55 protein-coding genes are annotated in these 57,671 nt (G+C 35.4%); 27 read left to right on the top strand and 28 right to left on the bottom strand.

Going from position 1 to position 57,671, the window contains the following annotated elements; genetic code table 11:
- Window positions 1-691 precede the first annotated feature (691 nt).
- From H4O20_RS12065 to H4O20_RS12165, 21 genes are all read left to right on the top strand, one after another.
- Complete coding sequence (locus H4O20_RS12065; RefSeq protein ID WP_185099405.1) at window positions 692-2,254, top strand: NAD(P)/FAD-dependent oxidoreductase; 1,563 nt, start codon at window positions 692-694, stop codon at window positions 2,252-2,254.
- A gap of 173 nt (window positions 2,255-2,427) precedes the next feature.
- Window positions 2,428-3,024, top strand: a complete 597-nt coding sequence (locus tag H4O20_RS12070; protein WP_139856573.1) for a thioredoxin family protein — start codon at window positions 2,428-2,430, stop codon at window positions 3,022-3,024.
- 186 nt (window positions 3,025-3,210) lie between these two features.
- Window positions 3,211-4,479, top strand: a complete 1,269-nt coding sequence (locus H4O20_RS12075; RefSeq protein WP_185099406.1) for an acetyl-CoA hydrolase/transferase family protein — start codon at window positions 3,211-3,213, stop codon at window positions 4,477-4,479.
- Window positions 4,480-4,577: 98 nt separating this feature from the next.
- On the top strand, window positions 4,578-5,006 hold the full coding sequence (locus H4O20_RS12080) for an Rrf2 family transcriptional regulator (RefSeq protein WP_139856575.1): 429 nt from the start codon (window positions 4,578-4,580) through the stop codon (window positions 5,004-5,006).
- Window positions 5,007-5,108: 102 nt separating this feature from the next.
- Window positions 5,109-5,543, top strand: coding sequence for an Rrf2 family transcriptional regulator (locus H4O20_RS12085; protein ID WP_185099407.1), 435 nt, complete (start codon window positions 5,109-5,111; stop codon window positions 5,541-5,543).
- Window positions 5,544-5,629: 86 nt separating this feature from the next.
- On the top strand, window positions 5,630-7,441 hold the full coding sequence (locus tag H4O20_RS12090) for a cbb3-type cytochrome c oxidase subunit I (protein ID WP_185099408.1): 1,812 nt from the start codon (window positions 5,630-5,632) through the stop codon (window positions 7,439-7,441).
- A gap of 11 nt (window positions 7,442-7,452) precedes the next feature.
- The gene (locus H4O20_RS12095) at window positions 7,453-8,466 is read left to right on the top strand and encodes a cbb3-type cytochrome c oxidase subunit II (protein WP_139856577.1); all 1,014 of its coding nucleotides are present in this window, start codon (window positions 7,453-7,455) and stop codon (window positions 8,464-8,466) included.
- 3 nt (window positions 8,467-8,469) lie between these two features.
- Window positions 8,470-8,739: a hypothetical protein gene (locus tag H4O20_RS12100; protein WP_139856578.1), complete on the top strand. Its 270-nt coding sequence runs from the start codon at window positions 8,470-8,472 to the stop codon at window positions 8,737-8,739.
- A gap of 3 nt (window positions 8,740-8,742) precedes the next feature.
- Window positions 8,743-9,165: a cytochrome C gene (locus H4O20_RS12105; protein WP_139856579.1), complete on the top strand. Its 423-nt coding sequence runs from the start codon at window positions 8,743-8,745 to the stop codon at window positions 9,163-9,165.
- Window positions 9,166-9,587: 422 nt separating this feature from the next.
- Window positions 9,588-10,052, top strand: coding sequence for a hemerythrin domain-containing protein (locus H4O20_RS12110; protein WP_185099409.1), 465 nt, complete (start codon window positions 9,588-9,590; stop codon window positions 10,050-10,052).
- A gap of 149 nt (window positions 10,053-10,201) precedes the next feature.
- Complete coding sequence (ric, locus tag H4O20_RS12115) at window positions 10,202-10,924, top strand: iron-sulfur cluster repair di-iron protein (protein ID WP_185099410.1); 723 nt, start codon at window positions 10,202-10,204, stop codon at window positions 10,922-10,924.
- A 126-nt stretch (window positions 10,925-11,050) separates the two neighbouring features.
- The gene (locus H4O20_RS12120; RefSeq protein WP_260402676.1) at window positions 11,051-12,265 is read left to right on the top strand and encodes a hypothetical protein; all 1,215 of its coding nucleotides are present in this window, start codon (window positions 11,051-11,053) and stop codon (window positions 12,263-12,265) included.
- A gap of 121 nt (window positions 12,266-12,386) precedes the next feature.
- The gene (locus H4O20_RS12125) at window positions 12,387-14,798 is read left to right on the top strand and encodes a heavy metal translocating P-type ATPase metal-binding domain-containing protein (protein WP_139856582.1); all 2,412 of its coding nucleotides are present in this window, start codon (window positions 12,387-12,389) and stop codon (window positions 14,796-14,798) included.
- A gap of 57 nt (window positions 14,799-14,855) precedes the next feature.
- The gene (gene ccoS, locus H4O20_RS12130) at window positions 14,856-15,083 is read left to right on the top strand and encodes a cbb3-type cytochrome oxidase assembly protein CcoS (RefSeq protein ID WP_185099411.1); all 228 of its coding nucleotides are present in this window, start codon (window positions 14,856-14,858) and stop codon (window positions 15,081-15,083) included.
- A gap of 13 nt (window positions 15,084-15,096) precedes the next feature.
- Window positions 15,097-17,298, top strand: coding sequence for a cytochrome-c oxidase, cbb3-type subunit I (gene ccoN / locus H4O20_RS12135; RefSeq protein WP_139856584.1), 2,202 nt, complete (start codon window positions 15,097-15,099; stop codon window positions 17,296-17,298).
- Between the two features lie 2 nt (window positions 17,299-17,300).
- Window positions 17,301-17,498 (top strand): CcoQ/FixQ family Cbb3-type cytochrome c oxidase assembly chaperone, encoded by a 198-nt coding sequence (locus H4O20_RS12140; RefSeq protein ID WP_139856585.1) that lies wholly within the window; start codon window positions 17,301-17,303, stop codon window positions 17,496-17,498.
- Window positions 17,495-18,415 carry a cbb3-type cytochrome c oxidase N-terminal domain-containing protein gene (locus tag H4O20_RS12145; protein ID WP_139856586.1) on the top strand — a complete coding sequence of 307 codons (921 nt, stop codon included), beginning with the start codon at window positions 17,495-17,497 and terminating at the stop codon, window positions 18,413-18,415. Before H4O20_RS12140 ends, H4O20_RS12145 begins: the two co-directional genes overlap by 4 nt.
- A gap of 105 nt (window positions 18,416-18,520) precedes the next feature.
- Window positions 18,521-19,942, top strand: a complete 1,422-nt coding sequence (gene ccoG / locus H4O20_RS12150; protein ID WP_139856587.1) for a cytochrome c oxidase accessory protein CcoG — start codon at window positions 18,521-18,523, stop codon at window positions 19,940-19,942.
- Between the two features lie 57 nt (window positions 19,943-19,999).
- Window positions 20,000-20,446, top strand: a complete 447-nt coding sequence (locus H4O20_RS12155; protein ID WP_139856588.1) for a FixH family protein — start codon at window positions 20,000-20,002, stop codon at window positions 20,444-20,446.
- 68 nt (window positions 20,447-20,514) lie between these two features.
- Window positions 20,515-21,261: a sulfite exporter TauE/SafE family protein gene (locus H4O20_RS12160; RefSeq protein WP_185099412.1), complete on the top strand. Its 747-nt coding sequence runs from the start codon at window positions 20,515-20,517 to the stop codon at window positions 21,259-21,261.
- A gap of 3 nt (window positions 21,262-21,264) precedes the next feature.
- Window positions 21,265-21,429, top strand: coding sequence for a hypothetical protein (locus H4O20_RS12165; RefSeq protein WP_185099413.1), 165 nt, complete (start codon window positions 21,265-21,267; stop codon window positions 21,427-21,429).
- 63 nt (window positions 21,430-21,492) lie between these two features.
- Here the strand turns inward: H4O20_RS12165 and H4O20_RS12170 are convergent, their stop codons facing one another.
- From H4O20_RS12170 to hemN, 5 genes are all read right to left on the bottom strand, one after another.
- Window positions 21,493-22,107 carry an SCO family protein gene (locus H4O20_RS12170; RefSeq protein ID WP_185099414.1) on the bottom strand — a complete coding sequence of 205 codons (615 nt, stop codon included), beginning with the start codon at window positions 22,105-22,107 and terminating at the stop codon, window positions 21,493-21,495.
- A 43-nt stretch (window positions 22,108-22,150) separates the two neighbouring features.
- Entirely contained in the window at window positions 22,151-22,918 is a 768-nt protein-coding gene (locus tag H4O20_RS12175) for a formylglycine-generating enzyme family protein (protein WP_185099415.1), read from the bottom strand.
- A 14-nt stretch (window positions 22,919-22,932) separates the two neighbouring features.
- A complete protein-coding gene (gene nirK, locus H4O20_RS12180; RefSeq protein ID WP_139856592.1) occupies window positions 22,933-24,402 on the bottom strand; it encodes a copper-containing nitrite reductase in 1,470 nt (489 codons plus the stop codon).
- A 24-nt stretch (window positions 24,403-24,426) separates the two neighbouring features.
- Window positions 24,427-25,704 carry an alginate export family protein gene (locus H4O20_RS12185; protein ID WP_185099416.1) on the bottom strand — a complete coding sequence of 426 codons (1,278 nt, stop codon included), beginning with the start codon at window positions 25,702-25,704 and terminating at the stop codon, window positions 24,427-24,429.
- Between the two features lie 90 nt (window positions 25,705-25,794).
- Complete coding sequence (hemN, locus tag H4O20_RS12190) at window positions 25,795-27,159, bottom strand: oxygen-independent coproporphyrinogen III oxidase (RefSeq protein ID WP_185099417.1); 1,365 nt, start codon at window positions 27,157-27,159, stop codon at window positions 25,795-25,797.
- A 193-nt stretch (window positions 27,160-27,352) separates the two neighbouring features.
- Between hemN and H4O20_RS12195 the strand changes: the two genes are divergently transcribed.
- Together H4O20_RS12195 and H4O20_RS12200 are read left to right on the top strand one after the other, a co-directional pair.
- Window positions 27,353-28,375 (top strand): DUF3365 domain-containing protein, encoded by a 1,023-nt coding sequence (locus H4O20_RS12195; RefSeq protein WP_185099418.1) that lies wholly within the window; start codon window positions 27,353-27,355, stop codon window positions 28,373-28,375.
- A gap of 3 nt (window positions 28,376-28,378) precedes the next feature.
- Window positions 28,379-28,960: a methyltransferase domain-containing protein gene (locus H4O20_RS12200; RefSeq protein ID WP_185099419.1), complete on the top strand. Its 582-nt coding sequence runs from the start codon at window positions 28,379-28,381 to the stop codon at window positions 28,958-28,960.
- A gap of 9 nt (window positions 28,961-28,969) precedes the next feature.
- Here H4O20_RS12200 and upp read toward each other — a convergent pair whose 3' ends face one another.
- The 10 genes from upp to rlmD all read right to left on the bottom strand — a co-directional run bounded on the left by upp (window position 28,970) and on the right by rlmD (window position 36,586).
- Window positions 28,970-29,623 (bottom strand): uracil phosphoribosyltransferase, encoded by a 654-nt coding sequence (upp, locus tag H4O20_RS12205; RefSeq protein ID WP_185099420.1) that lies wholly within the window; start codon window positions 29,621-29,623, stop codon window positions 28,970-28,972.
- Between the two features lie 119 nt (window positions 29,624-29,742).
- Window positions 29,743-30,339 carry a TlpA disulfide reductase family protein gene (locus H4O20_RS12210; protein ID WP_139856597.1) on the bottom strand — a complete coding sequence of 199 codons (597 nt, stop codon included), beginning with the start codon at window positions 30,337-30,339 and terminating at the stop codon, window positions 29,743-29,745.
- A gap of 26 nt (window positions 30,340-30,365) precedes the next feature.
- Complete coding sequence (locus H4O20_RS12215) at window positions 30,366-32,021, bottom strand: bifunctional UDP-sugar hydrolase/5'-nucleotidase (protein ID WP_260402678.1); 1,656 nt, start codon at window positions 32,019-32,021, stop codon at window positions 30,366-30,368.
- Between the two features lie 10 nt (window positions 32,022-32,031).
- Complete coding sequence (locus tag H4O20_RS12220) at window positions 32,032-32,418, bottom strand: DsrE family protein (protein WP_185099421.1); 387 nt, start codon at window positions 32,416-32,418, stop codon at window positions 32,032-32,034.
- An 11-nt stretch (window positions 32,419-32,429) separates the two neighbouring features.
- The gene (locus H4O20_RS12225) at window positions 32,430-32,849 is read right to left on the bottom strand and encodes a sulfur reduction protein DsrE (RefSeq protein WP_185099422.1); all 420 of its coding nucleotides are present in this window, start codon (window positions 32,847-32,849) and stop codon (window positions 32,430-32,432) included.
- Window positions 32,850-32,851: 2 nt separating this feature from the next.
- The gene (locus H4O20_RS12230) at window positions 32,852-33,253 is read right to left on the bottom strand and encodes a DoxX family protein (protein ID WP_139856601.1); all 402 of its coding nucleotides are present in this window, start codon (window positions 33,251-33,253) and stop codon (window positions 32,852-32,854) included.
- A 106-nt stretch (window positions 33,254-33,359) separates the two neighbouring features.
- Entirely contained in the window at window positions 33,360-33,710 is a 351-nt protein-coding gene (locus tag H4O20_RS12235; protein WP_139856602.1) for a hypothetical protein, read from the bottom strand.
- 150 nt (window positions 33,711-33,860) lie between these two features.
- Window positions 33,861-34,610, bottom strand: a complete 750-nt coding sequence (locus H4O20_RS12240; protein ID WP_185099423.1) for a DUF6048 family protein — start codon at window positions 34,608-34,610, stop codon at window positions 33,861-33,863.
- Entirely contained in the window at window positions 34,576-35,073 is a 498-nt protein-coding gene (locus tag H4O20_RS12245) for a DUF6452 family protein (protein WP_185099424.1), read from the bottom strand. The genes H4O20_RS12240 and H4O20_RS12245 overlap by 35 nt, the downstream gene beginning before the upstream one ends.
- A 103-nt stretch (window positions 35,074-35,176) precedes the next feature.
- Window positions 35,177-36,586 carry a 23S rRNA (uracil(1939)-C(5))-methyltransferase RlmD gene (gene rlmD / locus H4O20_RS12250; protein ID WP_185099425.1) on the bottom strand — a complete coding sequence of 470 codons (1,410 nt, stop codon included), beginning with the start codon at window positions 36,584-36,586 and terminating at the stop codon, window positions 35,177-35,179.
- Window positions 36,587-36,732: 146 nt separating this feature from the next.
- Here rlmD and rocD point away from each other — a divergent pair, with 146 nt between their 5' ends.
- A complete protein-coding gene (rocD, locus tag H4O20_RS12255; RefSeq protein ID WP_185099426.1) occupies window positions 36,733-37,977 on the top strand; it encodes an ornithine--oxo-acid transaminase in 1,245 nt (414 codons plus the stop codon).
- Between the two features lie 493 nt (window positions 37,978-38,470).
- Window positions 38,471-40,510, top strand: coding sequence for a GEVED domain-containing protein (locus H4O20_RS12260; RefSeq protein WP_185099427.1), 2,040 nt, complete (start codon window positions 38,471-38,473; stop codon window positions 40,508-40,510).
- 309 nt (window positions 40,511-40,819) lie between these two features.
- Here H4O20_RS12260 and H4O20_RS12265 read toward each other — a convergent pair whose 3' ends face one another.
- The 3 genes from H4O20_RS12265 to H4O20_RS12275 all read right to left on the bottom strand — a co-directional run bounded on the left by H4O20_RS12265 (window position 40,820) and on the right by H4O20_RS12275 (window position 43,456).
- Window positions 40,820-41,140, bottom strand: a complete 321-nt coding sequence (locus H4O20_RS12265; RefSeq protein ID WP_139856608.1) for a CCC motif membrane protein — start codon at window positions 41,138-41,140, stop codon at window positions 40,820-40,822.
- 63 nt (window positions 41,141-41,203) lie between these two features.
- Window positions 41,204-41,500: a DUF2752 domain-containing protein gene (locus H4O20_RS12270; RefSeq protein ID WP_246051436.1), complete on the bottom strand. Its 297-nt coding sequence runs from the start codon at window positions 41,498-41,500 to the stop codon at window positions 41,204-41,206.
- Between the two features lie 12 nt (window positions 41,501-41,512).
- A complete protein-coding gene (locus H4O20_RS12275) occupies window positions 41,513-43,456 on the bottom strand; it encodes a T9SS type A sorting domain-containing protein (RefSeq protein WP_185099428.1) in 1,944 nt (647 codons plus the stop codon).
- A gap of 294 nt (window positions 43,457-43,750) precedes the next feature.
- Here H4O20_RS12275 and H4O20_RS12280 point away from each other — a divergent pair, with 294 nt between their 5' ends.
- Window positions 43,751-44,293 carry a Smr/MutS family protein gene (locus H4O20_RS12280; protein ID WP_185099429.1) on the top strand — a complete coding sequence of 181 codons (543 nt, stop codon included), beginning with the start codon at window positions 43,751-43,753 and terminating at the stop codon, window positions 44,291-44,293.
- Window positions 44,294-44,440: 147 nt separating this feature from the next.
- Here H4O20_RS12280 and H4O20_RS12285 read toward each other — a convergent pair whose 3' ends face one another.
- From H4O20_RS12285 to H4O20_RS12315, 7 genes are all read right to left on the bottom strand, one after another.
- Window positions 44,441-45,325: a hypothetical protein gene (locus H4O20_RS12285; RefSeq protein WP_185099430.1), complete on the bottom strand. Its 885-nt coding sequence runs from the start codon at window positions 45,323-45,325 to the stop codon at window positions 44,441-44,443.
- Window positions 45,326-45,663: 338 nt separating this feature from the next.
- Window positions 45,664-47,475 (bottom strand): acyl-CoA dehydrogenase family protein, encoded by a 1,812-nt coding sequence (locus H4O20_RS12290; protein WP_185099431.1) that lies wholly within the window; start codon window positions 47,473-47,475, stop codon window positions 45,664-45,666.
- 89 nt (window positions 47,476-47,564) lie between these two features.
- Complete coding sequence (locus H4O20_RS12295; protein WP_139856419.1) at window positions 47,565-47,936, bottom strand: four helix bundle protein; 372 nt, start codon at window positions 47,934-47,936, stop codon at window positions 47,565-47,567.
- Window positions 47,937-47,992: 56 nt separating this feature from the next.
- Complete coding sequence (locus H4O20_RS12300; RefSeq protein WP_139856418.1) at window positions 47,993-49,183, bottom strand: acetyl-CoA C-acyltransferase; 1,191 nt, start codon at window positions 49,181-49,183, stop codon at window positions 47,993-47,995.
- A 38-nt stretch (window positions 49,184-49,221) separates the two neighbouring features.
- Entirely contained in the window at window positions 49,222-49,581 is a 360-nt protein-coding gene (locus H4O20_RS12305) for a four helix bundle protein (RefSeq protein ID WP_139856417.1), read from the bottom strand.
- A gap of 143 nt (window positions 49,582-49,724) precedes the next feature.
- On the bottom strand, window positions 49,725-52,133 hold the full coding sequence (locus H4O20_RS12310; RefSeq protein WP_139856416.1) for a 3-hydroxyacyl-CoA dehydrogenase/enoyl-CoA hydratase family protein: 2,409 nt from the start codon (window positions 52,131-52,133) through the stop codon (window positions 49,725-49,727).
- An 84-nt stretch (window positions 52,134-52,217) separates the two neighbouring features.
- On the bottom strand, window positions 52,218-52,670 hold the full coding sequence (locus tag H4O20_RS12315; protein ID WP_139856415.1) for a MarR family winged helix-turn-helix transcriptional regulator: 453 nt from the start codon (window positions 52,668-52,670) through the stop codon (window positions 52,218-52,220).
- 474 nt (window positions 52,671-53,144) lie between these two features.
- Between H4O20_RS12315 and H4O20_RS12320 the strand changes: the two genes are divergently transcribed.
- Window positions 53,145-54,623, top strand: a complete 1,479-nt coding sequence (locus H4O20_RS12320; protein ID WP_185099432.1) for a polysaccharide deacetylase family protein — start codon at window positions 53,145-53,147, stop codon at window positions 54,621-54,623.
- A gap of 7 nt (window positions 54,624-54,630) precedes the next feature.
- Here H4O20_RS12320 and H4O20_RS12325 read toward each other — a convergent pair whose 3' ends face one another.
- From H4O20_RS12325 to H4O20_RS12335, 3 genes are all read right to left on the bottom strand, one after another.
- Complete coding sequence (locus H4O20_RS12325) at window positions 54,631-55,152, bottom strand: DUF488 family protein (protein ID WP_185099433.1); 522 nt, start codon at window positions 55,150-55,152, stop codon at window positions 54,631-54,633.
- 244 nt (window positions 55,153-55,396) lie between these two features.
- A complete protein-coding gene (locus H4O20_RS12330; protein WP_185099434.1) occupies window positions 55,397-55,723 on the bottom strand; it encodes a multidrug efflux SMR transporter in 327 nt (108 codons plus the stop codon).
- Between the two features lie 138 nt (window positions 55,724-55,861).
- Entirely contained in the window at window positions 55,862-57,643 is a 1,782-nt protein-coding gene (locus H4O20_RS12335; protein WP_185099435.1) for a long-chain fatty acid--CoA ligase, read from the bottom strand.
- Between the last annotated feature and the right edge of the window lie 28 nt (window positions 57,644-57,671).

Genomic DNA, 57,671 nt, shown 5'->3' on the forward strand with positions numbered 1-57,671 from the left:
AACTTGATGGCCCTGGTTTGCAACCAGTCCTACCATAAAATACTGATTATTTTCCTTCCAAATTCGCGCGCTTTACTGATTTTTTAAATAACCTAGCAAGTAAGGGTTATTGCACACAACACGTAAATATACGCAATTTAGTAAAATACCCCGAAAAACACCTAATTTTTTACTCAGCTACCAATACATAAGCCTTTATACAGTTTTTTCTATGCGTTATTTTGTATATCTTTAGGCGTATATCACGAATTTTCAGATGGTTTGATATACAAAATGACTAGTTGCAAATTGCGTGAAACTATTATAATTGTGTTGAAACTTTTTAAGTTTAAATAAAGAAATTATAAATATTCACCTCAATAATTAGAAACTTGTATTTAAAGTATCTGAAACTAAAAATGCCCAACGCTCAGTGATTTTTATCAAGAATCAAGATGCAAGAGCCAAGATAGTAGCCAAATTTCCCCCGTCCAACGACCAACGTCCAACGACCAACGTCCAAAGACCAAAAACCAAAAACCAAAAACCAAAAACCAACGACCAAAGACCAACGACCAAAGACAACCCCCAAATAACCCTAAATCTAAGACCCTAAAACCAGATTGAATGAAGTTTAAAACTTTGTGAAAAAAAATTACTTGTAGGTATTTTTACATATAAAAACTGACGAATTATCACTTACCTTTGGCTCATGAGTATAATAGTACAAATTGCGGTTTCCCCACAACAGCTAGAGGATCTAGATTTTATTTTAGGACTTGCTTTAAAGAAGGAAAAACTTCGAAAAAAAGAAATTGGAGATTGGCGTATTCGCAAACGATCTATCGATGCACGCAATAGTCCGATAAAAATAAATCTTCAAATAGAGTTGTGGTTACTTGAAGAACTTCGCGAGCAAATACCACCCTATATTCCACAAAAGGTTCACAACGCCAAAAAAGTAGCAATTATTGGAGCGGGACCAGCCGGACTTTATGCAGCTTTACGATCGGTAGAAGCAGGGTTTAAACCTGTAGTATTCGAACGCGGTAAAGATGTACGTGAACGCAGAAGAGATTTGGCAATTATCAACAAACTTCAAAAAGTAAACCCCGAAAGTAATTATTGCTTCGGCGAAGGTGGTGCTGGAACATATTCCGATGGCAAACTTTATACACGAAGTAAAAAACGTGGCAATGTGCTTAAAGCATTAGAGTGGTTTGTACATTTTGGAGCAGATGAAGATATACTCGTAGATGCTCACCCACATATAGGAACTAATAAACTGCCAAAGATAATCGCTTCAATGCGGGAGGAGATTATAAAAAATGGGGGAGAGGTTCATTTTAATTCCAAACTTACCGATATTAAGATTAACGATGCCGCAATACAGGCTATTCAAATTAATAATGAAAAATGGTTTGAGTTTGATAATGTGATATTGGCAACAGGACATTCCGCTAGAGATATTTATTACTTGCTGCATCATAAAAACATTAAAATTGAAGCAAAAGGTTTCGCGATTGGCGTACGTGTAGAACATCAACAAACGCTTATAAATCATATTCAATATCAAAAAGAATACGATAACCCTTATTTACCTCCAGCTAGTTATAGCTTAGTAGAACAGGTAGATGGCTTTGGTGTATATTCATTTTGTATGTGCCCAGGCGGAATAATTGCACCTTGTGCCACCGAGCAAGACGAAGTTGTTACCAATGGTTGGAGCCCAAGTAAACGAAATAACCCTTATGCAAACTCAGGAATTGTGGTAAGTGTAAAACCGACAGACTTACCTAATTACAAAAAAGATGATCCATTTGTATGCTTAGATTTTCAGAAATATGTAGAAAAACGATGCTGGGAAGCGGGAGGTAAAACCCAAAAAGTCCCTGCTCAACGTATGATAGATTTTGTAGAAGGTAAGGTTTCTACCGATTTCCCAAAAACATCATACCAGCCAGGTATTGTTGCAGCCGATTTAAATAAAGTGCTACCAGCTTTACTCGCAGAAAAACTGAAAAAAGCTTTTGTTGCATTTGGCAAAAAGAAGAATGGGTATTACACTAATGAAGCCGTACTACACGCACCCGAAAGTCGAACATCCTCAACTATTAGCGTGCCTAGACACCCAATTACACTAGAACACGTTGAAATTAAAGGTCTATATCCCTGCGGAGAAGGAGCTGGCTACGCCGGAGGAATAATTTCTGCAGCCATAGACGGAATTAGTTGTGTTGATGCAATAGTGAGAAAGCAAGTAAGCACCGAATAGCCAAAATTCGAAATTAGAATCTAGACTCTCACCACTCATTTCCAGCATCTAGCATCTAGCGTCTAGCCTCTAGCATCTAGACCACCATTCACGTCGAAAAACTTAACATTTGACATTTATCATTCTTAATTAATTACCTAAGGCTTATTTTTGCATTCATTAAACGAAAAAATATGAAAGCATTATTAGAAAAGTCGATAAATAAGGCAATGGATTATACACAGTATAACATGCTTTTCAAACAATTGGTGGAAGAAGAAAGAACTACTGGTGAATTTTCCCAAATGAAGGTCGATTATACAAAACTAAACTTCAGCCGAACTAAAAGATTGGATAAAACTGCAAAGGTTTCGGAAGAGGCTATGGAGGTATTTAAAAGTGTTTCTAATAAACAAACTTGGCTTGTTATCACCGAACCTTGGTGTGGAGATGCAGCGCAAACACTTCCTTTCTTAAATAAAATCGCTCAAGAAGCTGATAATATCGATTTAAAAATTGTGCTTAGAGATGATAATCTTGAATTGATGAATCAGTTTCTTACTAATGGTTCGCAATCTATCCCTATTGTAATTATGATTGATGAGGATATGAATGTGCTTCAAACCTTTGGTCCGCGTTCAAAAGCAGCTACTAAACTCGTTTCAGACTATAAAGAGGAGCACGGAAAAATTGACGATGCTTTTAAAGAAATTATACAAGTTTGGTATAATAAAGACAAAGGTATTTCAATAGTAAATGACCTTGTAAATAGTTTGACTGTTAAAGCTTAAGTTAAGTAGGGACATCTTAGAACTAAGAATCTAGAGTCTAGAATCTAGACGGATTGGATAAACTAAAGTGACTGTAATCTCGATTTAATCTAACAGCAAAACGGTCTTAGCTTTTAAAAAAAATCTGACAGATATCATTTCAAAAATCCAATACATTCTCAATCTTTGCAGTAAAAATTAATAATTATGCAAATTGTATCTTCTCAAGAAGCTGTATCCATAGTAAAATCTAATAATCGCGTATTTTTTCAGGGCGCAGCAATGACGCCTAATTTATTGATAGACACTTTATGTGAGCGATACCACGAACTTAAAAACGTTGAAATTGTTCAAATTCACACTCACGGTGAAGCAAAATACACCGTTGAACCTTATACTCAAGCCTTTCACCTTAATAGTTGTTTTGTAGGCGATAATGTTCGCAAGGGAGTAAATACCATGCATGGCGATTATACTCCAGTTTTCTTAAGTGAAATACACTTACTGTTTAGAAGAGGTATTCTTCCATTAGACGTAGCGTTTATTCAAGTATCTCCTCCAGACAGACATGGGTATTGTTCCCTAGGAGTTTCAGTTGATGTTACCTTACCCGCTATTCAAACTGCAAAACACGTAGTAGCCTTAATTAACCCGAATGTTCCAAGAACTCATGGAGACGGTATTATTCATATTAAAAAAATAGATTATGGCGTAGAGGTAAACACCCCGATATACGCCGCTACAATAGGCGAGCCTTCTGAAATTGAATCTATTATAGGTAGAAATGTAGCCGAATTGGTGGAAGACGGTGCAACCTTACAAATGGGGATAGGTAATATACCTAATGCGGTTTTGCATAACTTAACCAATCATAAAAGGTTAGGTATTCACACCGAAATGTTTAGCGATGGGATACTTCCTTTAGTTGAAAGAGGGATTATTACAGGAGAAGAAAAAGTAATAAAAACGGGCAAGATTGTTACTTGCTTTGCAATGGGGACAAAAAAATTGTACGATTTTATAGACGATAACCCTAATATCCACTTCAAAGAAGCTGCATATACTAACGATACAGCAATTATTAGAAGTAATCCAAAAGTGACAGCTATTAATAGCGCGATAGAAATTGATTTAACAGGTCAAGTTTGTGCAGATAGTATTGGGATGTATCAGTATTCTGGAGTTGGAGGACAAATGGATTTTATTCGCGGTGCATCACTCTCGGAAGGAGGGAAGCCTATTATAGCTATGCCTTCTATCACCAACAAAGGTATTTCAAAAATAACTCCATTTTTAAAAGAAGGAGCAAGTGTTACAACCACTCGAGCCCACGTGCATTATGTAGTTACAGAGTACGGGGTAGTTAATTTATTTGGAAAAGGTATCGAACAACGCGCCAAAGAACTTATTTCAATTGCTCACCCAGATCATAGAGAAGCTTTGGAAAGAGAAGCTAGAAAAAGATTTAATCATTAATAATGAGGTGATTAAATGAATTTAATTTAATATTTTTAATACATTTTTATATAATAATCAGTTTATATTCACTAAATTAGGGGAAATAATAAAAAATTATGTTTTCCAAGGCGTGTGAATATGGAATTCGTTCGGTTCTTTTTATCGCTGAGCAATCTGAACAAGATAAAAGATCGAATGTTACTGAAATATCCAAAGCAGTAGACTCCCCAGAACCATTTACTGCAAAGATATGTCAGCAAATGGCACGTTCGGGAATTATACTTTCCAAAAAGGGGCCTAAAGGTGGGTTTTATATTGAAAAAGATTCTAAACTTACTCTAGCGGACATTGTGAGTTGTATTGATGGAGACAAAATTTTTAATGGTTGTTGCTTAGGTTTGCAATTTTGTTCATCTGAAAACCCTTGCCCAGTGCACGATGAATATTTGGTGATTCGCGAGGGATTAACTAGTATGTGTAAAAATAATACTGTTATTGAACTTGCCAGCAAAATCCGAAGTGGCGAAACTTTTTTAAAGATGTAACTTTCTATACATCGAATTCAAATAAAAGATATTATATTTAAATTCTGATAGCTTTATCAGAATTTAAATTTTTGTATACCTTTGCATTTCTAAAAATCAACAATGTTTTCAAAAGCCTGTCAATACGGAATTAAAGCATCAGTTTTTATTGCTTCACAATCTGCCATTGGTAATCGTGTAAGTTTAAAGGAAATAGCTGCTGGTATTAATTCTCCTGAGGCATTTACGGCTAAAATTTTACATCAATTAGCTAAAAATAATATTCTTCAATCCCTAAAGGGTCCTACAGGCGGCTTTGAAATTCTAGAGGGGAAAGCAGAGACTATTAAACTGAGCGATATCGTTTCAGCGATAGATGGAGATTCAATATACATGGGGTGCGCTCTAGGTTTTGATCATTGTGATGCACTTCAACCGTGCCCAATGCATGATAAATTTGTTGATATTAGAGACAACCTAAAACAAATGCTGGAAACTACCAGCCTACATGAATTAGCAAATGGAGTAGACGTGGGATTGTCATTTTTAAAACGCTAAATATTTTTTTACACCTATTTATGATAAAAAGGTAAGAAATTAAGAAATGAATTATACTATACCTCTAAAACAAATTTTAATATAAAATGAAAAAACTGAATTGGTTAATATTATTGGTTCTAGGAGTACTGCCTCAATTTGCAATAGCGCAAAAAAATAGTAGTATTTCAACAGAAAACTGGATGTCGAGTCCCGGCATTATAGGCACTTTCGTTTTAATTGCCATTGTTATGGTGGTTGCTGCAATAATTTTATTGGTGAAATTGAATTCTTACATAGATACATTAAAACGAAAGCAGCAGGATAAAAATAGGTTGGCTTTTAATGATGATATTATTGCTATGGAGGAAAGTGAAATTGATTTCATACTCGAAAAAAGAAAAGCTGCGCTTAAGTATAAATTGTCTGGGAATGAGTTAGGTGGACATGATAATGCATTGGATGAAAAAGGTATTATTCATCATATTGAAAATAAGCCGAGTAATGCTTTTTTTGACGAAAAGAAGAAAACAACACTAAGCATTGAAACTCCAGAAGCTTTAAAGAAAATAGTAATCTATTATATAGGTGCAGCAGCTGTCTGGCTTATTTTAGGAACCCTAATAGGTCAATACTTAGGAATGAAGTTTGTTTGGCCAGAAATGGACAACCAGGCTTGGTTGTCATTTGGAAGATTACGTCCTGTACATACCAATATGGTGTTCTGGGGATGGTCTTCACTAGGGATGATTGGCTTGGGATACTTTGTAATAGCCCGGACTTCAAATACCGTAATCCATAGCTATAATATGGCATGGTGGGGATGGCGACTAATTAACGCCACAATTATTTTGGGAAGCCTAAGTTTAATGGCCGGAATAAATAATGGGGGAGGAGAATACCGTGAATATATTTGGCCAATTATGCTGCTCTTCGCAATTGCATTAATTATCACATTTATAAACTTCTATAAAACGGTAGCAAAACGTAAAATCTCCGAAATATACATTTCAAACTGGTTTATTCTTGCCGCATTAATTTGGACAATCGTACTGTCTGTAATAGGGTACTTACCATTTTATCAAGATGGTTTAGGGGAAACTGTTATTCAAGGATACTATATGCATCAGGGTGTGGGAATGTGGTTTATGACCTTTACCTTAGGTTTGGTGTACTACTACCTGCCGTCTTCCCTTAACAAACCTATTTATTCGTATTCCTTAGGGGTGCTAGCATTTTGGACACAAATGTTGTTTTACACCATGATTGGAACACACCACTTTGTTTTTAGTCCGTTGCCTTGGTGGTTGCAAACCGTAGCAATTGTTTTTAGTGCAGGTATGGCTATACCAGTAATTGCAGGTTCAACAAACTTTTTAATGACTATGCGTGGCAGTTGGAATCACATTTCTAAAAGTTATGTATTGCCTTTCTTTTTGGTTGGAACCATTTTCTATTTCGTGGGTTCGATGCAAGGGAGTCTTCAAGCCTTTAGATTTACAAATTTCGTTTGGCACTTTACCGATTTTAATGTTGCACATAGCCATATGACGATGTATGGAATTATAGCCTTTTTCTTGTGGGCGTGTATTTATGCAATTCTGCCAAAAATTACGGGAAAAGAACCGCCACAAGTATTGGTAGGAGCACATTTCTGGTTAGCGTTTTTAGGGCTTTTTGCTTATATGATTTCGCTAATGGCGGGAGGAACTTATAAAGGGTTAAGCTGGATAGAAGGCGAAGCTTTTATTGAATCGGTAATACTTATGAAACCTTATTGGGTTTGGCGAGCCATTGGTGGTTCACTAATGTTCCTTTCACATCTAGTCTTTGCTTATAATTTCTATTATATGGTAAAAAACTACCGGAGAGTGGGAACCGAAGTTAAGTCAAAATTAGTAGAAGAAATAACTGTTTAAATAGAATAGAAATGCTCAATTTTCATAAAGAACATAAAAATTTAGTGCTTACGGCTGGTGTCGTATTTATAGCATTGAGTATAATGATAGCGATACTTCCTGCTTTTCAAATGCAGGAAACCGAACCTATTCCAGATCAAAAACCATTAACGGCTAATCAAGAAAGAGGCTTACAAATTTATGTTTCCGAAAACTGTATGGCTTGCCACACACAGCAGGTAAGAAATATAGAAATGGATAATGTTTGGGGCGATCGTCCTTCAATTCCTTCCGATTATTACTACAGCAAAAAACGAATGGATGTCTGGCGACAATCTCCTTCATTATTAGGAAGTGAACGTACAGGCCCAGATTTAACTAATATTGGTAAACGTCAACCGAGTGAAGATTGGCATTTACTTCATTTATACAATCCAAGAGCGGTGGTTTCCGAATCAGTAATGCCATCTTACCCTTGGCTTTTTAGAGAAGTAGATAGTTTTATGATTGGTAATGATGAAAAGCCTCTAGCTATTCCTAAAGAGTTTTTTGATAAACCCGGAAAAAAAGTGGTAGCTACAAAAGATGCTCTACTGCTGGTTGAGTATCTAAAATCGCTCAAACAAACAGAACTTCCTGGTGAAAATATAGGAGAATTTATCCCAGCACTTCGAAAAATACAAGAAGAAGGAATGAGTGGTAATACCGCTGGAGGTGGTCTTGACGGTGCTAACTTGTATAAACAAACTTGTGCTGCTTGTCACCAAGACAACGGAAAAGGTATTGCAGGAGCATTTCCTCCTTTAGCAGGTAGTAAAATTGTAAACGATGAAGATCACGAAATGCTTATAAAAATAATTCTTCAAGGTTACGATGCTCGTCCAGATTACGGTGTTATGCAAGCGTTTGGTGATATATTAAACGACGCAGAAATTGCAGCCATAGCAACTCATGAACGCAGTAGTTGGGGTAATGACGCTCCCCCTGTATCGGAAGAAGATGTTAAGAAGATTAGAGAATATGTTTTAAACGAATTAAATAAATAAATAATGAAAAAGGCACTAACAATTTTTGCGGTTTTGTTTCTTCTAGGAAACCAAATTAGCTGGGCGTGTGATGTTTGTAAAAAAAATCAACCGTCTGGTTTTGAAAATATTACCCATGGTGCTGGGCCATCAGGCACTTTAGACTATATAATTATTTGGGTGGGAATTGTAATTGTGGTTGCAACCTTATTTCTAAGTCTCAAGTATTTAATAAAACCAAGGGAAAACAATCCAGATCACATCAAGAATATTGTTAAAAATGAAGGATTTTAAGCTATGGAAGATAATAGAATTATAAAAGTTTTTTTGGATGAAGACCCTAAACCTTTCGCATCTTTTGCACCTCCGGTAAAGGTTGTTTTGGACACCACGAAAATTCCAGATGGAAAACATACCTTGAAAATTGTAGCTAAGTCTTCTAGTGGGATTGAAGGCATTCGTGAAATTCCTTTTGTAGTGCGAAACGGTCCCGCAATTTCTGTTGTAGGCCTTAAGGATAATGAAACAGTAGATACTCAAGTACCTTTAATTATAAATGCGTACGGAAGTGAAACGAATGACTTTTTTGTTATTAAAGGTTCTGAAACTCCAAAGGCAATACCTGCTTGGGTATGGGCGCTTTTAATTGCATTTTTTGCATTCGGTCTGTTTTATCTAATTATGTATTGGAATCCAGATTTGTATAAATCGTTTTTTTAAGATAAATCTATGAAAGCTTACTTGCGTGCTATTAGGGTCTGATTTGAAAAGCCAATTTTAAAAGAGTCATCATTTAATACCGGGTTCTTGAATTTCTTTAAAGAAATGTATCCAAAAACAATTTAAAATGAGCTATATTCATGGTTTTCTCACACTGTTTAGTTCAACATCGAAAGTAAACCCTAAATTAAAATTAGTTGATGAAAGTATTGTTTTTAGTTGGGACTATCAGGAATACGATTAAATAATCCAATCTCGGCCGAAGGATAAACAGATATTTTAAAAACCATCGAGATAAGTATGTAAAGGTTGGTAAATTTATGGTAAATCGCATGTATGGTTTTAAAATTAAAAATGAATAATTGAGCGCTGTTCAGAATGTGGCGGCAAACAAAATAAATATATAGAAAACCTTTAATTTTATGGAAAAGAAGAAACCTATTAAACGTCATATTGCTTTGCAACCTTTAAGTAGGCAACATCATTTTGGCTTATTGTTTAGCTGGAAAATTCGAAAAGGATTTCAAAATAATATTGAAATAGGACGGATGCAGGAATATGCAAAATGGTTTTATAAGCACGAAATAACACCGCATTTTCATGATGAAGAAAAATACCTTTTTCCTATTCTAGATAAAGAAAATGAATTTATTGAACGGGCATTAAAAGAACACAGACGAATTAAACGTTTGTTTAATGATACAAAAGATCCTGAAAAATCACTTAGTAAATTAGAGGAAGAGCTAGATGCTCATATTCGTTTTGAAGAACGAATTCTTTTTAACGAAATTCAAAAATTTGCAACAGAAGCTCAACTTGCTAAAATTGAAGAAATCCATAGCGATTTGAAAAAAACACCTGACTATCACGATCCCTTCTGGGAGTAAAAAACTACCCTATAAATATCAATAATATATAAAGATATAGCGTTTTTTGTATATTCTGACAAAATTGTCATAATTATGATTTAAGTCATACTTTGTTCCCTTTATTCTACTGAAATTTGTTTTATTAAATAAACATAAATAACAATGCCATGACAACACTTCAAGATAAAACAGTAGCAGATGTAGTTACGGAAAATATTAAAGCCGCTCACGTCTTCAAAAAATATGGAATAGACTTTTGCTGCGGTGGAGGGGTAAGTATCAAAAAAGCATGTGAAAAAGCTGAAATTGATCCTGTTTTAGTAGAAACAGAAATACTTAACTTAGAAAATATAAAAGACCGAGCTTTAGATTTTAACAGTTGGAAACTTGACTTTCTAACCGATCATATTATAAATGTTCATCACGGTTATGTGGAAGAAAGTAGCCCTTTATTACTTCAGTATTCGCAAAGAGTTAATCACGTACACGGACATCATTACACCGAATTAGCCGAAATAGAATCCTTAGTAAAACAAGTGGTTCAAGAATTGGCAGCACACATGAAGAAAGAAGAATTAATTTTATTCCCATTCATTAAAAAACTTGTAAAAGCAGAACGTGAGGGTACAGAAGTTCCTCCAATACATTTTGGAACTGTTGAAAATCCTATTAAAATGATGGAGGAAGAACACGAAGAAGCAGGTGAAATTCTGCGTAAAATAGCTAAATTAAGTAACAACTTTACGCCGCCTCAAGGTGCGTGTAATACCTATAAAGCGTTTTATTCAAAACTAGAAGAATTTGAACAAGACTTACATCAACACGTACATTTAGAAAATAATATCCTTTTTCCGAAAGCATTAAAACTTGAAAAGACATTAAAAAAATAATTGAGAAATTAGTAAAATAGAACTAACACTAAAGAATAATTAGTTTGTTTTTAATACAGTTCGGAAGATTGACAAATAAGAATGTTTAACGTCAAACTCCGAACTGTTTTTTCTTAATTTTACAACTTGATAAATTTAAAAAAACATATTGGCGTTGCGCTTGCTTATTTCCTGCTAGTAGCTCTAATGGGAGTATTGTTACGGTTATTCTTTGTCACCCCTGTTCAGCTTAATTTTAAGTACATACTTCACGCACATTCTCATACAGCTTTGTTAGGTTGGATTTATTTAGGATTAACAACTTTAATCTATAAAATTTTCCTTTCCGAAGCAGAAAAATCCAAGTTGTATAAGCGCATTTTTGTTTTTACGAATATCTGCATATTGGGGATGCTTGTAACCTTTCCCTTTCAAGGCTATGCACTGTATTCAATTATATTTTCAACACTATTTTTGTTTGCTTCCTATTGGTTTACCTGGTTTGCGATAAAAAACATCCCAGAACATTTTAAGCATCGTTTTTCTTGGAAACTTGTAAAAGCTTCCCTTTGGTATTTGGTGTTTTCAAGTATAGGTCCATGGGCTATCGGTGGAGTTATGGCTACCTTAGGCACAGAATCCATATGGTATAAAACATCCATTTATTTCTATCTTCACTTTCAATACAACGGTTGGTTTATATTAGCGCTCTTAGGGATTTTGTTCTATATACTTGAAGAAAAATCAGTTGTTTTTAAAGCAGAACAGTTAAAATCAGTATTCTTTCTCCTGAATTTTGCTGTGTTACTTACCTTATTTCTATCAGTACTTTGGTTTGAACCGCCTAAAATTATTTATGTGTTGGGCTTAATTGGTGCTGTTGCGCAAATTCTAGCCTTTTATGAGTTGTATTTACTTCTTAAAAGACAGAGGAGTTTCTTAATTAAAAGTTTTTCTCCTCAAGGTCTGTTGCTTTTTAAAATTGCAGGAGTTTTGCTAGTTGTAAAAGTATTCATGCAGTTCTTTTCTGCTTTTCCTTATATGGCAGATTTGGCTTATCGGCTTAAGGATTTTGTAATCGGCTATTTACACCTAGTTTTTCTAGGGATTGTAATTCCTTTGATGCTCGCCTTTTTAAATTATTTCCGTCTGCTTAATATTTCTAAAAGCTTCTTGTGGTTTTTCTTAGTGGCTTTTATAACTACAGAGGCTTTAATATTTTATAAAGCTTTTGCATTTTGGCTAGGCCTACCTTTTTTTCAGAACTATTACATTTTACTCGCCATTTTAAGTTGTCTTTTTCCAATAGCCGTAGGGATTTTATTTTTCAATCAAATTAAAAGTTTTTATCTTTCTACCTAAATCAATTTAAATTGAATGATTATATATAGCAAGCTTTAATTATAAAGCTGATAATTATCATTTATATAGATATGAGGCTTTGCGATATTTGCCCTTAAATTAATGCGAAAATTTCACCCTAATGGTTAACTGTTTCCACTGTGGCGATGAGTGTCGCGACGACGTGATCACACACGACGAAAAGTCCTTTTGTTGCCACGGATGTAAGACGGTTTACGACATTCTACACGATAGCGATTTAGGTTACTATTACGATATTGAAAAAAATCCAGGAATTTCTCCCAACGAAATCGCGGGAAAATTCGATTTTTTAGACAACCAAACCATTGTTGAAAAACTACTAGAATTTAACGATGGTAAAATGCAAATTGTCTCATTTGTAATTCCTTCAATACACTGTAGTAGCTGTATCTGGATACTGGAAAATTTAAATAAACTCAGTCCTTCAGTAACTTCATCTCAGGTTAATTTCCCTGAAAAAACAGTTCGAATTTCTTTCTCTTCTGGGGAAGATGCCCTTAAAAACTTAGTAATTTTATTAAGCCGAATTGGCTATGAACCCTATATCTCTTTAGACGATTCGGATAAAAAAGATAAAAATGTAGACCGCAGTTTAATTTTTAAACTAACAGTGGCTGGATTTGCATTTGGAAATATAATGTTCCTTTCACTTCCAGAATATTTTGAAGGATCTGAATTTTGGTTAGACAAATTCAAACCCTTCTTTCGATGGTTGATGTTTGCCTTCTCGCTTCCAGTAGTTTTTTACTCTGCAAGCGGATATTTTATTTCAGCTTATAAAGGACTTCGTTCTAAAATCCTTAATATCGATGTACCCATTGCCCTGGGTGTCGCCGTGCTTTTTATTAGAAGTACTATAGATATTGTAATGGACTGGGGAACTGGTTTTTTCGATAGCTTGGCAGGACTTCTTTTCTTTTTATTACTTGGGAAATTCTTTCAGCAAAAAACTTACAGCTATCTTTCTTTTGAACGCGATTACAAATCGTATTTTCCAATAGCAGTTACCCGACTGTTTAAAAACCCTGAAGGTAATACCGTTGAAGAACAAGCCGAAGTTTATAAAGTTGAAAAAGGCGATCGCTTGTTGATTAGAAACAATGAAATTATCCCTGTAGATGCCATTTTGATAAAAGGAAATGCCTTAATCGATTACAGTTTTGTTACGGGTGAAGCTGAACCAATTTCCAAACAAAGTGGCGACAAGCTTTTCGCTGGAGGAAAACAACAGGCAGGAATTATTGAAGTTGAGGTTTTAAAACCTGTTTCTCAAAGCTACTTAACGCAATTGTGGAGTAACGATGTTTTTAGCAAGGATAGAACAGGAGTTTTCGAATCCCTTACAGACAGTATAAGTAAACGCTTTACAGTAACGCTGTTGACTATTGCATTTATTGCAACAATTTTCTGGATGGTTGTAGATCCTTCAAAAGCATTTAATGTGTTCACTGCTGTACTAATTGTAGCTTGTCCTTGTGCTATTGCTCTAGCTGCACCATTTACACTAGGTAATGTGCTGCGTATCTTCGGAAGAGAAAAACTGTATTTAAAAGAAGCTTCAGTAATTGAACAAATGGCAAAGTTGGATACCGTAGTATTCGATAAAACCGGTACGCTAACTACCAATCAAAAAAACTTAATCACCTATGAAGGTGTAGCACTCACCGAAGAAGAACAAAAATTACTTACAAGTACACTTCGAGCTTCTAGTCACCCCTTAAGTCGTTCCCTATACAGCATTTTAGATAAAAACGATATTCAAACCTTAGATGAATTTGAAGAAGAAGTAGGGAAGGGGATTTCAGCGTCGTATAATGACAATAGTATAAAAGTAGGTTCTTATGAATTTGTCGGAGATTCTAGCGATTCTATAGACGAGATTAAAAATAAAACTACTGTTCATATAAGCGCAAACAAAGTCTATAAAGGGTGCTATGTTTTTAATAGTGAATATAGAACTGGAGTAGCCGATGTATTTGAGCAAATAGGGAAGGATAAAGAAGTGATTGTTCTTTCAGGGGATAATGAAGGTGAACGTGAACGTTTGGAAGCAATGTTGCCGCAAGGTGTTAAGTTATATTTCAACCAAAAACCGAACGATAAATTAAATTTTATAAAATCATTACAACAAGAAGGCAAACGAGTGTTAATGATTGGAGATGGATTGAATGATGCCGGGGCGTTAAAACAGAGTGATGTTGGCTTTGTAATATCCGAAAATACCAACGTTTTTTCACCCGCTTGTGATGGAATACTAGATGCGTCTAAATTCGATAAAATTCCAGACTATCTCAACTTTTCTAAGAAAGGGGTACAAGTAATCAAATGGGCTTTTGTACTTTCCTTGTTTTACAATCTTATAGGAATTTCATTTGCAGTAACCGGACATTTACTTCCCGTTGTTGCTGCTATTTTGATGCCTTTAAGCTCTATTAGTGTGGTGGTGTTTACAACCGTTACCACTCAATCTATAGGTAAGAAATTAAGAATGAGTATAAATAAGAAAAGCTGACGATTGTCATGTTTTGGTGATGATTGTGATAATATTTTTGAATTTAATATTTAAGAAATGACGATAATTTACATGCTCTTGGCGCTCAGTCTTTTAGTTGCGATTATCTTTTTTGTACTGTTTATATTTTCAGTAAGAAAAGGGCAATACGACGATACCTATACGCCATCTGTACGAATGCTTTTTGACGATGAGCTTGTAAAAGAAGATGCCGAACTAACAGGAGATAATGCCGGAAAAAAACTGAATAAAACTAAAGTAAATTTAACCAATCCAGATAAATAATTCTTTTACCATTATGCAAACAGAACAGTTTTACTATGACAATCAGATTGTCAAAAAGTTTATCTATGCTACCATTTTTTGGGGGCTCATAGGTATGAGCGTTGGCTTACTACTGGCTTATATGTTTATGTTTCCGAATATGACAGACGGAATTTCTTGGCTAAGTTTTGGTCGTTTAAGACCATTGCATACCAATGCCGTGATTTTCGCTTTCGTAGGAAATGCAATCTTTGCAGGGGTTTATTATTCCTCTCAACGTTTGCTAAAAGCTAGAATGTGGAGCGATTTTTTAAGTAACCTTAATTTTTGGGGATGGCAGGCAATTATAGTTGCAGCAGCTATTACGTTACCATTAGGTTACACCACTTCAAAAGAATACGCAGAGCTAGAGTGGCCAATTGATGTTGCAATTGCAATAATTTGGGTGGCTTTTGGTGTAAACTTGATTATGACCATGGTAAAAAGACGTCAACGTCACTTGTATGTTGCGCTTTGGTTCTATCTAGGAACATGGGTAACTGTGGCAGTATTGCATATTGTAAATAGTATGGCAATTCCTGTAACAGCATTAAAGAGTTATTCAATGTATTCTGGAGTGCAAGACGCCCTGGTACAATGGTGGTATGGTCACAACGCAGTAGCGTTTTTCTTAACTACACCTTTCCTTGGACTGATGTACTACTTTGTTCCTAAAGCTGCAAATAGACCAGTGTATTCATATAGACTTTCTATTGTTCACTTCTGGTCTTTAATTTTTATTTATATATGGGCAGGACCTCACCATTTATTGTACACTTCACTTCCAGAATGGGCGCAAAACCTAGGAGTTGCATTCTCTGTAATGCTACTTGCTCCATCTTGGGGAGGTATGATTAACGGACTTCTAACCTTGCGTGGTGCTTGGGATAAAGTACGTGTTGATCCTGTACTTAAATTTATGGTTGTGGCAATTACCGGTTACGGGATGGCGACTTTTGAAGGGCCAATGCTTTCACTTAAAAACGTGAATGCTATTGCTCACTTTACTGATTGGATTGTAGCGCACGTTCACGTAGGTGCACTAGCGTGGAATGGTTTCTTAGCCTTTGGTATGATTTATTGGTTGGTACCACGACTATTTAAAACAAAACTATTCTCAGTTCAATTGGCAAACGCACATTTCTGGATAGGTACTTTAGGTATCATTATGTATGCGTTACCTATGTATGTAGCTGGATTTATGCAAGCTTCTATGTGGAACCAGTTTAACCCAGATGGAACGCTTACTTACGGTAACTTCCTTGAAACAGTTACCCAAATCATGCCTATGTATTGGATGAGAGCAATAGGTGGTAGCTTATATATTACAGGTGCTTTTATTTTGCTTTACAATATTATAATGACTGCCAGAAAAGGTAGTAAAGTTACAGACGAACTTGCTGAAGCTGCTCCATTAACTCCAGTTACTAAAAGACAAACTTCAGGTGAAGGATGGCACACTTGGTTGGAGCGTCGCCCAATTAAATTAACGATTTATGCAACCATTGCAATTTTAATTGGTGGAATGGTGCAAATTATTCCTTCGTTAATGGTGGACGATTATGTTCCGGCAATCTCAAGTGTAAAACCGTATACACCTTTAGAATTAGAAGGTCGTGACATTTACATCCGCGAAGGTTGTGTGAACTGCCATACGCAAATGATTAGACCATTTAGAAGTGAAGTAGAACGTTATGGTGAATATTCAAAATCTGGTGAATTTGTTTACGATCATCCATTCCTTTGGGGAAGTAAGCGTACAGGGCCAGACCTTCACAGAGTAGGAGGTAAGTATTCTGATAACTGGCACTTAAACCACATGTACGACCCGCAGAGTACTTCATCAGGATCTATTATGCCTTCGTATAAATGGTTGATTACATCAGAATTAGATAAATCTGATACCGAATCTAAAATGCGTGCATTATCTAAAATAGGTGTTCCATATACAGATGAAGAAATAGCAAGAGCGCAAGAATGGATGACTGAACAAGGAACTCAAATAGAAAAGAACCTTTATAGCGACCCAGATTTTGCTTCATCATACGAAGCAGATAAAAAGTACGCTCAAGAAAACGGGGAAGAATTTATTGAGATGAAAGACCGAGAAATTGTAGCGATAATTGCTTATCTACAACGATTAGGAACAGATATTAAAGTACAAAACGCCGAAGATGCATCGGCATTAAACGACTAGTTATGTTGAAATTTGTAAAAGGAAACCTAGAGAACATAGACGATGTTCAAATATATCCATTGATATCACTGTTAATATTCTTTTTCTTCTTTGTTGGGCTCTTTTATTGGGTGATTACAGCTAAGAAAGAGCACATTACTGAAGTGAGTAATATTCCATTGGAAGACGATACTAATAACCAAAACGACCAAATACTATGAAAACCGTAATGTCATATTTAAGAGTCATAGGCTTTATGATTCTCGCCTTTTTCCTACTAGAGTTTATAGTAGATTCTGGAGAGGAATGGGCAATCGTAAAATATCCAATTATCTGGGCTGTTTTAGGCGTGGTGTTTTTCTTTGCTGTTGCATTCGAAATAGTTGCAGCTGCTTTGCAACGTGTTCTTTATACAGGGCTTGATGATGATGCTAAAAAGCGATATGCAACTTTGGAAGAAAACCAATTCGGTTGGATTAAGAAAAAGTATAAAGAAATGCTCGATTCTAAGCCTATAGAAGCAGAGCAGGAGATAGTGTTAGACCATAACTACGATGGTATTCGAGAGTTGGACAATAACCTTCCGCCATGGTGGAAATACTTGTTCTATGCAACAATTGTTTTTGCGGGGGTATATCTAGTTTATTATGAAATATTTGATGGTCCGAATCAAATTGATGAACTTGAAACTGAAATAGCACAGGCTAAAATAGATATCGCTAAATATAAAGAAAACAACAAAGACCTTATCGATGCTAGTACAGTAGAGTTTTTAGATTCACCTTCAGATCTTGCTGCAGGTAAAGCTATTTACACCGATAACTGTGTGGCTTGTCATAAAGACAGTGGAGGTGGAGGTATTGGTCCAAACCTAACAGACGATTACTGGATTTTAGGTGGAGGAATTAAGAATATCTACAATACCATTAGCGAAGGAGGTAGAGCAGGAAAAGGGATGATTGCCTGGAAAACAGATTTAAAACCTAGTGAAATTGCCCAAGTATCGAGTTATGTAATGACACTTCACGGTACTAATCCAGCAGATGGAAAAGAAGCTGAAGGGGAAATTTGGAAGGACGAAAACGCTTCAGAAGAAGCCGTTGAAGAAAATGAAACAGCAGATAATACTGAAGTTTAAATAGAGATTCACCCTGTTTCAATAGCTAATAACTTAGAGTTGGTTTTAAACTATTCTCTAAGTTGTTAGTATCAATATTACGTTTCACATCAAAATATAACACCATTGGAAACTCCAGAAAACGAGAGCTTTAGAGATAGCATCGGAACGATGAATGAAGAAGGGAAAAGAGCTTGGGTGTATCCTAAAAAACCTTCCGGTAAGTATTACGATTACAGAAAGTATGTAAGTTATGTTTTACTTGCATTTCTTTTTACTGCCCCGTTTATAAAAATAAATGGCAACCAGTTTTTACTATTTAATGTTTTAGAGCGACGCTTTAATATTTTTGGATTTCCGTTTTGGCCACAGGACTTTTACCTGTTTGTTATAATGATGGTAATTGGGGTAGTTTTTATCCTGTTATTTACAGCTGCTTTTGGACGAATATTTTGTGGGTGGATTTGCCCACAAACTATTTTTATGGAAATGGTTTTCCGCAGAATTGAATACTGGATTGATGGCGATAGAGGAGCTCAAATTCGTTTGGATAAACAAAAGTGGGATGCTGAAAAAATTAGAAAACGAGTATTAAAGTGGACTATATTTTTTATTATTTCATTCTTAATAGCCAACATATTTTTAGCCTATCTGATAGGAAGCGATCGATTAATACAATACATCTTTGAAGGACCTTTTGAACATTTAAGTACGCTAATTTCGCTATTAATTTTCACAGGTGTTTTCTACTTTATATTCGCTTGGTTCCGTGAACAGGTTTGTATTATTGCTTGTCCGTATGGAAGACTTCAAGGTGTGTTATTAGATAACAAGTCTATAGTAGTAGCCTACGACCACAAGCGTGGGGAAAAGGAAAAAGGCCGTGCAAAATTCAGAAAAAATGAAGATCGTGCCGCTTCTGGAAAAGGTGATTGTATAGACTGTTTTCAATGTGTTCATGTATGCCCAACTGGAATTGACATCCGTAACGGTACTCAGCTCGAATGTGTGAACTGTACTGCTTGTATGGATGCTTGCGACAGTATGATGGAAGCAGTTAACCTACCAAAAGGATTAATTAGATATGCTAGTGAAGAAAATATTGAAAAGAAAGCTCCTTTTAAATTCACACCGAGACTAAAAGGATATACAGCTGTTTTAGTAATTCTTATTGGTGTTCTTACAGGGATGTTGTTCTTAAGAAGTGATGTAGAAGCGAATATATTAAGACTGCCAGGACAGTTGTATGAGCATAAAGACAACAATATCATCAGCAATGTATTTACGTATAAATTGTTAAACAAAACCACAAGAGATATTGAAGACATTCAATTTAAACTGAAATCTCCTAAAGGTGAAATCAAGAGTGTAAAACAGGGTGAAATTATAGTTCCTGCTCAAGATTTAGCTGAAGGAACACTGTTTATCGAAATTAATGGCTCAGCCTTAAGTGGTGATAAAAACCGTGCGGTGATTGAAGTGTATAGTGGTGACAAATTGATAGAAACTACAAGCGTTACATTCTTAGGTCCGCGTAGTTATAAATAGTTCTTTTATTAGAAAAGGAAATTGAAATATAGAATTAATCATTAAATAATAATCGTAATGAAGATAAATTGGGGTACAGGATTGGTGATTGGGATGGTACTTTTTATATCATTCATACTGTTTTTCGTTATAAAAATAAGTACTCAAGATAAATACGATTTTGATTTGGTAACTGAAGATTACTATCAAAAAGAATTGGTTTTTCAAAAAGAAATGGACGATCAAACCAATTCACATTCTTTAAAGTCTAAAGTTAAAGGCAAAAGAACAGCTGAAGGATGGTTGATTACCTTTCCAGAGGAAGTTGATTATTCAAAGGTTTCTGGAACAGTATTGATGTATAGACCTTCTAACAAGAAATTAGATTTCGAGATGCCATTAAAATTATCGAGTTCAACCTTACTTATTCCGGATGAAAAGTTGGTAGGAGGCCGATGGAACACTATTGTTCACTGGAGTATCGATGGTGAAGATTATCTGTTTAAAGATGAAATTATTTATTAGTAAGGATTGATTTTTAAATAGAAAACCTTACCGAAATTGATTTATAAACTTAGAATTGGGTTCTTAAAATGTTATACACCGCACTTTTATTTGGATTATTAGGTAGTTTCCACTGCGTGGGAATGTGCGGCCCTATTGCATTTTTGTTACCTGTAGATAGAACTAATAACTTCAAGAAAATTGGTCAGATTTTTTTGTATCACTTTGGAAGGATACTAGCTTATAGTATTATAGGATTGGTTTTTGGGCTAGTAGGAAAAAGTTTAAACTTATTTGGGTTTCAGCAACAGCTTTCAATTTTGATTGGAGTATTAATGATTGCTGTTATCTTCATTCCCATAAAAACCTTTAATAAATACAACTTTTCAAAACCTATTTATAAAGCTGTTTCAAAAGTAAAATCTGCATTAGGGAAAGAATTAAAAAAGAAAACCCCTGATACGTTTTTAACCATTGGGTTTTTAAATGGCTTTTTACCTTGTGGGTTGGTGTATATGGCTGTTTTCGGAGCAATCGCCTCAGGAAATCCGCTTCAAGGGAGTTTGTATATGGCAATGTTTGGACTGGGTACAATCCCGCTAATGACTTCTGCTATATACCTTGGCAATTTTTTAAATGGGCAAGTGCGCCAACGAATTCGTAAAGCAATTCCAGTGTTGGTAGTAATTATAGGATGTCTATTTATCGTTAGAGGATTAGGCTTAGGAATACCCTATATTTCACCAAAACCAATGACAGAAACCGTAGATTCAAATATAGACTGTGCGCCAACGCTATCAGAAAATAAACTAATCAATAACCAAAAAAATATTTAAGCAATGACAAATTCAATCTTACCATTAGCTAACTGGGGCATGGGTACCGCAATCATCATTTTCTTTGCAGTATTATGTGTTGTTATGGCCGCCATTGTACTCAACTTTGTTCTTAGAGGTAAAGGCAGTAGTGACCATAATAACAATACAAATTCAGATAAAGAATAACAGAAGTAGGTAAATCTACTTGCCGACGCACTTAAAATTTCTGGTTTCTTCTTTTGAAAATTACTACCTCGCTAATTCAATTATAGCTTGGATAGTTTCTTTGTTGTCTACCCCAAGACCTTCTTGTTGATGCACAAGTTCACCCCCTTGATTAAAAACACTTATAATATTTGAGTGCGAAAAATCTATAGGGGAAATTTGTTTGTAATTAACTGCTAATACTGCAGCAAATTCACGGGTATCTTCTTCGCTACCACGTAGGAAAAGCCATTTGTCATCTTCCATCTGGTTTTCTTTTGCGAAAGCTTTTAAACGCTCAGGAGTATCAGTTTCTGGATCTATACTTACAAATACATATTGAACATCGTCCTTTTTATCATTAGGAATTTGTTTTTCAATATTTCTCATATCGGCAACCAACCTTGGGCAAGCAGCTTGACACGAGGTATATATCATAACCATTGCCAATACTTTTCCTTCTAGCTCTTTCAGTTCAATGTCTGCGCCGTCTTGCGTTGTCCAATGGGAAGGAAGGTTATAGATAGACATATCTGAAATAACATTACCCTTAGATTCTTCGGTATTGTTTTCAGAAATATCTTCAGAATCTTTAACTGCATTATTACAGGACATTGCAACAAGTGAAATTGCAATTAAAATATATTTTAAGTTTTTCATAATCATTTTTAATTTTTATAATGATGAATTAAGAGGTTAGAGCTTATTCTTCTACATCCTTAACACATCTAAATCCGAGGTTTTGTGAACTGTAACGCGCTTTCATACTTCCGCGAAAAGCATATCGCATAAACGCAGCATAATTCATTAAATCTGAAGCGCCAATAGCTGCACTTCCGCAGAAAAGATTAGAGTCTTTATCCTGATCTTTTCGTGATTCTCCCGAAATAAGAACTGTATTAAAATCTTGTGTCCACTCCCATACTAAGCCGTGTAAATCGTAAATTCCATAATAGTTTTTATAAGATTCTCCTATTGGATTTACATAGGTTTTAGGAGTCTCGTACCAACTTAAAATATATTGATTATACGATTCAATTCTTCTAGCGTCCGGAACGTCTTCATTGGCCATGGCGGCAAACTCCCATTCGTCAACTGTTGGTAACCGCTTTCCTTGGCATTCGCAATATTTTTTTGCTGCAAACCAAGAAACACTTGTTATCGGAGCATTAGCAAGACCGTTATAAGTAACATCATTTTCCCATTTATTAAGATAGCTTTTATCTGCAAACAGGCTTATAACGTTGCTTTTTTTCCATTTTGGATTTTCCTTTACAAATTTTAAATATTCTTCATTTGTAACAGGATATACATCCATCAAAAATGGGTCAACTTTTACCAGTTGGTCTGCCGTTCCATAGAGCGGTAAAAAAACACCGCCCTTTACTTTGGCCATTTTATCATTTTGAGCAGTAACCTTAACAAATAATAGTGAACAGACTAAGAAAAGGGCGATGTGGTATAATTTCATTTTATATAAATTTATTATCTATTTCTTACAGCTTTTACCATTTCTGGGGTTACATCTGTCTTGTTATTGCCCCAGCTGTTATATACATATGTCATCACATTTGCAACATCTTCATCACTAAGAGCCTGAGCGGTCATTACACTATTGTATTTTTTACCGTTTACAGTAATTTCACCAGACTTACCATTTAATACGATATCAATTGCGCGATCTACATCTGCGTTTAGGTAGTCTGCATTAGCTAAAGGAGGGAAGGCACCCTCGATACCCTGACCGTTTGCTTGGTGACAAGCAACACAAGTAGCCATATATTTATCTTTACCAAACTTCATTTTTTCCTCGAAACTCAATGCCTTAACTTCTTCTTTTTTATCATCTTTCTTACCTAAACTAGGCATCGATTGAATTACACTACCTTCTGGAAGATAAATTCCTTCGTAGATCTCCCCAGCAAAAACTTTTTCGTTTTCTTCACCTTCAACGTTTAATACGGCAAGTGCTCCTTTGTTGAATGCTCTAAAAATAGAGTGATCTACCAATATAAATGAACCTGGAACATCTACTTTAAATTCAACAATTGCTGCTCCTCCTGCAGGAATTAATGTAGTTTGAACATTGTCGTTTATTAAATCTCCACCTTCAACATGAACTCTGTCAAAAATTTCTCCAATTACGTGAAATGAAGAGACAAGGTTAGGCCCCCCATTACCTACAAATAAACGAATAGTTTCGCCTACTTTTGCAGTTAATGCGTTATCTCCTGTCATTGCTCCTACGTGACCGTTAAACACTACATAATCTGCTTTTTCATCAATTGCTTTCTGCATATCGAATGCTTGTAAACCACGTTCACCGTACTTTCCTTCGGTGTAGAAGTCACCCTGCATTATGTAATACTCTCTGTCTACAGGTTCTAAACCACCTTCTGGCTCAACTAAAATTAACCCGTACATACCGTTTGCAATATGCATCCCTACAGGAGCGGTCGCACAATGGTAAACATATAATCCCGGGTTGAGGGTTTTAAATGAAAAGATTTTCTCGTGACCTGGAGCAACAAATGAAGATTCTGCTCCACCTCCTGGACCATTCACTGCATGAAGGTCGATGTTGTGAGGAAGCTTATTGTCTGGGTGATTTTTTAGTTTAAATTCAATTTCGTCACCTACACGAGTTCTAATAAAACTTCCTGGTACAGTACCCCCAAACGTCCAATAAACGTATTTTACACCGTTTACCATCTCGCCTTCTCTTTCTTGAATTTCAAGATCGACGATTAGCTTTTTAGCTTTACGTTTTCCTACTGGAGTAGGAACAAATGGTGGATCGGTAAGTTCTGCTACCATTTCTTGGCTTACCGGAATATCTAAAGCATTTTCATAGGTTTTGCTAGATTGGTCGTTAACACATCCAGTTAAAAAGGCCGCTGCTCCAAAGCCTAGCAGCAGTTTTACTACATTTTTTTTCTTAAAATTAATTGTCATAATAGTTGGTTTTAAAAGGTTGATTTATAATTTGGTTGTTTCATTTTTATTCCAAGTGAACAGTGTAGGATTTATTGTTACCATTGCCCAAGCCCAATAATTTGAATTGCCATCAAAGTTGTTTTTTACACTTTCGGTGCCTTTTGTTGCGAAGTATTGAGAGTAACCAAGTTTTAATCCAACAAATTCATTCAATTCATACGAAGTTAACAAATCCAATTCAAATCCTAAATTATTTGAAACATAGTTATTTATGGCTGCTGCGGCATAAAATTGATGAAGTGCTAAATTGAAACTTGTTTTAGTATTTAGCTTGTACTTTACATTTCCGTAGATGTCTAAAAGTCCTACATTATTTATGTGGTTTCCTACATAATAATAATCCATTAGCCCATTAAACTTATGATTTGTACCATAAAGAGGAGTAAAGGCTTTATTTTCCCCATTTGCTGGCGCACCATAATCATTTCCACTCTGTAACTCGCTTCCTAATCCTAGATTTAGATTTGAAGTTGCAGCATAATTCGCTTCTAATGAAAATAAATATGCGCTTAAATCATTATCGGATACATCTTTACCAAATTGATAGTAGAGATTTGAAGAAAAATTCAAGTTATCAATACTAGCTTTTAAGTGCATTCCAGCAGTTTGGCTGTATCGAGTGTCATTTTTAAACGCATCTATTGCATCAATATATTGAAGTCCGTTGTTTAAAAATAGAAAACTTGCTGATAGCCTTTCCCAATTCTTATTTACCCAAATATATTGAAGGCTTTTATAGGTATTTACTGTAAGTATGTTTCCAGTAAGGCTTTCATTGTCCTGATTATAAGCTGCACCAAAATGAAGTTTAAAATAGCTTGGTTCAAATTTTAGAATTGCAGCGTCGTGGCTTCTTCCTTGCTGTGCCCAGCCAACATTTCCAAAGAAACGCTGATCGTCGTACACTATCTCCTGACGTCCAATTTTAAAATTAAAATCTTTAATCAAAAGTATTTCTGCCCATGCTTGATGTAGTGAAAAGCCATTATTGTCTGCTACATTGAGTTGTGGCACATCTCCCCAAACTCGCACATCTTGCGGACTTAAATACAGATGAAGTTTTTCAGTTTTAAATTCAAAGTTTAATCGCGTACGTTGTGAAACAAAGGCCGCAGGATTAACATTGTTTGGGTAAAGTGTTTTATAACCATGTCTAAGCTCAAATCTAGGACGTAGCTCTGCATCTAAAGTGAATTGCGAATAAACATTGACAACCCCTAACATCAGGAAAACAAATAATAGCTTCTTAGCAAAACTCATAACCGATAAAATTATTTTCTGACACAAATGTCTGAATATAAAATAAAAAGAAATATGACGGTTGTCACAAAAGCCTTATTAATAACTACTTTAAACAGTCATCGAAAACAGTTGCCTATCTGGCTGATTTCGTTGCAATAGCACGTCAAATGCCATGCAGATATTACGTACAAAAGGACGACCTTTTTCTGTTATATATAGTTCTTTAGCGCCAATTTCTAACAAACCATCAGCTTCCATTTCTTTTAAATTACTGAGTACTTCTGGTAATTCTGGAAATTGAAGTGAAGTGTCTTCCCAAGAAGTTTCTAATCTGCACATCATATTTAAAATGTGTTTTCTAATAATTAGATCTTCTTCATTTAACATATGACCTCGATATACTGGAAGAATTCCTTGCTCAACCAAATGTTGGTATTCCTCTACGTTTTTAGCATTTTGGGCAAAACTGTACCAGCTATCACCAATGGCAGAAACTCCAAGCCCAACCATTAGCTGAGTTTTGCTTTCTGTATACCCCATAAAATTTCTATGCAATTCTTTTTCTTTCACTGCTTTGTATAAGCTATCCGATTTTAAAGCGAAATGATCCATGCCTATTTCAATATATCCAGCTTCTTCTAGCATTTTCTTACCAGTTTCATACATATCTCTTTTTTCGGCTGGAGTAGGTAAATCTTCTTCTTTAAAACCTCGTTGGCCATTTCCCTTTATCCATGGCACGTGAGCATAGCTGTAAAAAGCTATACGGTCTGGCATTAGCTCTTTTGTTTTTTCTATAGAATAAATTACGTGCTCTTTTTTTTGAAATGGGAGTCCAAATATAATATCGTGTCCTACCGATGTATAACCAATTTCCCGAGCAGTTTCGGTTACTCGTTTTACGTTTATAAAGGGTTGAAGTCTGTTTATCGCCACTTGAACAGTTGGATTATAATCTTGAACCCCATAGCTTACTCTTGTAAAACCACAGTCGTAAAGAGTTTGTAAATGATCGCCTTTGGTGTTGTTTGGATGACCTTCAAAGCTGAAAGATGGATTCTCTGCCATTGTTGCATCTCGAAAAATACCTCTAATTAGAATTTTTAAGTTTTCTGCTGAAAAAAAAGTAGGTGTTCCTCCTCCTAAATGTAATTCCTTAATAATTGGTCTCTCATCAAATAGCTCAAGGTAAAGTCGCCATTCCTTTAAAACAGATTCTAAATATGGTGTTTCAACAGCGTGATTTTTGGTGATGCGTTTATTACATCCACAAAAAGTACACAAGCTTTCACAAAAGGGTAGGTGTATATACACACTTATTCCTTCTTTCGAATTGCTTTCAGAAAAACTTTGTGATACATTTTTCTTCCATTCTTTTAAGGAGAAGTTAGCCTCATTCCAATACGGAACAGTTGGATAACTTGTGTATCTAGGACCAGGAACATTGTACTTTGAAACTAAATTGGAAGTCATATCTAATTTTATTTTGGGTTCAAAATTAGAGCTGTTTGTTTGTTTACTAAATGATTAATGTCAGTTTTTATTTTTTTTAAACATCTTATCTTTCAGCATGTAAATAAATAATTTTACGTAACTTTTGTTACAATATGTGTTAATCTATTGTTTTAATTTTAGCTTTATCTTTATCTCAACAAAACCATAAGTTATGAAATTTTCATTATTATTTTTTGTTATAATTTTATTGTCGGCTTGTAAAAATAATCGAGCCAACTACTCGGAAATAGCACAGAATAATCCTGTGGAAGGTATTGCTAAACAGGAACACCCAGGAAAGAAGTTAATGGAAAATTATTGTAATGTTTGCCACAATCCAAAAACTGCAGAGAAGGATATCATTGCTCCCCCAATGATAGCTGTAAAAATGCATTATATTTCTGAAGAAACCACCAAAGAAGAATTTGTAGATACAATGCTAGATTGGGCTAAAGAACCTTCAGTAGCGAAATCGAAAATGCCTGGTGCCGTTAAAAAATTTGGTTTAATGCCCTATCAATTTTATCCAGAACAAACTATCAGGCATATTGCCGATTATATATTTGAGAATGATATAGAAGAACCAGTGTGGTTCGATAATCATTATAAAAAAATGCACGGTGACCGACCAAAAATGAAAGGTAAAAAAGGAAATAGTAGGGGGAAAGGGAAGAAAAAAGGAATAGGAAAAAACAATACAATTGAACAACATTCTTCCAAAGAGAAAGGTATGCAAATATCGCAAACCACTAAAGCCGAGTTAGGCAAAAATCTCATGGGACAAATACAAAAAAATGGCGTAATAGAAGCCTTAAATTTTTGTAACGTGCAAGCTATGCCTATTACAGATAGTATGGCAACAGTACACAATGCAACGATAAAGCGCGTAACAGATAAACCGAGAAACCCTAAAAACACAGCAAATTCACAAGAACTAGAATTTATTAATCAATTTAAGACTCAAATTGCAACGGGGAGAGAGGTTGAGCCTATACTTGTGAAAAAAGGTAACAATACAAAATTTTATTTACCAATTGTTACTAATGCTATGTGCCTACAATGCCATGGTTCTCCAGGAAAAGAATTAGAAACTATTACATTAGCTAAAATAAAACAACTATATCCTTTAGATATGGCCACAGGTTATTCCGAAAATGAGGTGCGCGGTATCTGGAGTATAAACTTTAATAATTAAAATATGAATAACAATCAATCGTATTGGGATGAACGCTATAAACAAGGTAAAACAGGTTGGGATATAGGTTATGTTTCCACCCCGATGGAAGATTATATCGATCAGCTTACCGATAAAAATTTAAAAATATTGATTCCCGGCGGAGGGAATAGTTATGAGGCGGAATACTTATTTGAAAATGGCTTTAGAAATGTTTATATAGCAGACATTTCTTCAATCCCACTTAACAATTTGGCTGAGCGCATTCCATCATTTCCAAAAGAAAATTTACTACACACAGATTTCTTTGATTTAAACGATTCGTTCGATCTAATATTAGAACAAACATTTTTCTGTGCGTTAGAGCCCATTTTAAGGAATCGATACGTCGATAAAGCATACGATTTGCTGAAGCCTAATGGAAAAATAGTGGGATTGCTTTTTAATATTCCATTGAACAGTGATGAACCACCATTTGGTGGAAATAAGGATGAGTATATTCCTTTGTTTGAAGATAAGTTTGTAATCGATAAAATGGAAATGGCTTACAATTCTATCCCTCCTAGAGAAGGAAACGAACTGTTTATTAAGTTGCAGAAAAAGTAATTTTAAACTTTATAGCTTTTCGCCATAAGCTAAATCTCCTGCGTCACCTAAGCCTGGAATAATATATCCACGACTGTCTAAACGGTCATCTACAGCAGCTATCCATAAATGTGTATCTGCGGGGAAAATTTTTTCAACGTATTCAATCCCTGGTTTAGCACCTATAACAGATAGTATGTGTATTTGCTTAGGTTTTCCGTGATTTTTTAAAGCTTCCAATACATTTTCCAATGTTTTTCCTGTTGCAAGCATAGGATCTACAAGTATCAATGTTTTTCCTTCTATAGAAGGTGAAGCTAGATAACTAACGATAACTTCAAAGTCATCATCATCATTTGGATGTTCTCTGTAAGCAGAAATAAAAGCGTTTTCAACCGAATCGAAATAATTTAAAACTCCATTGTGAAGCGGAAGTCCGGCACGTAAAATTGAGCATAATACTATTTTGTTGTCAGGAACATATACTTCCTTTTCACCTAGTGGAGTAGTGACTTTAACAGTTTCATAGTTTAAGGTTTTACTAATCTCATAGCTCATAATTTCACCAATGCGCTCTATATTTCTTCTAAAACGCATTGAATCTTTCTGAATCGAAATATCGCGAAGCTCAAAAATGTATTTACTGATTAAAGAATTCTCTTTACTGAAATCGTTTATTATCATAATAATTTAGATATGTGTACTAAGATAAAGCATCTCAAAAAAACAAAGATACTAATCTAAGAAAAAGACCATCTACTTTTATGCGGATGGTCTTTTAAAATGTATGAATAGTGAATGTTTTAAAGGCTTTTCAAGAAGTCTTTAAAATCCTGTCTATCGTAATCGGCCATTCCTTTGTGAGTAAACACCAATTCTCCTTTTGAATTTATAATATATGTAGTAGGGATACTTTGTGACTCATACATTCTTGGCATTGCCGCTATTGGTGCATAAACTTCAAAGTCAAAATTGTTTCTCTTTTTATAATCTATCGCCTTTTCAAACTTACGATCAAAAGAAATCATGAGCACTTCAACTTTATCCTTATCGATGTCGTTGTACATTTTGTTTATGCTAGGCATTTCTGCTACACATGGCGGACACCAAGTAGCCCAAAGGTTTATAAATATCACTTTCCCACGAAATTGTTCCATAGAAACCTTTTCCCCTTTAGAATTTATCAACTGTAAATTGAAATCGGCTTTTGTTGCTGTAGGACCATTTTCTGTAATATCTTCTTCTACTTTTTCAATATCTGGATTCATTGCGCCTGTAGCTAATAATCCACGTTGTGCAAAACCGATAATTTCAGTGTGAATTCCAGAAAAATAAATTCCGAGTATCACTACAGCGAATACTCCGTATTCGATTAAGTTTTTCTTTATTTTTTTGTTCATATTCAATTTTTTTAAAAAGTTGTTTTTTATTTAAAAATGTAATCTGTACCTGGCACTGTAGAAAACGAATTCACACCCAAATACTCACAATATGCTCGACCGTCCATTTTTGGCGAAATAGGGGAGTGAAGCTTTAAATATTCTTCAACTACTTCGTGAATGGTATAATCCTTAGTTTCAACATCAATTACATTAGGCATTCTACACAGTACGTGGTCTGGATCTCCAGGACGTTCGCATGCAGAAATTGTGTAATATCTATTTTCATCAAGTGGCTCGCCATTTACTTCAATAGATATTATTCGTTCATTTTTATCATTCTGACTGTTAAACTCAACTTTCATTCCTGAAAATCGTACTAGCCATCCGCCAAATCGTTCTGTAGCATTTTGTGCAAAAGCGTTATGCATCTCTTTTTCCAACCACATTTTAATTTGCTTCCCTGTAGCTTTCCCTGTTTTTACGGGTTCGTTAACAGGCATTAGGTTCCAAAGGTTGGCACGAGTTATCGCTGCTGGTTTACCATCTTTTGGAACGATAGGATTTCCAAATCTAAACCCGTTTGAAATTGAAATATCTGCGCCAGTTTTCCATCGTGCCGCGTCGGTTATTAAATTATCCATAGGATTTTCAACTGTAAGATATCGATATAATGGCTCAGTGGTGTACCCTACAATAGTTTCAAGGTTTTCTTGATACGGAGCTTTGTTTTTGTTTATTATAGCTTGTATTTCAGGATCCGCTTTATAAACTTCAGGATCTACATCTATAAGTTCATAATCGTCTTTTACCAACTTATTATTTACAAAATATAAGTTTAGCTTTCCTACAAACGATCCAAATGCTCCCGGCTCTGTAACTTTTGCATATGTACCTTGTATGGGTTGCCTAACGCGTTCGTGGGTGTCATTTCCTAGAATATAATCTACGTTTTCAGCAATTGGGCTATTGGCCAAAGTTACCTGCTTATAGATACCGATATGCGTAACTAAAAACATCACATCAATTTTCTCATCAACCTTTACCTTGTCTATAAATTTTTTTACACTGTTGTCTATCTGACTAAAATTAATTCCTTTACTGAAAATAGGGTTCTGTCTTATGGGAACATCTGGGTCGTTTATGCCGATAAATCCAAGACGAACGCCATTAATTTCCTTTACTAAATATGAAGGGTAAAGATTTTCATTGCTGTCTTCATGTTTCATATTCTGAACAATGGTAGGGGTTTCAAACTTTTCATAAACTTCAAGCATTTTTTGCTTGCCGTAAATTACTTCCCAATTTCCAGGAATTAACACATCGTAATTCATGTTTTTGATTACATCGGACATTACTTCACCCTCAGAGAAAGCCACATAACCACTTCCTTGAATTAAATCGCCACCATCTACAATGAGGGTTTTTCCAGGGTTTTTCTTTCTTTCTTCGTCAAAAAGCGTTTTTATATGGGCTAAACCGCCACGCTTCTTAAAGACAATCTCGTTGTTTTCCCAAAATAACTCAGGATGTGGATCTAATTGCCCGTGAATATCTGCAGTTTGTAAAATTGTGATTTTTAAAGTGTCTTGCGCATCGCTTTTTGCTTGGGGATTTTTGTTAAAATTAGGGCTGTTCCAAGCTATAAAAGTTGCAACACCCATAATTAAAGCTATATATGTATAAATTCGATTTGGTTTCATTTTGGTTATTTTAAAGGCTTAATAATTTATATCCTTTTTTCTGAAGTTGGAAGGCCGTTAAAAAGGCATTATCTACAACTTCCACTTCTTTAGGTAAATCTTTAGGGTCGATTTTTAGACGGTCTAAAGACATTTTGCACACATTCAGACTCACATTTTGCTTTATTGCCTGCTTTCGGTTGTCCTCAGTGTCAGCAGTTTTTATTGGAGATACATTCGCCCCGTAAAGAACGATTTTAAAGTCTCCAGAGGTATTTAATTCTTTGGCTGCGAGTAAGATTGGTTTTAGCTGTTCAGGGTTTGAAGTGAGCACCACAAAATCATCAGTAATTTGCTGTTGTTGCGCTGTTACGCTAAAGCTTACTAAGGCGATAAGTACTATAAATATATTTTTCATAAATTAAATTTTTAAAGTCCTAAGCTTAAATATCCTTTTTGCTGAAGCTTTAGGTTGTGTAATATTCCATTATCTATTATTTCCATATTCTTCGGAAGCTTTTTAGGATCGACATTAAATTTCTTTAATGAAAATCCACAGGCTACGATGTTTGCACCTATCTTTTTTGCTTCTTTAAGATGAGGTTTCATTGTTTCCAAATCGGTTAAATTGCTAATTTCCTTTCCACAAACAATAATTTCAAAATTCCCGAAGTTTTTTCCATCTTCTTTTGAAAGTTCTTTTGCAGCCAAAAGAATTGGCTTGAGTTGTTGTACTTTTTTTGTGAGTACTACATAGTTTTGTTTTTCAGCTTCTTGAGCTATTGTATGCTGTATATTCCCCATTAACATAAATAGAGAAAGTATAAAAGTTGAAACAAGTGTTTTCATTGTTAATGTATTTTGTTGTTATTAAAGTCGTTTAAAATAAAAAAGAGTAGGCCTCCAGCGATTGCTATATTTTTAAAAAGTGGCCCTAGACTGTTTACTTGTCCTATCTGAATAGTAATAGTTATAGGGATAAGCACAGCGAATAAAACCATAGCAGCCCATCGGGTTTTAAAGCCAATTAAAAAGCTAATCCCTGCCGCCAACATTACAATTCCTGATAGAATCACTAAAAGTTCAAGGTTGCCAAAAAACTCGGCAAATCCCTTGAATTTAGCCATCTGAATGCGGTTTACTGTTTTTTCAATTTCAATTAAGTGATTGGCTCCCGCCATTAAAAATATTCCGCTTACCATAATGCGTAATATCTGCACAGAGCGCTTGCCAACGGTTAGAGTTGGGTTCATAAATATGTAAGTTAAAGATTGAAAGATGTTTTATCGATAGCAAAATCTATTCACCTATAAAATCGGGTGTTCCTAAATCGATAAAAAATAAAATGCCTGAAAATAATTATGAAAGGCGAGGAGGGAGGTAGTTTCGTTCGTCAAATAAGTTTAATTTGAGGAACTCTTTAAAAGTGAAATTCTCATAATTGTCTTCACTGTAAACCAAGGTGAATTCAGGGTTTATAAAGTCGACAAATGATGTACATATAAGTGATATTTGCCCCTGTTGCTCGTGCTGATAGTCGATTACTTCAGCTTTTGAAGCAGGAACTGTAGATGTTTTGTTTTTACAATAAGGCTTTACAAACGTGATATTATCTGTAACTAAATGCGCGAAACCACTATAACTATTAAAAACCATACTCATCAAGATAAGTCCGGCGAAGATAAAAGCTATTGTGTTTTTAGGTTTCATTACTAGCAAATCTAAATAATACTTTATAATTAGAGTGTAACTTAGGTTACATTGATTAGTGAAAGTTCAGATTAATCGACGGAATTTTATAATCCCCACCCAAATAACTCATAACTCTTAACTCATAACTCAAAACTCTGAACTCACAACTCATAACTCTGAACTAAAAAAACTACTTACGTTCAGCTTCTGTAGTTTTATTTTCTTGAAAATAGGAATTAAATAGGAAATAGAATATCCATAACCTACGCCAAATTCGCTATAATCATAGGTTCTGTTGTAACCTGGTATGTATAGATTGTCGAAGTTATTGGGTTTGTCTTCGGCTACTTTTCTTTTTAGTTGAAGGTTTATAGACAGGTAGAGGTTGTTTAACACTTCGGTTTTTATCCCTACAATCAATTCTGCCCAATGTGCTGTTAAGCCTGTAAATTCTTGAGGGTCGTAAATAGTTTCGTTGGGATATGCTGGATTGTCGGTATAGATTCTGTAGCTAATTAACTCCTGCTTAAATGTTGAAAATCCGTAGCGTAATCCAATAGTAATAGCGTTTTCCATTCCAAGCCAATTTTCATATGCGTTGTAATCAAACCCAAGTTTGGCATAGCTACCGCTGGTTTTGGAAGATACATAAGGTTCTACCCAATCTTTCTTTTCATTTCCTAATTCTGTTGCTGCATAGAATTTATCCGTAACCCTAAAATCTCCTATAATTTCAAAGCCAGAATATCCGTCTTCGAGTAAAGTTCTTAAAGGCTTAGATAAATCTGCTCCAACACGCAATCCGTATTTTTCAATCTTCGGAATAGTATCGTTAGCATTTTTATTTTTCTGCGCCACCATAGATTGAGTGCCGCAAAATAGACTAATGCAGCAAAGTAAGGTGAGCGCTATTTTCATCTTTTACAGTTTCTCGTTTTGGTATTACTTGTTCAATCCAATTCTCGTTGCCTTCTTCTTCTAAAGTAGAAATCAAATTATCGAATTCCGTTCTAAAACCACAGGCACGATTTACGTAGCCATTTTCTCTACTATAAGTAAACATCATTTTGTCAATGTCTACTATAGTATCGGTTTCAGTAATTGTGGTTTTTATAAAAAGGTATTTTGTGGTATCTCGGTTTGTATTAAGTGGAAGTACTATAGAATCTGTACTAGTTCGCGAAATAACTTCGATGGAATCTGAATTATTTGTTTTTACAGTCAAAAAATTAACTTTCTTAAGCACCGTAGGGTTTGCGATATCGTTAAACGTTATCACCAAATTAGACGTTGTTGCTGTATCTGGTGGGCAGATATCATCTTTTGTACACCCTTTAAAGGCATAAATTATAAGAAAGAGAAGTATAATTCTTTTAAACATAGTTTTTTAAAATTGACCTAAATACCTTTTTTGACATAGAATCTAAGGCTAAAACATTCAAAATAGCCATCTTAAGATTGAAATTGTCCTCCGTCTACTTTAATTAGCGTTTTTCCAAAAGTACAACATTTTCTACGTGATGTGTTTGCGGAAACATATCTACAGGCTGTACTTTAATTACTTTATACTTTTCATCTAAAAGTGCCAAATCGCGAGCTTGAGTTGCACTATTACAACTTACATATACAATTCGTTGCGCTTCTAAATTCAATAACTGCTGTACAACATCGGCGTGCATTCCGTCTCGTGGTGGGTCGGTAATTACAACGTCTGGCTTTCCGTGAGTATTGATGAACTCTTCATTGAAAACCTTTTTCATATCGCCTACATAAAACTCGGCGTTATCGATTTTATTTAAAAGTGCGTTTTCTTTTGCAGCTTCAATAGCATCAGGCACAGCTTCAACTCCAACAACTTTCTTAGCTTTTTTTGCGACAAATTGCGCTATAGTTCCTGTTCCAGTATATAAATCGTAAACCAATTCGTTGCCGCTTAAACCAGCAAAATCGCGAGTAATTTTATAGAGCTCGTAAGCCTGTTCGCTATTCGTTTGGTAAAAAGACTTTGCGTTTATCTTAAACTTTAAGCCTTCCATTTCTTCAAAAATGTGATCTCTTCCGTAGAAAAGTCCAATTTCTTGATCGTAAATCGTATCGTTTCCTTTTGAATTGATAACGTATAAAAGGGAAGTAATTTGAGGGAATTCTTCAGCAATAGCTTTTAGTAGTAACTCCCTATTTTCCTTATCCTCGTAATAAAACTGAATCAAGACCATTACTTCTTGCGTTGAAGAAGTACGAATCATCAAGGTTCTTAAAAAACCTTCTTGGTTTCTAGTGTTGAAGAAAGTCAGATTTAATTCTTCTGCTTTTGCCTTAACAAAATCTCGGATAGCATTACTTGGGTCGGCTTGTAAAAAACACTTGTCTAAATCTAATATCTTATCCCACATACCAGGAATATGGAAGCCTAAGGCATTTCGGTTTTCTATTACCTCGCCGCTTCTAATTTGATCTAGCGTAAGCCATTTGCTATCACTAAATGAAAACTCCATTTTATTGCGATAGAAATATTGTTTTTCTGAACCTAAGATAGGTTCAAATTCAGGAAGTTCAATTTTGCCAATGCGTTTAAGATTTTGTTCCACTTCTTTATGCTTGTAAAACAGCTGATGTTCGTAGCCCATATTTTGCCACTTACAACCTCCACAAGTACCGAAATGCGGACAAATGGGTTCAACTCTTTTTTCAGAATATTTTGAAAAAGAAATTGCCGAACCTTCAAAAAAGCCTTTTCTCTTTTTTGTAGTTTGCACGTTTACAATATCGCCGGGAACCGCATTGTTAATAAAAACAATTCTGCCGTCCTCTGCCTTAGCAACTGCTTTGCCTTTAGCGCCAGCGTCTATCACCTCTAAATTTTCAAGGATTACCCTTTTATTTTTTCTCGCCATAGGCGCAAAAATAGCACAATTGTAAGGTTTAAATCCTGTTAAGGCACTAAAAAAAGTGGTAATTATTTAGTAATTTGCGCTCCAAGGATGATTTCTCTCCATTAAGTAGGAATCAAATCTATTTTATTTCAAAATATTACAATTTTATGTCAGTTTTAGAACAATCAGCTTCACAGAAAGCAATCGAATTAGAAAACAAATATGGAGCCCATAACTACCACCCACTTCCAGTAGTTTTAAACAAAGGAGAAGGTGTTTATGTTTGGGATGTAGAAGGCAAGAAATACTACGATTTTCTTTCGGCTTATTCTGCAGTGAACCAAGGACATTGCCACCCAAAAATTGTTGGTGCAATGGACGAGCAGGCTAGAACTCTTACACTTACATCACGTGCATTTCACAATGATATGCTAGGTAAATACGAAAAATTTGCTTGTGAGTATTTCAACTTCGACAAATTATTACCGATGAATACAGGTGCCGAAGCAGTGGAAACAGCTTTAAAAATTTGTAGAAAATGGGCTTATGAAAAGAAAGGCATCGATGAAAATGAAGCCGAAATTATAGTTTGTGAAAACAACTTCCACGGAAGAACAACTACTATTATTTCCTTCAGTAACGACCCAGTGGCTCGTAAAAATTTCGGTCCTTATACTAAAGGATTTATAAAAATTGAATACGACAATCTTGAAGCACTGGAAAAACATTTAGAAAGCAATAAAAATATTGCTGGATTCTTAGTAGAGCCAATTCAAGGTGAAGCAGGAGTTTATGTACCTTCAGAAGGATATTTAAGCAAGGCGAAAGCACTATGCGAAAAGCACAATGTATTGTTTATTGCAGATGAAGTACAAACAGGAATTGCGCGTACAGGAAAACTTTTAGCTGTAGATCACGAAAATGTAAAACCAGATCTTTTAATCTTAGGGAAAGCGTTAAGTGGTGGAGCTTATCCAGTTTCGGCTGTTTTGGCAAACGATGAAATTATGAGCGTAATTCAGCCAGGAAACCACGGTTCTACTTTTGGTGGAAACCCTGTAGCTGCTGCTGTAGCAATGGCTGCGCTAACAGTTGTAAAAGAAGAAAACCTTGCCGAAAATGCTGAAAAACTTGGAAAACTATTCCGTGACGAATTAAACAAGTTTATTGAAAACAGTAACATCTGTAAGCTAGTACGCGGAAAAGGATTGCTTAATGCTATCGTAATTAACGATTCTGAAGATGGCGATACGGCTTGGAATATCTGCTTAAAGCTTCGTGATAACGGACTTCTAGCTAAGCCAACTCACGGAAACATTATCCGTTTTGCACCGCCATTAGTAATGAACGAAGAGCAATTGTTGGATTGTGTTTCAATTATTATTGAAACTTTAAAAGAGTTTGAAAAATAATAGTAAAACCAAAATAGGGTACTAAAACCTTAGGTTTAGCATATAAACTAAAACGGTCTCGATATACATCGAGGCCGTTTTTTTATGGAGTTAATTTGAGAGATTAGATTTCTTGATAACGTAACACCAAATGTCGGACATGGTTCTAAACCTGACAGGTTTCCAAAACCTGTCAGGTTTTAGTAATGAATTATAAATCCAAAACCTGTCAGGTTTGAAAGGGAAGTAGAAACAATGTTGATGTTCAATCACTTAACTATTTCTCAAGGTAGATAAATAAAATTGATAGGAAATACTTTTGGTATTTGTTAATTATTATAGTTAAGTTTAGAAAGTTTTAACAAAATTATCGTTAAAAATGAAGTAAAAAAACAAGCTTTATTAGAGTTTTAAACTTATCTATTAGCAATATGTTATTACTTGTAGTTTTATTACAATAGCAGTTCGCCTTGGCTTACTGACATTTATTTTATTAATCTTTATTTATTTACTTATGAGAAAAAAATTACCCCTCTACGGAACATGGCTTTTGTCATTAACCTTACTCTTTGGGATGTCAACTCCCATTTCTGCTCAAATTGAAACGAAAACATTAGCGCAAATTGAAGCGGTAAAAGCTAAGCGTCAAGCTGTGAATTCGAGTAGCGAAATAACTCATCAATCTATTAATAGATCGATGGCAGTTCATAATTCTTATTACAAAACTGCAGATGTTTTAGAAGATTTTGTCACTAGTACAACTGATCTTTCTTATGAAAAAATTTTAGATGCTTGTTCTCAAGGCACGGCTAGTAATGGCCCTGAGAATGGTTGGGGTAATGTAAGCTTACTCATTTATGCAAATGACTTTGTTGTAGAGCAGGATGTGGATTTTACCTTAGAAGAAATGACTATCAACTTCCTTCTTAATCCTGGAATTGATATAATTTCTGCTGATATATTTTTCTATGAAGATACTGGCGGCAATGGCCCTGGAACAGAGATTCCTGGTGCCTCTATCTTAGGAGCTGTTCCAGACAGTCAAAGTGTTATTGGTAGTTTAGGACCATATGATCAAATTGAAAGTGTTTGGACACTAGGTTCCCCAATTACATTTGAAGGTTCTTCTTCAGGAGACACAGTTTATTGGATGGGGATAAATATAGAATATACTGGACCAAATGCTTTTTTAGAAACTTCGACTATTTTCGATACTCCTAATGTATCTTATTTTTCTCATGACGAAGGAGCTACTTGGACTTCAAACTCTGGAGAAGCTATTCATGGTGTAATTACTTTTTCAGGTCAGTGTGAAGCTAGTGGGTCTGGTAGCGGAATTGACTGTGATCAAGGCGATGACAGTAACGGCTTTGAAAATGGATTTAATATTACTGCAGAAAGCGGCTATAGAAGTGCAGACGACTTTTATGTGGAGGCAAATGAAAGTCTAAATGTTCGCTCTATTGTATTTAATGTATTTGCTAACTATCCTGTTTCATCTGTAGATTTTAATTTTTATGAAGATGATGGCGGGAAGCCGGGGGCGACAGTAGTAGCTTCTGAAACTGGACTTATCCCTTATGCTCAAGTACCAATAGGTGCATCTTTCGGATACACAGTTTATGCAATTTATGTAGAAGTTGATTTCAATTTTGATGGTGGAGCTTCGGGTACTTCGTATTGGATGCAACCTGAAGTTGATTCACCTATGGCATTTTGGGAAGGGACTTCGGCAGGTACACTTGGAGAAGTAATTCATATGAGTGAGTTTTTAGGGCCATGGTTACCAGATGATGATGGCGGAATTCACCACGGAGTGTTTAAACTACATTGTGATGTAGTGGTGGCTGTAGATCCAATTTGCTTTGATATTTCTGATACAATCGAACCTATAACGCGTGTTGTACTTTCAGATATTGATAATACCTCAAGTGCGGCAATCGACGGTTCGCCAGCGCTAGAAGATTTTACAAATATTGAAGGGGTAATGGTTCAAGGAATATCTTACGATATAGCACTTGAAGGAAATACTAATGGCTTTCTTTGCTATTTTACTGTATGGATAGATTGGAATCAGAATGGTGAGTTCGAAGCTGATGAAATGTATGAAATTGGGTATATAGATAACTCTACTGGTACCGATGGACAACAAACCACCGGAACAATTACAGTTCCAACCGATGCCGTTCTTGGAGAAACTACTATGCGAGTTATTAAAAATTGGGATACTTCACCTACAGACCCATGTGATGTATACTTATATGGACAAGGAGAAGACTATACCATTATAGTTGAAGATGAATTAGGTGTCGAGAGTCAGACTGCTACTGCATTTTCTTATTACCCGAACCCAACGAGTAGCGTTGTTAAGATTACAACTATCAAGGATATTAATTCTGTGTCAGTTGTAAATATTCTTGGCCAACAAGTATTGGTAAAAGAAAACCTTGAAAACGGATTGGTTGACTTGTCTAACTTACAAACTGGAACTTATATTTTCCGTGTAGCATTCGAAGATGGAAGTATAGAAAATTTTAAAATTCTTAAGGAATAATCAATTAGTAGATAATTGCATAAAAATGAAAAAGCCGCCTAAATGGGCGGCTTTTTTTATAGTAGTTGGTTAAACCTGACAGGTTTCTAGAACCTGTCAGGTTTGTTGACGAAAACTAAGGTTTCTAAAACCTGGGGGGAATGGTGCAGAATATTAAACCTACCAGGTTTCCAAAACCTGTCAGGTTTGAATGCTAAATCAAAATCTAAAACCTTTTAGGTTTGCTAGTGCGATCAAATAGGTTTTACTATAAATCAAAACGGCCCCGATTTTCATCGCGGCCATTTCTTTATTGGTTAGCTTGAAAGATTACATTCCGTATTCTTTCATAAGTTCTTCGTTCATATTCATAATACCCTCCATTCCGAAAGTTGAAAATAGATAGATAACATATATTAGGTAAATTACACTTAACGCAATTCCTATATACGACAGTATCTTTCCGGTTTTTACGTTTTGATATCCGGTGTAAAGTTCTGGATTTTCCATATACAACTTAGTTGCAGTGCCAGCCATTACAATGGCTACAATTCCGAAAACTAGACCTAGTCCATAGCAGCAACAAGTGACTATAGATATAATTCCGAATACGAGAATTAAGGTTGAATTGGGTAATTTTTGTTGTTCCATAAAATTTTTGTTTTTGGTTGGTTGTTTAAAAATACCAATTTTTTTCAAGCCATAATATTTTCGCTAGATAAATTGATTCATTTTAATAAAATAACTAACTACCATTACAATGGCGTTCAGCACGATAAGGCCAATCTTAATTTGATAATCGAATTTAAATTTCACGAAAAAATTTACAAAAATCACTGCTAATAGTAATAGTATAGTGTAAATAGCAGGATAAACTTTAAAGGCCGCAGCAAATTCACCTGTAAAAACATGAACAAATGACCGCTGCATGCCACAACCTAAACATTCCACTCCAAAGATTTTCTTGTTTACACAAGGAATCATGTAGTCTTCAAATCCGGTTGTTAACACAGACAACATTTTTTACTTGTTGTGAACTATCGCCTTATAATCTATTGTAATATCGTCTTTGGTGGTAAGTTTTACCAGATACACACCATCACTTAAGTTTCCAGTATAGAAATTATAGCTATTGTTAGTTCCTAAGTTTTGCTTTTGAATTACCATTTTCCCGTTCATATCGTAAACAATGGCAGATTTGATTGTATGGCCTTCAGGATTGCTGATTTCTAGTTGTTTTTGTGGGTTGTTTTGGAACATCGCTACACTAGCAATAATTTTTTCCTGATCTTCGATAGAAGCGGTAGATGAATTATTGCGGTATTCAGCTTTCTTAAAGACAATGAAAAATCTGTTGTCGTAATGTCCTGCATCCAAAGTTAAACTGAAAGGAAACGTAAGGCGTGTTCCAATACGTCTAAATGAATTGTCTTGACGGTCGTATAAAAATATTTTCTCGTAAGGCTTTTTAACCTCCTCAGCAATTAAAAGCTTAATTTCGGTAGTCTTGTTTAATTTGAAGTTAATAGGAATTTGCTTGTTTTCATTGTAGTTAACTGCGTTAATTACATAAGGTAAACGCTCGCTATCGTTGCCAATCGGGAAATAAGCATCGGTATTTACACCCATAGGACTCAAGCCATCATAACCACGGTCGTACCCATCGGTTGCTAGATCGGAAAATACTAATAACATATCTCTAGTTAACGCATCATCAAATACAGCGTAAATACGAGTTTGAGGGTCACGAGTATCTAACTCTGAAGGTAAGGAAGCTGTAAGTTCGCCTATATCTCTTGTGTTACTTATTGAAATATCATCTGTAGGTCTTTGAAATACAGAACCAGGTGCTCCTTCCTTTACAAATATTCTATGCGAATTTCTAATAGTGACATTCCCATCACTTTGCCCAACAAACATAATTCCCTGTCCGATTGGTGCATAACGTTTTTGGTTAATTGTTGTGCCGTTAGTGCCAGTAGACGTACTTCCTCCTGCTGCATTCCAAATGAAAAAAGATGCTTGAACATAATTACCTGCAGGGTTGTTGTCAGCTAAATCTCCATCTGTGTCTTCACCTCCTGGAGTCCAAACTCCATAACCAAAAGGTTTATCGGTGTATAAATGTGAGGGTTCTTCTCTATCTTCGTCGTAATACCAAAATGCTCCTAATGCTTCATTTCCAGTATCATAATAAAGCTGATTTAAATCTAATGCAGAAGCATAAGGATTTCCGGATAAAGTCATTTGTGGTACTCCATCAATGGGTGCTGCTACAGGAACGATAAAACTACCACTGTTAGGTATTCCTCTAAATTCATAAGTTTGCTTATGGTTAGTTATAGGTCCAGTGATAGCATTTCCTAAATCAGAGCCGTCGTTTACTCCTTTCATCGTAAAACCTAATCCTGCTCTAACACTATTATCAGCGTTAACTCTAATATAGTTTCCCTCGGCCTCCGAACCGGGGGTGGGGTGGGTGTAAATCCAACGCCTTGAAATAGTTAGTCGTGGGTCTGTAAACCCATTTCTAGAAGCTACATTATAACTTATTCTAGCGTTTGTGCCTAAAGGATCCCCTTGCTCTTCGTAAATGCTATTTATTCCAAAGTGCTTGTTATTTCCTGCATAGGTGTCTGTAGCTGCTGGATTTCCTACTGGAGAGCACCAGTAATAATATGCAAATGTATTGGTAGGTTCTGTCTCTTGTTTTACAGAAAGAAAACCGTCTCCTGTATTGGTAGAAGTTGTACCGCCCTGTATTAATTGTCCGTTATCGCGTAAGTAGATACTTGCTTCAACAGAATCAGTGGGATTCTTAGTAAGGTTTATGTCATTTTCAACATATACTATTTGGTCTTTCACATAAATATATGAGTCAGTAGAACCATTTGGTTTTACTGTTAACTGTGCAAAAACCCCAGTAGCTATTAAAAGGAATGAAAGTAAGAGTAGTTGTTTTTTCATCGTGAAAAATTATTTATGAAACTGTTGCCTTAGTTTGATACACAGTTTATTTCCCTGTCTAATCGATTTATTATGTATGAATAGCAAATAGTTAAAGCGCATTTCATATTTTTACATTTTTAAAGCCTTTGCTGCGGGGAAATTAAGGCACTTTTAAAAGGTTAAATTTAAAAAGAAAATTCAATATAATTACGCTAATACTACAAAACGCCTAATTTTTTCGTTTATAGGTAGTTAAGATAAGAAAATTGTAGCATTACTTTGCGGTTTTTTTTAAAAATACATCCAGCTTAAATGCAAATAGGAGATAAAGTTTCGGTTTTAGATGATAATATTTCAGGTATTGTTACTGCCCTACGTGGTAATACGGTAACTCTTGAAACTGCTGATGGATTCGAACTTGTATACCAAAAAAATGAACTTATTGTTTTGGATGGTTCGATTTCTAAAAAAGATTTAATTCCTAAGGATGTTTTGTCTATCATTTCGGAGAAGGAACAGAAAAAACCTGGGAAAACAAAACGTGTAAAACCCAAAGAACGCAACGCTCCAGCCATGGAGGTGGATCTTCATATTCATCAACTCGTTCCAAGTACAAAAGGGATGGATAATTACGATATGCTTACAATTCAGTTGGATACCGCAAAAAGACAATTGGAGTTTGCAATTTCAAAAAGAATCCAAAAAGTAGTCTTTATCCACGGAGTAGGCGCAGGTGTACTTCGCACCGAACTCGAATACCTTTTTAGACAATACGATAACGTAAAGTACTACGATGCCGATTTCCAAAAATACGGAAGAGGAGCAACGGAGATTTATATTTATCAGAATGTTTGATTGTAGTGGGGTAGACGTGAGAGGTGAGATTTTAGACTTGAGATGTGAGATTCTAGATTCTAGACGCTTCTCTTTTCTTTTTTCTCTTCTCTCTTTTCTTTTCTCTTGTCTCTTGCAGTGAAGTTTGCTTTAAAAATGTATCGAAGACTAGGGCTGTGGGGTTACGGTTTTGGTTATAATCTCCACATTTTCAATAGTTCCCATGTCTAGAGTTTCAATTATAATTTGTTCGTCGCCTCTTACTAAAACCAAATCTTTTAGAGTGATTTGAACACTTTTAAAAATTTGATATTCGTGAGGTTGATGTTGAAAAACTTCGTAAGAGTTAGCTACTTCAGGGTTTAAATAGTCAGGACCCACAGTAGGATCGGTGATATCGTTTCTCGGATCTAAATCTAAGTTTTCATCTTCAAAACGAGTAAGTACTCCATCATTATCATCATCATTGTCTAAAAAGTCTGGAACTCCATCTCCATCTGTATCCTTTGGATTGGAAAAAGGATCTTCATCGTCATCTTCTAAATTGAGTTCAAAAACTGTTGGCACATTGTCGCCATCATCGTCAAAATCGTACATATCGTCTAAGCCATCGCCATCGGTATCACCAGCAAACTCAAATTCTCTTGGCACTCCGTCGTTGTCTTCAATTAAAAAGGTAGTTGTAAATACCGCAGTTCCAGAACTCGCTACATATTCTACAGTAACATTTGGTGAGGTAGGAGGAATACTACTGCAAAAATAGTTGTTGCCTAGTGCTGCGTCGTAGGTTCTATAATCAACTACTATAGTTGTCCCGTTAAGGGTGTAGTTTACGATTCCTTCCTCGCGATAAAGACTATCTAAAACTTCCATTTTAAGCGATAAGCTTTCTTTTGAATCTGGATTTACTTTATAAAACACATAGTTCCCTACGTCACCGCAAGTTTTAAGCTCTGCATTGTCAAAGTTAAAAGACCTCACAATTATATCACCGTCATCACAACTTTGAATAAAAATAGAAGAAAGTATAAGAAGAAATAAAAACCGATTCATTTTATGAGTTTTGGTAACGTTTTTAATAACAGTAAGTTATCGGAATTAATTGTAATATATTAATGTAAAATCAACTAATTCAAGTAAAGCGATAAAGATAAAAAAATTGAATGGTAATTATAATGAATCATTACTTTAAATAGCTGTCTAATTTACGTCAAAACAGGGTGAAGGTATATCTATTAGGATTTATTAATTGAGAATATAAATATAAGAGGTTACCCTATTCAGTTAATAGTTAGAATAGATAGGAATTTTTAAATGAATTTTAAACAAAAAAAATCCTGACAAGTAAAACTTGCCAGGACCTCTAAAAATCCTAATTATAAAAAAACTACTTAGAACGGATATGTGTTCTCCGCAATTACCTTATTAGAGATTGTCTTTCTAAGTTCAGCAATATTTGGCATGTTTTGGTACTTAGTAAATCTCTTAAGTCCCATAAGCATTGCACGTTGTTCATCACCTTCAGAGAAAGAAAGAATTGCTTCTTTTGCTTTTACAGTAATAATATCTACAGCGTGATATAAGTATAGCTGAGACATTGCAATTTGTTCTTTTTGAGTGTCTTCACCAAAGCGTTTTGCGTTCTTTTCAGTACGTAAAATTGCACTTTCAGCCATATAGATTTCAATTAAGATATCTGCTGCAGCTATAAGTGTTTGTTGGTGTTCTTCAAGTTCAGTTCCATATTTTTGAGCTGCACTTCCTGCCACCATTAAGAATACTTTCTTCAATTTGGCAATCATTGCTTTTTCTTCTGAAAGTAATTCAGAGTAGTCTGGAGTGTCGAAAGATGGGATTCCCATTAATTCGTCAGCTACTGCTTGGGCTGGGTTTAAAAGATCTACGTGACCTTTCATTGCTTTTTTCACAAGCATTCCAACCGAAAGCATTCTGTTTATCTCGTTTGTTCCTTCGTAAATACGAGTGATTCGAGCATCACGCCAAGCCGATTCCATTGGTGCATCTGCACTGTATCCCATTCCTCCATAAATCTGGATTCCTTCGTCTGTACAGTTTTGAATGTCTTCTGAAACAGCTACTTTTAAGATTGAGCACTCAATAGCGTATTCTTCTACACCTTTAAGCTCAGCTTCTTGATGGCTATTTCCAGCCTCCAAACGAAGTGCAATTCTGTCTTCGATATCTTTGGCAGCTCTATACGAAGCACTTTCGTCTACATATGCATTCGTTGCCATTTCAGCTAACTTAAGTTTTATAGCTCCAAACGATGAAATAGGCACGTCAAACTGAATTCTTTCATTAGCGTATTCTACCGCTTTTGAAATAACTCTACGCTGTCCGTCAAGTCCTGCACCAGCAAGTTTAATACGACCTACGTTTAAGGCATTCATCGCAATTTTGAAACCTTCTCCTCTTTCGCCTAACATGTTTTCTACAGGAACTTTAGTTTCACTAAAGAAAACTTGGCGAGTAGAAGAGGAGTGGATACCTAATTTCTTTTCTTCTTCACCTAGTGAAATACCGTTTGAAGGATCGTTTTCTACGATAAATCCAGTAATATTTTTGTCGTCTTCAATTCTCGCAAATACAATAAAAGTATTACAGAATCCAGCATTCGAAATCCACATTTTCTGTCCTGAGATCGAGTAGTATTTTCCATCTTCTGAAAGAACTGCTTTAGTTTTTCCGCTGTTTGCATCACTACCAGCACCTGGCTCAGTAAGTGCATAAGCTCCAAACCACTCACCAGTAGCTAATTTAGGAACGTATTTTTTCTTTTGCTCTTCGGTACCGTAAAGGGTAATTGGCATAGTTCCGATACCTGTATGGGCTCCAAAAGCTGTTGCTACTGAACCACTAGCTCCAGAAATATAGTCGCAAACTAACATAGTGGTTACGAATCCCATTCCCAGTCCGCCGTATTCTTCAGGAACTGCTACACCTAGAAGTCCCATTTCGCCAGCTTTACGCATAATTTCTTCGGTAAGGGCGTAATCGTGTTGCTCAAAGCGTTCTTTTAATGGCCAAACTTCACGATCTACGAATTCTTTCACAGAATCGCGCATCATTTTTTGCTCTTCAGTAAAATCTTCAGGAGTGAAGACGTCTTCAGCTTTTGTTTCTTTAACTATGAATTGTCCGCCGCGGAGAAGGTTGTCGTTGTTTTTTTCTGTTGTGCTCATATTTGTTTTGATTTGACTTAGGACGGTAAGACATAAGACGTAGGACTTGCCGTCACCAATAATGTTTTTGTGTATATTAAAATTAAATTTTACGAAATATTCTTTTCTAAATTTTCCATAAAACGTGTAATCATTCCTTGAATTGATTGAATTTTTATTTCCAAATGTTTAAATCTTTCATTGGAAATATAACCAACTTCAAACGCAATTATAAGTTGAGTTTCCCATTCGAAAGCCGAACCTAGAGCATTATCCAAATATTGGAGAAAATGTTTATCAGTTCTTTTTGCAGTTCCTTCCGCAATGTTTGAAGGAATGGAAACTGCTGCTCTTTGCAATTGACTAGTTAAAGAATAGGTTTCGGACTTTGGAAATGTATCTGTAGTTGAATAAGTTTCTTTTGTTAATTCAATACCTTCTTTCCAAATTGTAAGTTTTCTAAAATTATGCTTCGCTGCCATGTTGTATAGGTTTTAAAGTTTTAGTCTTACGTCCTAAGTCCTATTGTCTTAAGTCATTATTTAAGAAACTCATAAACCCCAGCAGCTCCTTGTCCGGTTCCTACACACATAGTTACCATTCCGTATTTGCCTTGTAGGTCACGTTTGCGCATTTCGTCAAATAATTGCACAGAAAGCTTGGCTCCAGTACAACCTAGTGGGTGACCTAAAGCAATCGCTCCACCATTTACGTTTACAATTTCCTTGTCTAAATCTAATCCGCGTATTACTGCTAATGACTGTGAAGCAAAGGCTTCGTTTAATTCGATTAGCGCTAACTGATCTTGTTTTAGCCCCGCTTGTTTCAGTGCTTTTGGGATAGCGTATAATGGCCCTATACCCATAATACTAGGTTCTACACCAACAGCCGCATAGCTTACCATTCTTGCAATTGGCTCAAGGTTTAATTCTTTCACCATTTCTTCGCTCATAACTACTGCAAAAGCAGCACCATCACTCATCTGCGATGAGTTACCAGCTGTTACACTACCGCCATTGGCAAATACAGGACGTAGTTTTGATAGAGCTTCTATATTAGTTCCTTTTCTAGGTCCTTCATCTTTATTTACAGTATACGATTCAGTAACTTTTTTCCCGTTTTCGTTTACATAAGTGTGTTCTACTTCAATAGGAACAATCTGATCTTGAAAACGATTTTCATCTTGTGCTTTTAAAGCACGCATCTGACTCGTGTATGCAAATTCATCTTGGTCTTCGCGCGAAACGTTGTATTTTTTAGCAACAGCTTCTGCTGTTAGTCCCATATTCCAGTAGTAGTCTTCCTTACCTTCTTTCGCAACTTGATAATCTGGAACAGGCTTATATCCTCCCATTGGGATATAGCTCATACTTTCTGCACCACCAGCGATGATACAATCTGCCATTCCATTCTGGATTTTAGCAGCGGCAATAGAGATAGTTTCTAATCCCGAGGCGCAGTATCTGTTTACTGTCATTCCAGGAATGTCCACTATATCCAATCCCATTAACGAAACTAACCGACCTACGTTAAGGCCTTGTTCGGCTTCTGGCATTGCGTTACCAACAATTACGTCGTCAATTCGCTTTTTGTCGAGTTGCGGTAATTCGTTCATAATATACTTAATGGTCTCCGCCGCCAATTCGTCTGGACGCTTAAAGCGGAATACCCCACGAGGCGCTTTCCCCACCGCGGTTCTGTATGCTTTTACTATATATGCTGTTTTCATAATAGATTTTAGATTTTAGACATGAGATATAAGAATCTTTAAATTTTCTTTGAAAATTTCTTTATCAAAGTATAATTCATTTTTTGTATCTCAATTAATTCATTTAAAATAGGTTTTACTGTATTTTCTGAAACTAATTCAAGCCGGTGGGAAAGAACTAGTTGTGTAAACAATTCATTTGATGATCCATTTGCAATACCCAAAAAGTTTTTAAACTCTCCATCAGTATTTCTTCCTGCTCCTTCAGCTATATTGGATGGTACGGAAATCGCACTTCGTCTAACTTGACTTGTTAAGCCATATTTCTCTTCTTTAGGAAATTTAGTTGTTATCCGATAAGTTTGTTCCGCTATATCCATCGATTTTTGCCAGATTTTTAACTCTTGAAAATTGTGCATGACACTTAGATTTGAAGATTAGACATGTGATTTAAGATTCTAATAAAAATAACTATTTAGTTGATATTTAATTACTTTGTCTCAAGTCTCAAGTCTCAAGTCTCAAGTCTCAAGTCTCACATCTCACTTCTCAAGTCTAGTTTCTAATTTCTAAGCGGCTTCCCCTTCTGAATCATGTGCTGCAATCTTTCTAGGGTTTTTCTTTCTCCGGTTAAACTTAAGAATGCTTCTCTTTCAAGGTCTAGTAAGTATTGCTCGCTTACATAGCTCGCTTCACTTAAATCGCCACCTGCCATAACGTATGCCAATTTGTTTGCAATCTTCTTATCGTGCTCACTAATGTATTTTCCAGCGTACATTTGGTCGGTTCCAACAAGGAACATTCCCATGGCTTGCTTTCCGAGTACTTTAATATCTGTTCTTGGAATTGGCTTAGTATATCCTTGATCAGCCATAAAACGTGCCGTTGCTTTTGCTGCCGCAATTTGTCGGCTTTGGTTTACAACTACAATGTCTTTTCCTTTCTGAAGAATTCCAGTATCAAACGCTTCATAAGCCGAAGTGGATACTTTTGCCATTCCGATAGTCAAGAAATAATCCTGAAGTCGGTTAAGCTCAACATCTCCCTTATGGAATGTATCACTTGCTCTAAGCGCCATTTCTTTAGAACCTCCACCGCCAGGAATCACCCCAACGCCAAATTCTACTAAACCAATATAACTCTCTGCAGCTGCAACAACTTTATCGGCGTGAAGTGTAAATTCACATCCACCCCCTAAAGTCATTCCGTGTGGTGCCACTACTACTGGAATAGAAGAGTAACGAAGGCGCATGCTTGTATCTTGGAAATACTTAACAGCAGCATTCAATTCGTCGTATTCTTGTTCTACAGCCATCATAAAGATCATCCCGATATTCGCCCCAACAGAGAAGTTTTTCCCTTGATTGGCAATCACCAAACCGTCGAAATCTTTTTCAGCAATGTCTATCGCTTTATTAATTCCAGCTAATACATCGCCTCCTACAGCGTTCATTTTACTAGTGAATTCCACATTTAAGATACCATCGCCAAGATCTTCAACTACAACCCCGCTATTTTTGAAAACTTCTGAGGTCTTACGAATGTTGTCTAGAATAATAAATGAATCCTGACCAGGTACTTTTAAGTGTTTTTTCTGAGGGATATCGTAGTAATATGTATTCCCTTCTTTTACGGTATAGAAAGAATCTACCCCAGCTTCAAGCATTTCGTTTACCCAAGCTGCTGGTTCTTTTCCTAAATCTTTAATTAATTCAATTCCTTTTTTAACACCTACGGCATCCCAAATTTCGAAAGGACCATTGTCCCATCCAAAACCTGCTTTCATAGCATCGTCAATCTTGTAAAGTTCGTCGGTGATTTCAGGAATTCTTTTTGAAACATAAGCAAACATTGCTGCGAAGTTCTTACGGTAGAATTCGCCAGCTTTATCTTCCCCTGCAATAAGAATTGGGAAACGATCGGTTACAGTACCAACCGATTTCGTTTTTTCTAGAGTTGCAAATGATGCTTTTTTACTCTTTCTGTACTCTAAAGTGTCTAGGTCTAACGAAAGAATTTCACTATTTCCTTTTTCGTCTTTTACTTTTTTATAGAAACCTTGTCCGCTTTTACTTCCAAGCCATTTCTTTTCCATCATGGTATCGATAAAACCTGGAATTTGGAAGATTCCGTGTTCTTCGTCTTCCGGGGCATTCTCGTGAATACCTTTAGCTACGTGTACTAAAGTATCAAGACCAACAACGTCAACAGTTCTAAAAGTAGCCGATTTTGGACGACCAATTACTGGACCGGTTAGTTTATCAACCTCTTCAACAGTAAGTCCCATTTCCTTCACTTGGTGGAAAAGACTTTGAATTCCGAAGATTCCAATTCTGTTTCCAATAAACGCAGGAGTGTCTTTAGCTACTACAGTAGTTTTTCCAAGGAACTTTTCACCGTAACCATTTAAGAATTCTAATACTTCAGGTGAAGTTTTAGGTCCTGGGATGATTTCAAAAAGTTTTAAGTAACGTGGTGGATTAAAGAAGTGCGTTCCGCAGAAATGCTTTTGGAAATCTTCACTACGACCTTCGCTCATAAACTTAATAGGAATACCAGAAGTGTTTGAAGTAATAAGGGTTCCTGGTTTTCTGTGCTTATCTAGATTTTCGAAAACTTGTTTCTTGATATCAAGACGTTCTACTACTACTTCAATAATCCAATCGGCAGTTTTTACCTTAGCAATATCATCTTCTAAGTTTCCTGTAGTAATACGTTTAGCAAAATCTTTGTGATAGAGTGGGGCAGGGTTGCTTTTAATAGCTTTTTGTAAATCTGTGTTTACAATTCTGTTTCTTACCACCTTATCTTCTAGAGTAAGCCCTTTTTTCTTTTCGGCATCATTAAGCTCACGCGGAACAATATCGAGCAATAGCACCTCTACACCAATATTGGCGAAATGGCATGCTATACCGCTTCCCATAATTCCGGAACCGATTACCGCTACTTTGTTAATTCTTCTTTTTGACATCTCTTTATATTATGAGTTATGAATTATGATTTCTGAATTAAGAAAACTGAAGTCCTAATTCGGAATTATTTATTTTTTTTGATTTTAAACTGAATCATAAACCTTTTTGGAGCTGATTAAGTCGTTAATTGTTTTTGCTACTTTCCTAAAAGTCTGTAAATCTTCTTCTGAAACATTTTCTCTTACAGCTTTATCAAAGCCAAAGACTACATCTTTTGAAAAACTTCGCATTTCTTTACCAAATGGCGTTAGATGAATTAAAACCCCACGTCCATCTTCTGGATTTGGTTTTCGTTCAATTAGTCCTTTTGATTCCATTGCTTTTAAAGTGCGTGACAGACTTGTAGCTTCCATTCCCATCTTTGGCCCTAAAGCAGTACTAGGTGTGCCATTCTCAGGATCTATACTAATTAAAGCAAACCCGGTTGCCATAGTACTCCCTTTTTTTCCTGCTTCCTCATTGTACATTTTAGTAACATTCATCCAAGTGGAACGCAAAACATAATCTATGGTTTTCTCTTTTGTTTTTTCTTGCATTGAGGATATTGAAAAAAGTATAATACCAAAGATACAAAAAATTTATTATGCACGCATAGTAAATTTAATAGTTTTTTTATAATAAGTTGGGAGTGAGAGCCTCGGTATAGTTTTGTAGCTTAAAATGTATCAATTTCATTCATAAAATGACAGCTGCAAAATCCCTCGGGAGCCATTTTAGGGTTTTTAAACGCTTAGCCTAGGTATGATTATTTATAAAAAAGTACTTATATATAAGTGAGTCAAAAATCAAAAAAAAATTTTACCAATACTTTTTCGGGTCCGATATTTAATAATCACATAGACAGGATTCAATTCAATTGAAATTATTCGGTGAAAACATTAGAGCTGCATTAGTGTGTTAAGATTTAACAAAGAGCTAAAAAGGGTTTGGACAAATGATATAACTTTGAATCTTGATTATTAAATGGATATTTATAGACTTTAAGTGTTAACGCAAATAGATTAAGAATTATGAAAAAAATAGTATACGTATTCATGCTTTCAGCAATTATCTATAGTTGTAAAGACAATTCTAAAAAGGATGAAATTCAAAAGCCTTCAACTGTAACTCTTGAAGAAAGCGTAGAAAACTTAACAGATAGTATTCAAGTAAAAAACATTCAGATAGGCTCGGATACTTCAAACGATAAAAATAAGTTTCACTTGTCTTATCCAAGTACGGTGTATGGTTTCATCAATAAAAATGAAGAGGAATTTGCGCAGTCGTATTTAACAGAATTTAAAGACGCAGCTAAGGATGTAAATGAAAACGCAGTAGCAGGACTAGATTTTGGTCAGCATTTTGAAATTATAGAAAGCACACCTTCTATTATAGCTTTTTTAATTGAGCGTTACACTTCATACGGAAACAATTATAATTCTCAATACTTCACTCATATATATGATATAAAAGAAAAAAAGAAACTTGAATTCTCAACTATCTTTTCTCCAAAGGATAATTTTGATAAACTAGCTGAAGTTGTTAAATCGAAAACAAGTGAGATTTTAAGAGAGAAAATAAGATCAATGCAAGAGCTTACCGATGATGATAAAAAAGTACTTTGGAAAAATAGCCAAGAAATGATTGGCGAGGGTACAAAAGCAAACGATAAAAATTATCACGCTTTTAGTTGGGATAAATCGGGAAACTTGACAATATATTTTGATAAGTATCAGGTTGCTTCGGGAAATCATGGAAATATTGAAATTAAACTTGCTCCAGAAACATATAAACACTTAGTAGCTAAAAAGTATCAGTATATTTTTCACATTCAACCGCAAACACAAGAAGAAGATACATCCACTACATCAATTGATACCGACCAATCTTCTCCAAAAACATATAAGATTGATTGCAGTAAGGAGCCTTGTATAGCAATTACTTTTGACGACGGACCAGCAACGCACACAACGCAACTTTTAGATATTCTTAAAAAGCACGATGTGAAGGCTACGTTTTTCGTTTTGGGAAAATCGGCAAAAGTTCAAAAAAACACTTTATTAAGAGCTTATAAGGAAGGACATCAGATAGGAAATCACAGTTGGGACCATAAGGATTTAAAAAAACTGTCTGATGAAGAAATAGTAAACCAAATAATTAAAACCAATGATGTGATTTTAAATATCACAGGAGAAGAAGTAAATGTTATGCGTCCTCCTTACGGTTCGTTTAACGACATTGTAAAAACCAAAGCGAATATGCCAATCATCTTGTGGAACTTAGACCCACTAGATTGGAAAGACCGCAATGCCGAAACTGTCGCACAAAGAATAAGTGAAGCCGATATAAATGGAATTGTTTTAGCTCACGATATTCATAAAACAACCGTTGAAGCAATGCCAGATGTAATTTCTAATCTTAAATCAAAAGGATATCACCTAGTTACTATAGACAACCTTTTTGCAGGGAAAGAACTTGTAAATGGTAAAACCTATAGCCGAAGACAATAATTAATTATTAATCTTTTTTTGAGTAATTCAGTTTTCCATCCACTATTCTTGCGGGAGCCGTGTAGGGATGTTCAGTAGCTTTGTTTTCGCTCATTATATGTAGTACTTCCCATCCATCAACTTTTAAGATGTCGGAAATTAATGAGCGGTGACAGCTCCACCAAACAGCTTCGGCACACATTATTGCTGTCTGCTTTTCTGCGGCAATTTCTTTTAAAGTGTTAAGAGCTTGTTTAAAATCTTCGGTTGCCATATAATCTGCATATCCCTTAAAAGAATCTAATCGCCAAGCATCGTTTTTGGAATTGGAATTTGGTTTTCTACGTCCGCCTAAATCAATGAGATGCGTGTATTCTATGTTGTTTTCGGGAAGTGATTTTTCTAAGCTGTCCTTATTAAATTGTGGGAATTTTCGAGAACCAGGATAATGCCGAACATCGACGAGAGATTTTATTTTGAAGGATTGCAACAATTTTAAAAATTCGTCGAACGTACGGGTTGAGTGTCCGATGGTCCAAATAGTATTCATTATTATAATAATATATTACTATTAAATGTAAGAAATAGAGAAGGAGGGAAGAAAGAAAACAATCGGTTTAACGAAAGTTTATTAGGGTAGAGTTATGATTTTATGGTTAGAACGGATGCAATAACAGGATGTTTTTCTGTTTAGGTGGCTTTAGGACCTACAAAGAGGCCTTCGGCGACGCCTTGCAGGTCGGGTTTTCGAAGACATTGGCAGATTGTTGCTGTTGTAAATTAAGGTGTATACTTTAGTTCGTTACAAACTTTAAACCTACAATTGATAATATTAAAGTAGAAAGGAAAAATACACGCCAGAATGTAGCGGGTTCATTAAAATAGAAGATGCCTACAAGTACAGTTCCCACTGCTCCAATTCCAGTCCAAACGGCATAGGCTGTTCCAATAGGCAAGGTTTTCGTTGCTTGAATAAGTAGAAACATACTTATGGCTAAACTAACTAGAAAGCCAAGAAACCAAAGCCTAGATTCTAGGCCTGTAGTTTCATTTACTTTTCCTAAGCAAGCCGCAAAACCAACCTCAAATAGACCACCTATAATAAGTAGGATCCAATTCATATTGTACGATGAGTTAATAAAATCAAATGTATTAAAAAAAGTCTGACAAAGTTTATCAATCATTATTATCACTAATGAGTTACGATAAACTTTGTCAGATTTAGAGAGTGTTTAAACTCGAAAATTTAGAAAATAAAATTATGAAGTATGCTCATAGATTTTATCATAAAGATCTTTATACTGCGCTTTAATAACTTTACGCTTCATCTTCATTGTGGGTGTTAACTGTCCGTCTTCTATGCTCCACACATCAGGAGTCATTTCGAACCTTTTCACTCTTTCCCACTTCCCAAAACGCTCATTAAAAAGATCTACTTCTTCTTGAATACGAGCAATTACTTCTTTGTTATTTACCAACTCCTTATTGTCTGCTGGAAGGTTGTGATTTTTAAGTTTTCCCCATTCTCGAATAAAATCAAAGTCGGGCTGGATTAAGGCTGCAGGCATTTTTTCACCTTCACCAATCACCATTATTTGTTCAATGAAACGAGACTGTTTCATTTCGTTTTCAATAATTTGTGGAGCGATATATTTCCCACCACTCGTTTTAAACATTTCCTTTTTACGGTCGGTAATCTTAAGGAATCCTTCGCTATCAATTTCGCCTATATCTCCAGTGTGGAAGTACCCGCCTTCCATTACTTTTTCAGTTTCTTCTTCATTTTTAAAATACCCTAACATTACTTGAGGACCTTTAACTAGAATCTCACCGTCTTCTGCGATTTTTACTTCAGTTTCTCTTAATGGTCTCCCAACGGTTCCTATTTTAAAACCTTTATTTCGCATATCGTTTACTGCTACCACGGGAGAAGTTTCGGTAAGTCCGTAACCCTCCATTACCGGAATTTGAGCCGCGTTAAATACACGTGCAAGTCTTGGTTGTAATGGAGCACTACCTGAAGCAATAGCCTTTATATTACCTCCTAAAGCCTCCCTCCATTTGCTGAAGATTAACTTGTTTGCAAGTTTAAGTTGTGATTCGTACCACCAGCCATTCTCGCCGTATGGTTCATATTTTAACCCTAGGTCTATAGCCCAGAAGAATAATTTCTTTTTAATTCCAGTTAGTTCAGTTCCTTTGGTGTAAATTTTATCGTAAACTTTTTCAAGTACACGAGGAACAGCCGTCATTACCTCCGGTTTTACTTCATTTAAATTCTCACTAATCGTTTCAAGCGATTCAGCAAAATATAGTTCTACACCACAATACTGATACATATAGTGTAACATTCTTTCGTAAACGTGACATACGGGTAAAAAGCTAAGTCCTTTAGATTTTCCCATTACAATAGGAAGACGCTCCGAACTAAATTTAGCGTTACTCGCAATATTTTTGTGAGAAAGCATTACACCTTTAGGTTTTCCTGTAGTTCCAGATGTATATATTAAGGTAGCAAGATCATTTTCATCAATTGCCGCTTTTCTTTTATCTAATTCATCTTGATTGCTTTCATCTTTTCCGGCTTCAAGTACTTCCGACCAATTTTTTGCTCCTTTAATGTCATTAAAAGTATAGACTTCTTTCAGTTTAGGAACATTGTTTTTTATGGCCATCACTTTGTTGTATACCTCTTCATCTGAAACAAAACAATAAACAGATTCACTATGATTTAAAACGTATTCATATTCGTCTTCAGAAATAGTTGGGTAAATTGGAACATCTTGCGCCCCAGTTTGCATAATACCGATATCGCATATATTCCACTCTGTTCTGTTGGTAGAAGATATAAGCGCAACCTTGTCATTTGGTTGAACTCCCATTTTTATTAAAGCACGGCTTATAGCATTTGCTTTATCGATATATTCTTGTGTAGAAGTTGATTTCCATACTCCATTATACTTAGTAACAAGTGCATTTTCTTGAGGGTATTGTTTAAGTTGATAATATGGGAAATCAAAAAGTCTTTTTGGATCAGTCATAGTGTAGAATTATTGTATGTGCAAAATA

The organism is Aequorivita sp. 609, assembly GCF_014212065.1.
GTDB classification, from domain to species: Bacteria; Bacteroidota; Bacteroidia; order Flavobacteriales; family Flavobacteriaceae; genus Aequorivita; species Aequorivita sinensis.

What these genes read in the sequence shown, in the direction of transcription:
- H4O20_RS12065 (WP_185099405.1), top strand. Translation starts at nt 692, where the DNA reads ATGAGTATAATAGTACAAATTGCGGTTTCCCCACAACAGCTAGAGGAT.
- H4O20_RS12070 (WP_139856573.1), top strand. Translation starts at nt 2,428, where the DNA reads ATGAAAGCATTATTAGAAAAGTCGATAAATAAGGCAATGGATTATACA.
- H4O20_RS12075 (WP_185099406.1), top strand. Translation starts at nt 3,211, where the DNA reads ATGCAAATTGTATCTTCTCAAGAAGCTGTATCCATAGTAAAATCTAAT.
- H4O20_RS12080 (WP_139856575.1), top strand. Translation starts at nt 4,578, where the DNA reads ATGTTTTCCAAGGCGTGTGAATATGGAATTCGTTCGGTTCTTTTTATC.
- H4O20_RS12085 (WP_185099407.1), top strand. Translation starts at nt 5,109, where the DNA reads ATGTTTTCAAAAGCCTGTCAATACGGAATTAAAGCATCAGTTTTTATT.
- H4O20_RS12090 (WP_185099408.1), top strand. Translation starts at nt 5,630, where the DNA reads ATGAAAAAACTGAATTGGTTAATATTATTGGTTCTAGGAGTACTGCCT.
- H4O20_RS12095 (WP_139856577.1), top strand. Translation starts at nt 7,453, where the DNA reads ATGCTCAATTTTCATAAAGAACATAAAAATTTAGTGCTTACGGCTGGT.
- H4O20_RS12100 (WP_139856578.1), top strand. Translation starts at nt 8,470, where the DNA reads ATGAAAAAGGCACTAACAATTTTTGCGGTTTTGTTTCTTCTAGGAAAC.
- H4O20_RS12105 (WP_139856579.1), top strand. Translation starts at nt 8,743, where the DNA reads ATGGAAGATAATAGAATTATAAAAGTTTTTTTGGATGAAGACCCTAAA.
- H4O20_RS12110 (WP_185099409.1), top strand. Translation starts at nt 9,588, where the DNA reads ATGGAAAAGAAGAAACCTATTAAACGTCATATTGCTTTGCAACCTTTA.
- ric (WP_185099410.1), top strand. Translation starts at nt 10,202, where the DNA reads ATGACAACACTTCAAGATAAAACAGTAGCAGATGTAGTTACGGAAAAT.
- H4O20_RS12125 (WP_139856582.1), top strand. Translation starts at nt 12,387, where the DNA reads ATGGTTAACTGTTTCCACTGTGGCGATGAGTGTCGCGACGACGTGATC.
- ccoS (WP_185099411.1), top strand. Translation starts at nt 14,856, where the DNA reads ATGACGATAATTTACATGCTCTTGGCGCTCAGTCTTTTAGTTGCGATT.
- ccoN (WP_139856584.1), top strand. Translation starts at nt 15,097, where the DNA reads ATGCAAACAGAACAGTTTTACTATGACAATCAGATTGTCAAAAAGTTT.
- H4O20_RS12140 (WP_139856585.1), top strand. Translation starts at nt 17,301, where the DNA reads ATGTTGAAATTTGTAAAAGGAAACCTAGAGAACATAGACGATGTTCAA.
- H4O20_RS12145 (WP_139856586.1), top strand. Translation starts at nt 17,495, where the DNA reads ATGAAAACCGTAATGTCATATTTAAGAGTCATAGGCTTTATGATTCTC.
- H4O20_RS12155 (WP_139856588.1), top strand. Translation starts at nt 20,000, where the DNA reads ATGAAGATAAATTGGGGTACAGGATTGGTGATTGGGATGGTACTTTTT.
- H4O20_RS12160 (WP_185099412.1), top strand. Translation starts at nt 20,515, where the DNA reads ATGTTATACACCGCACTTTTATTTGGATTATTAGGTAGTTTCCACTGC.
- H4O20_RS12165 (WP_185099413.1), top strand. Translation starts at nt 21,265, where the DNA reads ATGACAAATTCAATCTTACCATTAGCTAACTGGGGCATGGGTACCGCA.
- H4O20_RS12170 (WP_185099414.1), bottom strand. Translation starts at nt 22,107, where the DNA reads ATGAAAAACTTAAAATATATTTTAATTGCAATTTCACTTGTTGCAATG.
- H4O20_RS12175 (WP_185099415.1), bottom strand. Translation starts at nt 22,918, where the DNA reads ATGAAATTATACCACATCGCCCTTTTCTTAGTCTGTTCACTATTATTT.
- nirK (WP_139856592.1), bottom strand. Translation starts at nt 24,402, where the DNA reads ATGACAATTAATTTTAAGAAAAAAAATGTAGTAAAACTGCTGCTAGGC.
- H4O20_RS12185 (WP_185099416.1), bottom strand. Translation starts at nt 25,704, where the DNA reads ATGAGTTTTGCTAAGAAGCTATTATTTGTTTTCCTGATGTTAGGGGTT.
- hemN (WP_185099417.1), bottom strand. Translation starts at nt 27,159, where the DNA reads ATGACTTCCAATTTAGTTTCAAAGTACAATGTTCCTGGTCCTAGATAC.
- H4O20_RS12195 (WP_185099418.1), top strand. Translation starts at nt 27,353, where the DNA reads ATGAAATTTTCATTATTATTTTTTGTTATAATTTTATTGTCGGCTTGT.
- H4O20_RS12200 (WP_185099419.1), top strand. Translation starts at nt 28,379, where the DNA reads ATGAATAACAATCAATCGTATTGGGATGAACGCTATAAACAAGGTAAA.
- upp (WP_185099420.1), bottom strand. Translation starts at nt 29,623, where the DNA reads ATGATAATAAACGATTTCAGTAAAGAGAATTCTTTAATCAGTAAATAC.
- H4O20_RS12210 (WP_139856597.1), bottom strand. Translation starts at nt 30,339, where the DNA reads ATGAACAAAAAAATAAAGAAAAACTTAATCGAATACGGAGTATTCGCT.
- H4O20_RS12215 (WP_260402678.1), bottom strand. Translation starts at nt 32,021, where the DNA reads ATGAAACCAAATCGAATTTATACATATATAGCTTTAATTATGGGTGTT.
- H4O20_RS12220 (WP_185099421.1), bottom strand. Translation starts at nt 32,418, where the DNA reads ATGAAAAATATATTTATAGTACTTATCGCCTTAGTAAGCTTTAGCGTA.
- H4O20_RS12225 (WP_185099422.1), bottom strand. Translation starts at nt 32,849, where the DNA reads ATGAAAACACTTGTTTCAACTTTTATACTTTCTCTATTTATGTTAATG.
- H4O20_RS12230 (WP_139856601.1), bottom strand. Translation starts at nt 33,253, where the DNA reads ATGAACCCAACTCTAACCGTTGGCAAGCGCTCTGTGCAGATATTACGC.
- H4O20_RS12235 (WP_139856602.1), bottom strand. Translation starts at nt 33,710, where the DNA reads ATGAAACCTAAAAACACAATAGCTTTTATCTTCGCCGGACTTATCTTG.
- H4O20_RS12240 (WP_185099423.1), bottom strand. Translation starts at nt 34,610, where the DNA reads ATGAAAATAGCGCTCACCTTACTTTGCTGCATTAGTCTATTTTGCGGC.
- H4O20_RS12245 (WP_185099424.1), bottom strand. Translation starts at nt 35,073, where the DNA reads ATGTTTAAAAGAATTATACTTCTCTTTCTTATAATTTATGCCTTTAAA.
- rlmD (WP_185099425.1), bottom strand. Translation starts at nt 36,586, where the DNA reads ATGGCGAGAAAAAATAAAAGGGTAATCCTTGAAAATTTAGAGGTGATA.
- rocD (WP_185099426.1), top strand. Translation starts at nt 36,733, where the DNA reads ATGTCAGTTTTAGAACAATCAGCTTCACAGAAAGCAATCGAATTAGAA.
- H4O20_RS12260 (WP_185099427.1), top strand. Translation starts at nt 38,471, where the DNA reads ATGAGAAAAAAATTACCCCTCTACGGAACATGGCTTTTGTCATTAACC.
- H4O20_RS12265 (WP_139856608.1), bottom strand. Translation starts at nt 41,140, where the DNA reads ATGGAACAACAAAAATTACCCAATTCAACCTTAATTCTCGTATTCGGA.
- H4O20_RS12275 (WP_185099428.1), bottom strand. Translation starts at nt 43,456, where the DNA reads ATGAAAAAACAACTACTCTTACTTTCATTCCTTTTAATAGCTACTGGG.
- H4O20_RS12280 (WP_185099429.1), top strand. Translation starts at nt 43,751, where the DNA reads ATGCAAATAGGAGATAAAGTTTCGGTTTTAGATGATAATATTTCAGGT.
- H4O20_RS12285 (WP_185099430.1), bottom strand. Translation starts at nt 45,325, where the DNA reads ATGAATCGGTTTTTATTTCTTCTTATACTTTCTTCTATTTTTATTCAA.
- H4O20_RS12290 (WP_185099431.1), bottom strand. Translation starts at nt 47,475, where the DNA reads ATGAGCACAACAGAAAAAAACAACGACAACCTTCTCCGCGGCGGACAA.
- H4O20_RS12295 (WP_139856419.1), bottom strand. Translation starts at nt 47,936, where the DNA reads ATGGCAGCGAAGCATAATTTTAGAAAACTTACAATTTGGAAAGAAGGT.
- H4O20_RS12300 (WP_139856418.1), bottom strand. Translation starts at nt 49,183, where the DNA reads ATGAAAACAGCATATATAGTAAAAGCATACAGAACCGCGGTGGGGAAA.
- H4O20_RS12305 (WP_139856417.1), bottom strand. Translation starts at nt 49,581, where the DNA reads ATGCACAATTTTCAAGAGTTAAAAATCTGGCAAAAATCGATGGATATA.
- H4O20_RS12310 (WP_139856416.1), bottom strand. Translation starts at nt 52,133, where the DNA reads ATGTCAAAAAGAAGAATTAACAAAGTAGCGGTAATCGGTTCCGGAATT.
- H4O20_RS12315 (WP_139856415.1), bottom strand. Translation starts at nt 52,670, where the DNA reads ATGCAAGAAAAAACAAAAGAGAAAACCATAGATTATGTTTTGCGTTCC.
- H4O20_RS12320 (WP_185099432.1), top strand. Translation starts at nt 53,145, where the DNA reads ATGAAAAAAATAGTATACGTATTCATGCTTTCAGCAATTATCTATAGT.
- H4O20_RS12325 (WP_185099433.1), bottom strand. Translation starts at nt 55,152, where the DNA reads ATGAATACTATTTGGACCATCGGACACTCAACCCGTACGTTCGACGAA.
- H4O20_RS12330 (WP_185099434.1), bottom strand. Translation starts at nt 55,723, where the DNA reads ATGAATTGGATCCTACTTATTATAGGTGGTCTATTTGAGGTTGGTTTT.
- H4O20_RS12335 (WP_185099435.1), bottom strand. Translation starts at nt 57,643, where the DNA reads ATGACTGATCCAAAAAGACTTTTTGATTTCCCATATTATCAACTTAAA.